Consider the following 57,671-nt stretch of genomic DNA (forward strand, 5'->3'; position numbering starts at 1 on the left):
TATTAATTAATTATTAAGGTTCATGTGAATCAATTGAAAACTCCAAGAGGTTGATAAACAATACGCTACGAGTTTAATGTTAAATTAACGTTATGTAATTGTTGATTTATAGTTAATAAAGTAGTATATTTAGTCATTAATAATTCTAAAAACCCATAATTATGAAGAATCTTGTATTAATTTTCACCTTTTTAATTACTGTGGTCTCTTTTGGACAACAAGAGAGAGAATTAAAGCTTAACGATGACGAGAATGTTATTGACGTTACGTACTATCACGACAATGGAGTTGTAAGCCAAACAGGCTCATACACTTTAGATGGTAAACTTCAAGGGAATTGGTTGAGTTTTAATGCAGCAGGTGAAAAAGTTGTTTCTGCGAATTATGATAATGGGAAGAAAGTCGGCAAATGGTTTTACTGGTCTAATAAAACTTTAAAAGAAGTAGATTATAGTAACAATGCGATTGCGAGTGTTAATGAATGGAATAAGTCCAACATGGTACAACGTGATTAAATGAAGTTATAAAACTAAAAAAAGAGCATCCATACGGATGCTCTTTTTTTTTAGACTAATTTAATTATAATACTTACTCAACAGTCCAGGATGCTCCCCACGTAGCATAATCTGTTCCTGTTCCATTACCTGCGCCAGTAATAAAGTTCGCTTCTGTAAATGTTACACCTGTATCGTTTTTCATTGAAAGCGTTACATCAGTAAATGTTACGTTAGTTACATGTAAATCTCCACTAATAACACCGTTACCTGTAGGGTTGTCTCCGGAATCACCATCTAAATCAAATCCTTCACCATAACCTTGTAAAAGTACATTGTTAAAAACACCTTGAGTACCCGCTCTTAAACGAATAGCTTCGCTATCAGGATCTGCAGATGTTCCTAAACCTACAATTGTTAAATTATTTATAGTTGGTTTTGAGTAGTAACCACCTTCATTACTGAAATCTGTATTATAACCATCAGCTTCAACACCTTTATCGTGTTCAGCTCCATGTTTAACATAAGCATTAGTAATAGTGCCTGTATAACCTTCTGTCCAGTCAATTGAATCATCTTGTGCATTGATTACGGAAACATAACTGACGTTAACTGTTCCTCCAAAAAACTCAACACCATCATCTTTTCCTTCAAAAGCTTGAATGTATTCAACAACAGTTTCGTTACCTACACCGTAGAAAGAAATACCGTTGTTTTCAGCTTGACCGTCGGCAGCACCACCAGAATACTCAACACGAACATAACGTAATGTGCCTGAAGAATCATTAGTTAAATTTCCGCCGTATGGTAAACTAGCTATTTCAGAAGTAGAAGTAGACGTTCCAGTAGCAGAGTTGATAGGTGCTTTTCCTAGAAGAATTAATCCACCCCAGTCACCAGCAGAAGGTGATGCAGCGCTAGATGTAAATACAATTGGGCTGTTAGCTGTTCCATTTGCTAAAATTTTTGCGCCTTGAGATATGGCAATATAAACATCAGCTCCTGTGGCTTCAGCATAAATAGTTACACCTTCGTTAATGATTAAATTTGTACCATCAGTCATAATTACTGGGCCGTTAATAACATAGCACTTGTTAGCTTCTAACTCTAAATCAGATGTATATTCTGCAGCAAGAATTGTTGTGCACGAATCTTCACCGTTATTATTGCCGCCGTTGTTGTTCACTACACTACTGCTGTCATTGATGATGATGTCTGCAGTGTCATCAGATGTACAAGAGAAAAGCATTGATGCAATTGCCATTCCTAAAATTAGATTATTTTTCATTGTGTTCAATTTTTAATTAATTTTTATAGTTTAAGTGATTGTTAAAATGTGTATTTAAGTTGTAAGCTTATATCCATGCCGCGTTTGTAGTCTGATACACCTTTGCCATTTGCTGAATTCACCACAATATCTCCTAAAGTGGTTTCTCTAATATATGTTACGGTTGGATTTAATAAATTCATGACACTTAAGTTGATTTCAAACGTGTTACTAATGGTGTTTTTCCAAATGAAATCTAGAGTTGGAACACCCTTTTCAATAACATTTCCTAATTGCCCAGAACCTAAAGCGTCAATTCTGTCCGAGAAGTATGAGAATACTAAATTGGCAACTGGTTTGTAGTTTTTAAATGTTGGAGAATAACTAATATCTGCATTCAGTAAGAAAGGTGAAGCGCCTTGAAGGTGGTCTTTAGTTCTGTTAAAACTCACATCGTAAAAGTCGCCATCAATACGCTCATACAAATCTTGAGTGGTGTACATGTACGTGGCATTTAAACCAATGGATAAATCGGTGTCATCATTTTCATTGGTTATCAAATTTTTTCTGACTTCCAATTCAATGCCGTAAACATTAGCTTTATCACCAGTTCTAAAATAACGTTGTGTGCCTGTTGCATCGGCACCAACAACTAAATTAATAGGGTCTTTAATAATTTTTGTAAAAGCTCCAAGCGATAAAATTTCACTTTTGCTGAAAAACCATTCGTACTTTAAATCGAAATTATAAATTTTAGAATAGCCTTCTTCTAGTAGGTCTGGATTACCGCCAACTCGCACTGAAATATCTTCGTAAACAAATGGTGCTACTTCTTTAAACTCTGGTAGTGATGCTGTTTGACTGGCAGAAAATCGTAAGTTTTGGTCTTCATTCAGACTATATTTAATATTTAAGCTTGGCAAGAATAAGTTGTTTTTGGAAGTAATTTCATCTGTGCCTCGTAATCCTAAATTTATCACATTAAAAGCAATAGTTTGTTCAATAGATTCTAAACGAACACCAGGTACAAATAACCAGTTATCGCCTGCTTTAATTTCGGCATTTACATAGCCCGCATAAATATCTAAACGGCCTTGGTAGGTGTTTTCTGGCAGTCCAGGTCTATTTGTATTGGTATAACCAGGAATGGGTTTAATAACTTTTATTTCATAAAGTCCACCGGTGTTTTCATTAATTTGAAGATTATCTAATGAAAATATGGTGTTGAAATTATTGACATCCGTAACCGGATAATTACCTTGAACAATATCATAACCATAACGAATGTTATTAAAATTACGCGTTTTGCTTTTACCATTATAACCGATATTTAATTTGAGGTTTTCGGTAGCTTGATAAGCGAAATTTAAGTTTCCATTATATTCATCATCGGTAATACTTTGAAAGTAACGTTGGTTATCATAATCCACATTACTATAAAAAATAGGGTTTGTATTGGAATCGTTATCAAAAGCTAAATGGTAGTTTTCTAAACTGATTCGTTTACGGTCTGGCTGATCTGCATTTACATAATTATAGCCAAATCCCCAATCCACTTCAATTTTTCCAGATTTATGATTACCTAATAATTGATTCACAAACATTTTAGTTTGATCAAACTGCACATTCATTTGGTAGAAACCTTCATCTGTATTTTGTATAGCATCCCTATTTCTTCCATTTCCATTAGTTCCAAAATACCCAACAACGTCTGATGAGTTATTAATAAAAACCGAATTGAATTTAATGGAATTGGCGTCGTCAATTTTGTAGTTTACGTTTGCCATGGCTGTTGTGGTGGTGCCATATTCATACTCTTCAGCACTATCAACAAATGCTTTTTTCTCGGTAAGCGTAAAATCTCTGGTAGTTCCTTGGCGGTATTCAAAATTGTTTTCAAAAGAACCGGTAGCAAAAATGCTTAAGCGCGAACCATTTTTAAAATTAAATGATGTTCCTGTAGATGCGCCATAACTTACATTAATAGGTGTTCCAGCAGAAACAGGATCGATACCATGGGATAATACAACGGCAAACGGGTTGTGATCATAACGACCATAATATCCGGAATAGCCGGTTCCTTCGCTTTTTACAAAATCTTTATTAATGGCGTTGGTATTAAAACCACTTCCCATAAAAACATCTAAAAATCCGTTTCCTTTATAGTCTTTGGAGTTGATATTGACATTTCCCGCAGAAAAATCGCCATAAAAACCAACAGCATATGCTTTACTAATAGAGACGTTTTCAATAATATCAGAAGAAAATAAATCTAAATCTATGTTCTTTTTATTCACATCATTGGATGGAAGCGATAAACCATTCATAGTGGTATTTAAATAGCGATCGCCCAATCCACGAACATACACGTTGCTGGAACCTTCTTGTTTGGAAACCCCTGATATTTTGGCAACAGCTCCAGCCGCATTGCTGACGCCTTTTCGTGATAATTCTTCAGCGCCAATACTTTGTTTGATTTCAACTGCTTTTTTCTGTTCTAATAATAAAGCCACTTCACTTTCGCGTTTGGTTGTGGTTATTATAACAACTTCATCTAATGACGCTGCGCTTGCAGCCATAGGTAAATTTATTTCAGTAACCTTCCCTAAACTTATTTTTGCTTCTACTTCTTGAGTTTCGTAGCCAACAAAACTAAAAACAATGGTGTATGTTCCAGCTTCTAAATTGTCAATTAGATATAAACCATCCATATTGGTTGTGGTACCTTTTGTAGTTCCTTTAATTAAAACATTAGCAAAAGGAAGCGGCTCGTTGTTATATTCTTTATCCGTAATTTTTCCTGCTAATGAACCTGTATTTTGAGAATACGTTATTAGGGTTGTAAATAACAATAGGTTAAGAAGTAAATATTTCATGTGTTTTTTCCAAAATTTCTTACGGCAAAGAAACTGCAGAAATGTAAAGTCACGGTTAACTAGGTATTAAACCTATATCATAAAAACATTACCTGAAAGTTATGAGATTTTCTAAATAATCTGAATTCGAAACAGTTTCTTAACATTGAAAAAATACTATCTTGCAAGTCAATAGATTTGTACAATGAACTGGGAACAATTATTATCATTAAAGCGTTTTGGCGATACGAATAAACGCTTGCGAAAAGAACAAGATGAAACACGTTTAGGTTTTGAAGTCGATTATGATCGCATCATTTTTTCTTCAGAATTTAGAAGTTTACAAGATAAAACCCAGGTTATTCCCTTGTCGCAAACAGATTTTGTACACACACGATTAACACATAGTTTGGAGGTGAGTGTTGTGGGAAGAACACTTGGACGATTAGCAGGTAAGCAGTTAATTGAAAAATATCCACATTTACAAAACATTCATGGTTATCAGCCAAACGATTTTGGCGCTATTGTAGCGGCTGCAGCTTTGGCTCATGATATTGGAAATCCACCTTTTGGACATTCAGGAGAGAAAGCCATTGGTGAATTTTTTAAAACGGGAACAGGTAAAACGTTTCAAACGGAATTATCGGACAAAGAATATCAGGATTTATGTGATTTTGAAGGTAATGCCAATGGGTTTAAAATTCTAACGGAAAGCCGTATTGGTCGTGAAGGTGGTTTGCGTTTAAGCTATTCTACACTTGGCGCTTTTACAAAATACCCTAAAGAATCCTTACCTAAAAAGCCAACTAAACATATTGCCGATAAAAAATATGGCTTTTTTCAAGCTGATAAAACCGCCTTTGAAGATGTGGCAAGTGAGTTGGGTTTAATTTCTAGGGGAACGGATGATAATATAAGTTATGCCAGACATCCATTAACCTTTTTAGTGGAAGCAGCAGATGATATTTGCTACACCATAATCGATTTTGAAGATGGTATTAATTTAGGCCTTATTCAAGAGGAATTTGCTCTGGAATATTTAATAAAATTGGTGCGTGATAGGATTCAAACTAATAAATACCACCAATTATCAACCACGCAAGACCGCATTAGTTATTTACGGGCATTGGCTATAAATACGTTAATAAATGAAGCCGTTTCGGTGTTTATTGAAAATGAAGAAGCTATTTTAAATGATACCTTCCAGACCGCCTTATTGGATAAAAGTAAGTACGAAGCACAGATTACAGATATTATTAACATTAGTATAAAAAACGTCTATCAATCTAAAGAAGTTGTAGAAAAGGAAATTATGGGGTATCGTGTTATAAATACGCTATTGGAAACCTATGTATCTGCGGTTAATAATACTTATAATGGCACAGCTTCAAATTACGATACACTAATTTTAAATACCTTATCAGGAAATGTCAATATCCAAGAAGATTTGATTTATAAACGACTCTTAAATGTCTGTAATTATGTGGCGTCCTTATCTGATAGTCGGGCAATTCTGATTTATAAGAAAATTAAAGGAATGGCTTTTTAGTAAGATAAATCTCTCACAGTCAGCTTTTAATCGAAAATACTTGCTTATTAACGATGTATTTTTTATATTTAGCTTTCAAAATTAATTGAACTTAACTAAAATGAGAAAAAATATACTAGGAGCTATCGTTATATTTTTTGTAACCTTTGCTAGTTTGTTAGCCTTAAGCGAGTTGTCAGATAAGAATGATTCTGACATTGATTCAACCCAATTTTACGCAGAAGATTACTAATCTACATCTCCATAATTTTTAATATAAACGCTCTAATTTTTTTAGGGCTAATGCCTGAAATATCTTCAAGTTCTTCTATAGAACCTTGTTCAATAAACACGTCTGGAATACCCAATATCTTCAGTGTGTTTTTATAATTGAATTGGGATTTAAACTCTGAAATAGCACTTCCAAATCCACCTATAATTGTTCCGTTTTCTATCGTGATAATAGTTTCGTAATTATTAAAAATGGTATGTAATAACTGGACATCAAGTGGTTTAATAAAAGCCATGTCGTAATGGGAAATGGTTAAATCATGAATCGCTTGGTTCACGTTTTTCGCCACACTACCAATACTTAAAATCGCTATTTTTTCACCTAGCTTTAATTGTTCGCCTTTGCTAATTATTACTTCTTCAAAAGGCACTTGCCAATTTAAATTATCGCCTCGTCCTCTTGGATATCTTATAGCTATAGGGCTTTCAAGCTTTCCGAGCTGTGCTGTATAAAGTAAATTTCTTAAGGTAATTTCATTTCTTGGCGCTGCAATAATCATATTCGGAATACAACGTAAATAGGCTATATCAAAAACACCATGATGTGTGGCGCCATCTTCACCAACCAAACCAGCACGATCTAGACAGAAAATAACTGGTAAATTCTGCAAGGCCACATCATGAATTATTTGGTCGTAAGCACGTTGTAAAAAAGTAGAGTAGATGTTGCAAAACGGAATCATACCTTGTGTTGCCATACCAGCGGCAAGTGTTACGGCATGTTGTTCGGCTATACCAACATCAAATGCGCGATCGGGAAAAGCATCCATCATATATTTTAAGGAACTTCCGGTTGGCATAGCAGGTGTTATACCTACAATATTGTTGTTTTTATGGGCTAATTCTACTAAAGTTAAACCAAAAACATCTTGGTATTTTGGAGCTTGTAGGGTATTCGTTTTCGCAGGAATATCACCAGTAATAGCGTCAAATTTTCCAGGTGCATGATAAACCACTTGATTTTCTTCAGCCTGCTTTAAACCTTTACCCTTGGTGGTAATTATATGAAGGAATTTCGGGCCTTCAATCGTTTTTAGACGCTCCAATTCGGTAATCACTTTAAAAACATCATGACCATCAATAGGTCCTGAATAATTAAAATTTAAGGCTTCAAAAATGTTATCTTGTTTTTGAGTGCCTGTTTTTACGTTGGTTAAATATTGTTTCAATGCACCAACACTTGGGTCTATTCCTATAGCATTATCATTTAAAATAACGAGCAAGTTGGCATTTGTTACACCCGCATGATTTAGACCTTCAAAAGCCATTCCGCTGGCAATGGAGGCATCACCAATAATGGCAATATGGTGTTTTTTAAAATCACCTTGAATTTGTGAAGCAATGGCCATGCCTAAAGCAGCCGAAATAGAAGTCGACGAATGTCCTGTGCCAAACGTATCATAGATGCTTTCAGAGCGTTTGGGAAATCCACTAATGCCATATAACTGTCTGTTGGTATCAAAATTGGCTTTTCTATCAGTTAGTATTTTATGAACATAAGCTTGATGTCCAACATCCCAAATTAATAAATCATGTGGCGTATTAAACACATAATGTAGAGCAATAGTTAATTCTACTACACCTAAACTAGCACCTAAATGGCCTTCTTTTGTGGCCACTATATTTATGATGAATTGACGTAATTCTTTTGCTAAACCAGGCAGTTTGTTTTGATTTAGTGTTCGTAAATCTGCAGGTGTATTTATAGTGTCAAGAATGTTTAAATTCATCGCTTTGTATTATGATGTAAAGCTATTAAAATAGCCTATATTTTATGAATTTTTCGAAATAAATCGAATAATTATTCTTAATACCTATACTAACTTACTTATATTTGATGAATTATATTAAAAAACCTCTAATTTTTAATTCTGAAAAATGAAAAATAACTACGCAAAAAAGTTACTCTTCTTGGCCGTTTTGGTATTTGCCAATGTGGTTTATGCGCAAAGTAACTTAATGGAATCGAATTACGCATCTGTAATTCAAAATTATCTCAATCAAAATAAAGAAAAATATGGCTTATCAGTAAGTGATATTTCTGATTTAACCGTTGATAATGAATTCCTTTCAAAAAACAGCAAAATTACGCATGTGTATGTTAATCAAAGATACCAAGGTATTCCGATTTTCAATGCTTTATCAAGTGTTGCTATTAAGGGTAATGCTGTTTTTTATTATGCTAATAGATTTACAGGTAATGTTAATCAAAGGATTAATACAACATCTCCACAATTAACGGCAAAGCAAGCTATTCAGAATGTTGCAACGCAATTAAATTTGGGCTCTGTTCAGAATTTAGATTTAATTGAAAAGAATAACAACACCTATGTTTATTCAAATGGTGCTATTTCTCAAGCAACTATTCCAGTTAAATTAGTGTATTTTCAAAACGAAGCAGGAAACTTAACCCTTTCATGGGATTTAAGTATTCATACTTTGGATGGTGCTAATTGGTATAGTGTTCGTGTTGATGCAGTTTCTGGAGAAATTAATAATCAAAACGATTGGATTTTAACGTGTAATTTCGGCGATTTAGATCACATAAATCATGGTCATGTTGCAAATACTTTAAAACAAGTAGAATCTAATTTCACCTTGTTTAAAGAGGTTTCTTATTTAGCAGATGGTTCTCAATATAATGTTTATGCATTTCCTGTGAGTGCTCCAAATGATGGAGATAGAATGTTAGTAACAGAGCCTGCTGATTTAGTTGCATCGCCTTATGGATGGCATGATATTAATGGCACTGCAGGTGCTGATTTTACAATTGCACGTGGTAACAATGTTTGGGCCATGGAAGATAGAGATGGTAATGACGGATTTGGATATTCTCCAAGTGGATCATCGACATTGAATTTTGACTTCCCGTTAGATTTTAACCAACAGCCTGAAGGTTATCAAGATGCATCTATAACCAACTTGTTCTATGTAAACAATATGATGCACGATATTTGGTATAAATATGGTTTTGATGAAGCAAGTGGTAATTTTCAAGCTAATAATTATGGAAATGGTGGTGTTGCTAACGACTATGTTCGCGCAGATGCCCAAGATGGAAATGGTCTTAATGGTTCTATAAATAATGCCTCTTTTGGAACACCTCCAGACGGTTCAAATCCAAGCATGCGCATGTTTTTATGGTCAGCACCAGGAGGAGGAGTTCAAAATTTAGTGACGGTAAATAATAGTTCAGCAATTGGATCATATGTAGCAGCTAATCCGGCAACAGAAGCACCTAATAATATTTTAGGAATAGGACCAACCCCTGTTACAGCTGATTTGCAATTGGTGACTGATGGAACAGCGGCACCTACATTAGGTTGTAATCCAGTAGCTAGCGTAGCTGGTAAAATAGCCGTAATTAGAAGAGGAACCTGTCCATTTGTTGATAAAATTCAAAATGCGCAAGATGCAGGTGCCGTTGCTGTTATTGTACTTAATCACAATAACCCAGATAATGATCCAGCTTATGTGCCTTACGTAACTATGGCTGGTGAAGCAAATCCGTTATTTACAATACCCTCTGTATTTATGAATTTTGCTGATGGTGAAATTCTACTTGCAGCAATGCAAACAGAAACCGTTAATGTTACATTACAAGGGCCAAGTCCTTTTATGCTAGATGGTAGTTTAGATAATGGTATTGTAGCACATGAATATGGTCATGGTATTTCAAACCGTTTAACAGGTGGCGCTTTTCAAACAACTTGTTTAACAAATGCAACCCAAATGGGTGAAGGTTGGTCAGATTGGTTTGCCATGATGCTTACCATAAAACCTGGAGATGCAGGGGATGATGCAAGAGCTGCGGTTACCTATTCATTGGGTCAGCCAAACGATGGTCCTGGATTGCCAGATAGACCTTACAGGTATTCAACCGACATGAGTGAAAACCCTTTTACTTATGCTATTACAAACAATACGAATCTTTCTGCGCCTCACGGTATAGGTTCTGTATGGGCAACTATGTTATGGGATTTGTCATGGGCATATATAGAAAAGTACAGTTTTGATGCAGATTTGTTTAATGGTGTAGGTGGAAATAATAAAGTGATGCAATTAGTAATTGATGGTCTTAAGTTACAGCCTTGTAGTCCTGATTTTATCGATGGTCGTGATGCTCTTTTAGCTGCCGATATGGCAACTACAGGAGGTGAAGATCAGTGTATGATTTGGGAAGTATTTTCTAATAGAGGTTTAGGTTTAAACGCATCTGGTGGTAGTAAATTTAGTAGAACAGATCAGGTTGAAGATTTCAGTATGCCTTTAGATACAGATCCTTCGTTACAAAACTGTACAAGCTTAAGTGTGGACGAGTTTAAACAAAGTGATTATAAAGTGTATCCAAATCCAACTAATAATAACTTGTTTATTAAAACGAATAAGAGCTATGGTCAAGTAATTATGACGATTACGGATATGAACGGAAGGCAGGTTTATAACAAGGAAGTTGATTTATTTGGAACGGTAGAAATTAATATGAATACATTACAATCTGGTATTTACATATTAAATATGAAGGGTCAGAATATTGATGCTAACCATAAGATTATTAAAAACTAATAATTTTCGAATGATATTTTAAAAAGGCAACTAGTAATTTAGTTGCCTTTTTTATTTTTGTAAAATGGAGATACTTTTTGATGATGCTTATTTTATGAAGAAAGCCTTAATGGAAGCTGAAACAGCTTTTGATAAAGGCGAAATTCCTGTTGGTGCTGTAATTGTAATTGATAATAGAGTTATAGCTCGAGGACATAATCTTACCGAAATGCTAAATGATGTTACAGCTCATGCTGAAATGCAAGCTATTACAGCTGCTGCAAATTTTTTAGGAGGTAAATATTTACACAACTGTACATTATATGTTACGTTAGAGCCATGCCAAATGTGTGCTGGTGCATTGTATTGGAGCCAGATAAGTAACATTGTATATGGTGCTCGCGATGAAGAACGCGGTTGCATAAACTTACAAACCAAACTACATCCTAAAACACTTATAAAAGGAGGCGTCATGGCCGATGAAGCTGCTTTATTATTAAAGCGATTTTTTATTGAAAGAAGAAATTTAAATTAGTGCTTCTTTCGCTTTTGATTTTCCCGCATTTTATCCAGATTTTCTTGCGTTAGCATGTAATCACTCAACTTTTTATCTTTCCATCGATACCAAGAAAAGAGCGGAAAAACAATAAAAAACAAACCTAAAACTCCGCCTCCAACCAGTTTCGGAGCATATTCTGTGTCAAGTGTTAGGCCGGAAACAATAGCAGTCATGGTTATAATGAAAAGCAAGAAAATAATATACTTCATAATTAGTTTGTAATATTTATAAGTTTTCTACGATAGGCTGTTAAAAGCTTCGATTTTGAAATAAAACCAATATACTCGTTCTGTTTTACAACCGGTAAATTCCAAGCATTACTATCTTGAAATTTCTTCATAATAGTGGTCATCTTATCTTTTTCCATATCAATAATTGCCGGTGGATTTTGCATGATTTCTTTGGCTAGAACTTCATCATACAGTGTTTGAATAAACATAATAGGTCTAATATCATCTAGTAAAATAATACCCACGAGCATTTTTGTTTTATCGTCTATAACGGGGAAAATGTTTCGATTAGATTTTACTACCGCATTGTGCACGATGTCTCCCAAAGTCATTTCGGGTGAAATACTTATAAAATTCGTTTCAATAATAGAGTTAATATCCATTAACGTCAGTACAGCATGATCTTTGTCATGGGTAATCAAATCGCCTTTTCGGCCTAATTCCATGGTATAAACAGAGTGCGGATAAAAGCGCTTTGTTAAACTAAATGAAATGGTAGCTGTCAGCATTAGCGGAATAAATAAATCATAACCACCGGTAAGTTCAGCAATCAAGAAAATAGCCGTTAAAGGTGCGTGTAATACGCCAGACAGCAAGCCTGCCATACCTACCAGTGTAAAATTACTTTCGGAAACTGAAAAGCCTAAACCACAATTGTTAATGATTTTAGCAATACAATTCCCCATCATACTCCCCATAAAAAGCGTTGGTGCAAAAATACCTCCCACACCACCGGCTCCAAATGTAATGGCACTCGCTATAATTTTAAAAAACACTAATCCTGCTAATAGCCCAATAACTACCCAAATATTAGCGAGATCTAAATTGAAGAAATTATTTACTAGTGCTTTTTCAGGGTTTCCAGCAATTAAATTATTCATAACATCAAAACCTTCACCATAAAGCGGTGGGATAAAATAAATAAGAATTCCTATGGCAACACCACCGACTAATATGCGATGCCAGGCCGATTTTAATCTATCGAAATATTTTTGAATTCTTTCATAGATTTCAGAAAAATACATAGATATTAAACCAGCGAATACGCCCAGAATAATATAAAAAGGGACATCGGAAATTGAAAATTCTCCCTGAATATCAAAAGGTAATAACACATCACTACCGAAGAAAAAATACGAGGTTAAAATCGCTGATAACGAGGCTAATAATAAGGGTAGCATGGATGCAATCGTTAAGTCCAAGCTAAACACTTCTATGGCGAAAATTATGGCTGCTACTGGAGCTTTAAATATAGATGATAAGGCGCCTGCAGCTGCACAGCCAATTAATAAAGTTTTTGTTTGCTGATTAACATGAAATAGTTTTGAAATATTGGAGCTTATTGCCGCACCTGTAGCTACCGTTGGACCTTCCAAACCTACAGAGCCTCCAAAACCAACAGTTATCGGGGCAGTTAAAAACGACCCAAACATTTGATAACGTTTAATAATGCCTTTTCGCTTAGCTATGGCATAGAGTGTAGACGGAATACCATGACTTACCTTGTTACGAATAATATATTTTATGATGAGATAAACTAAAGCAAATCCAATAATTGGAAAGACAAAATAAAAGGCGTTATGGTAATATTTTACCAAATTTCCCTCTAATAAATGTTGAATATAATGCGTTAAGTTTTTTAGAATAACAGCGCCAACACCAGAAGTAAAACCAACCAGTATACTTAAAAGATAGACGAACTGCTTGTTCGAAATGTGTTTAGCACGCCAAATAAGAAATCGTTTAAAATAGGTTCTGTTAGGCATTTTCGTCGTGTAATTCTAGTTTTAACGTCTGCAAATCTTCTAAATATATTTGCCGTAAGGTTTCCACATACGGTCTATTGTTATAATAGCCTTGTTTGAATTGATCAATAGCGACATTGATTAACGTTTCTGATAAAGCTATATTTCCTTCTTGTTGGGCTAATAAAGCTAAATAATATTTTGCGTCAGCACTGATGTCTCTACCGTGTTCTAGGCGTTTTTCGAAATTATATTGCGCTTTTTCATAATCTCCAGATTCATAATAAGCAATGCCGCGATATAAAAATGCGGTAAGTTCTACCCAGTCTTCACCTGATTCTTCTATTTCTTGATTGATGTATTTATCAAAATATAGGATGGAATTATCATAATCCTTTAAACCTAAATAGGCAATTCCGCGCCAATAATCTACACTATGACCTTGCGGCTGATCCACAAAATTTGGCGTTAAGGTATCAGAGGCGTCAAAATCGGCAATCGCTTTCTTATAATCTCTGTAAAACCATAAATATAAATATCCTCGCCATGGAATTCGCGTCACCGAATCTAATGGAATAGCTTTGTCATATTGTTCCTTCCATTTATGAGGCATACCACGTTTTAAATACGCAACAGAAAGTTCATAAACTGCTTGTTCATACGTGGAATCTATTTCAATAGCACGTGCAATGCCGTTGATACTACCAGCCGAACCTTGTCCAAAATTGGTAACACCAAAACTGTAGGATTCTTCGGCTTTTTCACGTTTAGTTTGACATGAGAAAAGACAAAGAACAACACAGATATTAAGGAATAATTTCAGTAATCTCGCCATGTTCTATTCTATAAGATATATACATATAGGAATCTCGATATTCATCATATAAATAATTTGGATTCCATGTTTTCAGTTCTGTTGTAAGTTGAAATAATTGGTCTACTAACGCTTTATTAAATGTTTTAGGATGCAGGTCTAAATCATTTTCATGAATGACATAACGCCCAGCTTCCCCTTTACAATTAATAACAAATCGGATGTTTAAATATCCTGAATCTGTATAATTCTCATTTTTATAATGTGAAAGAATAAAGGTTCGTAAACCATTTTTACCTTTGCTGTAAGTGGCACGTTCTGGATTATAATATTGTAAAATATAATTTTCATTACAAACTTCAAAACCGTCGCTTAACAAAGCCGTTTCAGGATCTATATATTCAACTGCATGTGTATATTTTTGTTCCGGTATAAACTTGTACTTAAACATATAATAGGCATAACCATATAAAGCAAATAGGGCAATGGTAAGCACTAAAACAACATACATAATAATTTTAAAAACGCGTTTCCACTTCATTAGTTAAAACTACTAAAAAATTTGTCCCGATAAGCTATCGGGACAAATTATAAATTTTTAAGATTTTAAGTTCAGCTTTAAACTCAATTCTTCTAGTTGTTTATTGTCCAGTGGAGCGGGTGCATCAATCATGACGTCGCGTCCTGAATTATTTTTCGGGAATGCAATGAAATCTCGAATGGTTTCTTGACCACCTAAAATGGCAACCAATCTATCCAATCCAAACGCTAATCCACCATGTGGCGGTGCACCATATTGAAAGGCATCCATTAAAAAGCCGAATTGTGCTTTTGCTTCTTCTTTTGTAAAGCCTAAATAATCGAACATTAAAGCCTGTGTTTTTTTATCGTGAATTCGAATAGAACCACCTCCAATTTCGTTTCCATTCAGCACCAAATCATAAGCATTTGCTTTTACATCGCCAGGATTGGTTTCTAATAATTCCAACTGCCCTGGTTTTGGTGAAGTAAATGGATGGTGCATGGCATGGTAGCGTTCGGTATCCTCATCCCATTCCAATAATGGAAAATCCATAACCCAAAGTGGTGCAAATTCGTTTGGTTTACGTAAACCTAAACGCTCTGCTAATTCCATACGCAACGCACTTAATTGTGCGCGAACTTTATTGGTAGGACCCGAAAGTACACAGACTAAATCGCCAGCTTTGGCTCCTGTTTTTTCTGCCCATTTGGTTAAATCGTCTTGGTCATAAAATTTATCTACAGATGATTTATAAGTGCCATCATCATTACAACGACTATATATCATGCCTAAAGCGCCAACTTGCGGCCGTTTTACCCAATCAATTAGTTTGTCAATTTCTTTTCTAGTATAACTATTCCCATTGGGAACGGCAATACCAACGACTAATTCGGCATCATTAAAAACACCAAAGTCTTTATGTTGTGCAACATCATTTAACTCGCCAAATTCCATTCCGAAACGAATATCTGGTTTGTCATTTCCATATAAACGCATAGCATCATCATAAAGCATGCGTGGAAATTCAGCAATTTCAACACCATTCACTTCTTTTAAAAGATGCCTGGTTAAGCCTTCAAAAGCATTTAAAATATCTTCTTGTTCTACGAAAGCCATTTCGCAGTCAATTTGTGTGAATTCGGGTTGTCTGTCTGCTCGTAAATCTTCATCTCGGAAACATTTTACAATCTGAAAGTATTTATCCATACCACCAACCATAAGCAATTGCTTAAAGGTTTGTGGGCTTTGCGGAAGTGCATAAAACTGACCTTCATTCATTCTGGAAGGCACCACAAAATCACGAGCACCTTCTGGAGTCGATTTGATTAAGTAAGGTGTTTCCACTTCTATAAAACCTTCTTTTGATAAGTAGTTCCTAACTTCTTGTGTCACTTTATGACGAAAAATCAAGTTGTTTTTAACAGGATTACGACGAATATCTAAATAGCGATATTTCATGCGAATATCTTCGCCACCATCCGTTTTATCTTCAATTGTAAAAGGTGGCAATAAGGATTCATTCAAGATATCCATTTTGGATACCAATATTTCAATATCACCTGTTGGGATATTGGCATTTTTAGAAGCACGCTCAATAACGGTTCCTGTAACTTGAATAACGAATTCACGACCTAATTTCTGTGCCTTTTCCATCATGGCTTTTGGCGTGCGTTCTTCATCAAAAACGAGTTGGGTAATACCATAGCGGTCGCGTAAATCTACCCAAACAATAAAACCTTTATCGCGTGATTTTTGAACCCAACCAGAAAGGGTTACTTCGGTATTGATATGTGATGCTCGTAATTCACCACAGTTATGACTTCTGTACATAATTTGTTGTTTTTATACCTAATAGGTATATGCGGATGCAAATTTAAGCAAGTTAACCGATTATCAAATAAAAAAAGCCTCAACATTTGTTGAGGCTTCCCGCTATTAGCCAATCTTTTATTTGAGGGTACAAGAATTGGCTTTAAATACTTTCTGTTTCTGTTGTTTTCTTTCGATACCACATTTTTAATTGCATGGATAAAAAGAATAAAATTGGAACAACAATCAAGGTTAAAAATGTTGCTACTAGCAATCCGTAAATTACGGTCCAAGCTAATGGACCCCAAAATACCACATTATCTCCACCCATATAAATGTTTGGATCTAGTTCACTAAATAACGTGAAAAAATTGATATTCAACCCAATGGCTAACGGAATTAATCCTAAAATAGTAGTAATAGCCGTAAGTAAAACTGGACGTAAACGTGCTTTACCAGCTCTTACAATACTTTCGAATAAATCTTCTTTACTTAAATACTCATGGTCCTCTAAATCTAATTCGTGTTTCTTTCTATCGATTAGTAATTGCGCATAATCGAGCAATACCACACCATTGTTTACGACAATTCCAGCTAACGAAATAATACCAACCATGGTCATCATAATAACGAAAGCACTTCCCGTAATTACAATACCGCCAAATACACCAATAAGGCTTAAAAATATGGCTAACATAATAATTGTTGGTTTAGAAATAGAATTGAATTGAAATATTAAAATGAAGAAAATTAATCCTAATCCTGTAAAAAATGCGCCCATTAAAAAAGCCATTTGTTTATTTTGCTCTTCAATTTGACCGGTATAATCTATATGAATGTTTTCAGGAAGATTTTTGTAACCCTTCATTTCATTCTGAATCTGCTTAACAATGGCACCAGCATCTGTAAAGCCTGGTGAAAGTGCAGAATAAACAGTAACCACACGCTTAGTGGCCTTATGTTTAATAGCACTAAAACTAGAGTTGTTTTCATGTTTGGTAACGGCAGATACAGGAATACTTTTTAATTGCCCTGTGTTATCTCTAAACGTGATGTTTTGATTAAATAAAGCACTCGTATTGTATCGGTTTTCTTCATTAAAGCGCACGTAAATGTCAAAATCATCACCATCTTCTTTGTAAATTCCAGCTTTGGTTCCGAAAATAGAATTACGTAATTGCTGACCAACTTGAGGCGCACTAACACCAAGTTCTCCTGCTTTTTCTCTGTCAATAATAACACGCATAGATGGCTTATCTTTATTCACATCAATTTTCAATTCGTCAATACCTGAAATATTTTTAGTATTAATGAATTCGCGCATATTTTCGGCTGTATTAATCAGCTCATCATAATCATCACCTTCAATTTCAATATTAATAGGTGAACCAGCTGGTGGTCCGTTTGCATCTTTTTCAACAGAAATAAGAACACCTGGATAAATACCAACTAATGCCTCTTGAACTTTTTGACGTAGCAACTCACTATCTTCTCCTTGGCGGTATTTATACTCGCGCATGGATGCTGTAATCTTCGCTTTATGAGGCATTTCAGCCGATGAGCCACTATCTGTTTGTGGATTTCCTGCACCTTCACCAACTTGTGAAACCGCACTTTCTACCATATAATTGTAATCGCCATCGCGATACTGTTCGGCATTAACTACCGTGTAAACACGCTTTTCAATTTCTTGCGTTATAGCATTTGTTTTTTCAATAGCTGTTCCTTGCGGATATTCTATATATACTACAATTTGATTCGGCTTATTATCAGGAAAAAATTCCACTTTGGTTCGTTGTGAAGATAACGATATCCCAAAAGCCACAAAAGAAAAAACTAATAGGACAAAAGTTCCGATTGTTAAACCGTATAAACGCCATCCAGATAAAGCCCAGCGTAACTGATTTTCATACCAACGCTCTAAACGTACCAACGTTTTTGTTTGGAAGTTATTTGCCCATTTACGAAGGAATAATCTATAAGCCCACTGCATTATAGCTGTGAAAATCATAAGTGTTCCTAATCCACGATATTCGCCGCCAAAAATAAGTATCAAAATACCGAAACTAGCTATTATAGCAGTGTTGCGGATAATTTTTTTAATTGCCATGTCTTTATCTTCGACACTCATAAACGCCGATACCAAAACCGAGTTGAAGAAAATAGCCACAAATAGTGAGGAACCTAAAACAACGGAAAGTGTTATTGGCAGTATCATCATAAATTGTCCCATAATACCTGGCCATAAACCTAAAGGGATAAATGCGGCAACGGTTGTAGCTGTTGAAATAATAATAGGAAATGCAATTTCGCCAATACCTTTTTTAGCCGCATCAATACGGCTCATGCCTTCTTCGTCCATTAAACGATACACGTTTTCTACTACCACAATCCCATTATCTACCAACATTCCGAGACCCATAATTAATCCGAAAAGAACCATGGTGTTTAAACTTTGTCCTAAAAGGTTTAATATCATAAGGGATATAAACATGGACATAGGTATGGCAAACCCAACAAATATGGCATTCTTGAATCCTAAAAAGAACATCAATACCATAACCACGAGGATAACACCAAAAATAATGTTGTTTACCAAGTCGTCAACTTGACCTATGGTTACAGGCGATTGATCGTTTGCAATGGTGACTTTTAAATCCTGTGGGAATTTATTATCTATAGCATTTTGAACAATAACTTTAATTTGCTCTGCAGCATCAACCATGTTTTTACCAGCTCGCTTTTTAACGTCTAGCATAACAACAGGCTCACCAAACTCACGCGCATATGTTGTTTTGTCTTCTTCATGAAATGTAACTGTTGCTACATCTTTTAAATACGTGGCTTTACCTTTTTCTGCTTTTACTACAAAGTTCTCTAACTCTTTTGGTGTTTCAATTTCACCAAGAATACGAATGGTTCTACGCTGACCACTGGCTATTAAATTTCCGGCAGACATGGTTACATTTCCATTATTAATAGCGCCAATAATGTCGTTAAAAGTCACATCGGCAGCCATCATTTTATAAATATCTACGGCAACTTCAACTTCTTTATCTTGCGCACCACGAATATCAACTTTCTTAATTTCTAATAAATCTTCAATCTCATCTTGAAGTACTTCACCATATTCTTTAAGTTTTTCAATAGGGTAATCGCCAGAAATATTAATGTTCAAAATGGGCATTTCTTCTGAAAGGCTTAATTCAAAAACATCAGGTTTTACTTTGGCACCATTGGACATGGGCCAATCTTCGCCCGCCGTTTTGGTGTCTATTTCATCTTTAACTTTTTGTTTGGCTTGCTCAACGGTAAGGTGTTCATCAAATTCCACAATAATCATGGAAAAATCTTCTTGTGATGTTGAGGTAATTTCCACTACATTACTAACGGTTTTTAGTTCGTCCTCAAGTGGGTCTGTAATAAGTTTTTCAATATCTTCTGCTGTATTTCCAGGGTATATTGAGCTAACATATATTTTTGTTTCGTTTACTTCGGGGAAATTTTCACGAGGCATTTCAAAAAATGCTGCAACACCTAAATAAAACATCACTAGAATTAGGACATACATGGTGGTCTTGTTGTTGATTGCCCATGATGATAAACCAAATTCTTTATCGACTTGTTTTTTCTTTTTAGTCATTAGTTTCTTTTTAGTTGTTAGTGCTTTCAGTTTGCATATCTACAACTTTAACGGTTTGCCCATCTTTAACACTTCTGGCTCCTTCTTGAACAATTTCAGCACCATCTTCTATGCCTTCTAAAACTTCAATAACGTCTCCTTGTGTTTTACCTGTTTTTATAATAACGCGTTTAGCTTCGCCTTCACCATTACTATTTTTATTTGAAAGAATATAAATGTATTGTTCGCCATCCGCATTTTCAGAAATAATACTTTGCGGAATTAGTAAGGCCTTTTCACTTGTATAATCGTTAATTTTAAGACGTGCTGTTAAGTTTGGCTTAATATTATTATCAGTATTAGGCACGCTTACTTCTACTTTAAATGTTCGGTTAGCGGGATTTATATAATCGCCAGCTTGACGAACTTTAGTCTCAATAGTTTCTCCTAAAATTGGAAATTCAACCGTAACAGCCTTGCCTTTTGTTACACTGCCTATGTAGCTTTCAGGAATATCCGTTTCTATGTACATATTATCCAGATTTACAATACGCATTAATTGACTTTGCCCTGCCATAACCACACTTCCTTGTTCGGTAATAATATCGTCAATGGTGCCAGAAAAAGGTGCTGTAACTGTGGTTTTTGAAATTTGTTGTTTTAGTTGATTGACTGCTTCTGCTTGTGATTCTGAAGAAGATTTAGCCTGCAAATATTGAATTTCACTTCCAATATTCTGATCCCATAGACGCTTCTGACGTTCAAATGTAGTTTTGGCCAAATTAGCTTGAATTTCCAATTGTGCTAGTTGCTGGCTTAAACCACCATCATCAATTTTAGCAAGAATTTGTCCTTTTTTTACCTGTTGACCTTCTTTTACATATACTTTGGTTAAAATACCATTGTATTCTGGTGTTACCACTAATAAATCTTTAGTGGTAACATTTCCTTGAATCTCTAATTGGTGCTTAAAAACTTCCTGCTTCGCTTTAAACGTGGTTATTAATGGTACTTTTTTAATAGTATCTAGTTTTGCTATTTTTTCATTAAGCAATACCATCTGATCATTTAGTTCTTGTTGCTTGGTATCAATTTGAGTACGTCTTTCTTTTAATTCAGATAAATTGTTTGATTCTAAAACAGCATCAAGCGATTTTTCTTTTTTATTGCCACAAGACGATATGATAAGGGCAAGAATAATAAGGATTTTTATATTTTTCATGATTTTAATGTGATGGATTGGCTTAATAATTTAGTGTGTTTAGTACGGTTTCTAGTTCAGATTTTTTAGTAATAACATTAAACATGGACTGCAAATATTCCTGTTGTGCAGTATATAGTTGTGTTTGTGCTTGTCTTAAATCGAAACTAGATGCAATACCTTCAAAAAATTTGGTTTGGTTTTTTTGCTCGATTCGTTCCGCTAAATTTAAATTCTGTTGTTTGTTTTGGTATTCTTCAATGGCAAACTGGTAGTCACTTTTTGCTGCTGATATTTGAAATTTTAACTGTTGTTCGGTTTCTGTTAGTTCCTCTTGAGCTATTTCTAAATCTATTTGAGCACGTTGGGTGGCTGCACTTCGCATACCTGAACTAAATATGGGAATAGACATGTTTACGCCAAAAAGGGAAGAACCATAATATTCTTGGTTGTTATTTGCAAAAGTAAACGTTTCACTATAGCCACTATAACCGCCATTTATAAAAGCGCTTAACCTAGGAAGAAAGGTGCTTTTTTCAAGTTTTAAAAGTAATTCTTTAGAGACCTCTTGGTTTTTTGCAATTTGGAAATCAATACTGTTTTCAATATTTTCGTCGGCTTCTAATAATTCTAATGAGATATTTTGAAGCGTCAAAATTTCTAAACTATCTATTAGTGAGATGGGCGCATTTAAATCGATTCCCAAAGTAATATTGAATAATTGATAGGCTATATTTTTAGAGCGCTTCACATTGTTTAAATAGTTTTCTAAACCCGTTAAGGTAATTTGTAGTTGCTCAACGCTTTCTTCTTCCGCTAAACCATTTTCATATATTTTGGTGGTTTCGTAAAGGTTTTTTTGAAGCACCTCAATGTTTTTATTGACAATGTTCAAATTTTCTTCGGCTAAAAGCACGTTTCCATACGCATTGATTACGGCATTTCTTACTTCTAAATCGGTTTTGATTTTAGCATTTTCAGAAATTTCTAAATACACCTTGGCCGACTGAAGGCCTACTATATATGAGCCATCAAACAACAACTGATTTAATGTTGCTGTGGCTGTTAAGCTTTGTTTTGGGCTAAACGTTACGGGTTGAAAGGTGCCAGGAGGTCCGCCTGCTATTTCTGCCGGTAATAATGATACTTGCTGTTTTATCCAATTTTGGTAATCTACAGCGCCATTTATTTGCGGTAAACCTGTAGCTGTGGTTTCCCATTTTTGCTTTTCGGCAGCTTCAATATCTCTGACAGCATTTTTTACTGATCTGTTATGTATTAAAGCATAATCTATAGCTTCTTGCAACGTAAATGTGGTTGGCGTTTCTTGAGCTATTAACCAAGTTGAAAATAATAGGCTGACTATTAATAGTGATTTATGTTTCATTGTTTGTTTTAGTCTATTTTTATTTTTGAGCTGTCACTTAATATGGAGTCTAATTTGTCAATTCCTTTTTTGGTGCTAATCCCACGAATATGATATTCTAAATAATTATCCATCAATTGTTTCATTGGGAAATCATTGGTTGGAAATATGTCAACATCTTTTAAACTCATCATGGTATTAAAGTAGAGTCGGGACACAAACTCTACATCAATGGAATTACGATAAAGCCCTTCTGAAACACCACGAATTAAGTTGTTTTTTACACAATCTTGCATGATGTGAAATTGATCGTTTTTTAGAGATTCGAAAATTTTAGGATAATATTTTTTTAGTTGGTATTGTGGTGATGATTTTTCATCTTTTAAATGTGTCATGGTGAATTTCTTGATTTCAAAAATTTCATCAATAGGATTTTGATTTAAGGCACAAATACAATCAATACCATGCGAAATAAACTCAAACATGTACAAGGTTGTTGCCTGAACTAATTTCGTTTTCGTGGCATAATGCAGGTATATGGTTTTTTTCGACACACCAATTTCATTGGCAATATCGTCCATGGTCACGCTTTTAAACCCGTAGTTTAAAAACAAATCAGCCGAACTTTTAAGAATTTTATCTTTCATAATAAGGTGCAAATGTATTAAAGGTAACTTTAAAAACCAAAAAAGTTTCCAAAGTATTAACCTTTTCTTAATATTGGAGAAAGGTGTTGTAATAATTAAATGAATTGCCTTATTTTTGCTTCATGCAAAACACACCTTTTTATCAGCAAGCCTTTGTAGATTACTTGGACGCTTATATTCAAGAGAAAGAACCAAAATCACTATACGACCCTATTAATTATATTTTACAATTAGGCGGAAAACGCTTGCGTCCAGTTTTAACTTTAATGACTGCAGAGATTTTTGATTGTCATTATACAAAAGCGTTGAATGCGGCTTTAAGTATTGAGGTTTTTCATAATTTTTCATTGGTACATGATGATATTATGGATGATGCACCTTTGCGAAGAGGTCAGGAAACCGTTCATGAGAAATGGGGTTTAAACACGGGGATTTTATCTGGTGATGCCATGCTAATTATGGCTTATCAATTGTTTGAAAACTATGAACCCGAAACGTTTCAAGCACTTGCAAAGTTATTTAGCAAAACAGCTTTACAGGTTTGTGAAGGTCAGCAATATGATGTGGATTTTGAAATGCGTGATGATGTGTCCATTCCCGAATATCTAAAAATGATTGAATATAAAACGGCTGTTTTAGTTGCTGCTGCAATGGAAATGGGAGCAATTGTTGCGCAGGTCTCGGAAGAAGATAAACGCAATATGTACGAGTTTGGTAAAAATTTAGGAATTGCCTTTCAACTTCAAGATGATTATTTAGATGCATTTGGCAATCCAGAAACTTTTGGGAAACAGGTTGGCGGTGATATTATTGAAAATAAAAAAACCTATTTGTATTTAAAAGCGTTGGAGTTTTCTAGTGATGATGATAAGCAGCAGCTTTTACATTTATATAGTTTAAAACCAACCGATCAGACCAATAAAATTGAAACGATTAAAGATATTTTTGACACCTCTGGTTCTAGTTTAGCAACCAAGCAAGTTATTGAAGAATATACCAATAAAGCATTTGATGTTTTAGATAAGCTACAAATTTCTGAAGTCAAAAAAACGTTATTAAAAACGTTTGGCCAGCAGTTAATGAACAGGAATGTATAATGCAATTACCAACTACTTTTACCGATTTAATTGATGAAGCTAATCAGGCAGAACTCTATCAGAAGTTAATTCAGCAGTTGAATAAGGATTTAGCTTTGGCAAATGTGGATTTGGAATTGGATTTGGAAATACTCCCAACTAGTTTAAAATTCATGTTGCATGAAATGGTTTATAAATTGATTCAAGAAAAATTTATGGACTATTTAAACCTGCTCTATATTATTGATGTTTCTGAAACTAAAGTTCGCGAGTTGGACGGTTCAGATACCGTTATTATGGCAGAACAGGTGGCTTTTTTAGTGCTACAACGCGAGTGGCAAAAGGTTTGGTTTAAGAATAGGTATTGATGCTTGACATTTTATATGCGAGTTGAAAACCCAAACTTTTCATAGATAAAAACACTTAATTTTCTAAATATTCAACTAGCGGAACGTCTCTATCAACGTTTAGCTTTTTCTTTAATCTATATCTAGATTTCACAACACTTTCTTTCGATATTCCTAAAATGTCGCCAATCTCTTTTGTTTTTAAATTCAATTTTTCCAAACATATTAAGCGTTCTTCTGAATTTGTAATATCCTGATAATTCTTTCTAATTTGGACTAAAAAGGCGGGATACACTTTATTAAATCTGTTTTTAAATTCTGTCCATTCGTTTTCTGTTAATATCTTACTAGACATTAATGTTTCAATGTTTTTAGACTCATCAATTTTATTAAAATCCTTTTTGTATTTATCTACTTCGCCTTTTAAAATTTTAAGTTCGTTAGCATTAACCAAAAGTCTTTGAGTAAAAGAGACTAACTCTTCTTTATTTAAAGCCAATTGCTTTTTTAAGTTCGAGCTGCGTTTTCTTAAATAATAAATAATGGTTAGTCCAAAAAATAAAATCATTATCAATACCAAAAATAGAATTGTTTTTCTGCGTTTCTCAATAGATTTTTGCTGTTCTAAAATTTTAATATCGGCCTTTTGTAAACTTATTTTTTTGTCTTTGGTTTCAGTTTCAAATAACGTCTGATAGTAAGATAACGCATTTACTTGCTTAACATTCTTTAAAGAATCGTTTAAATTAGAATATAATTTGAAGTACTTGTAGGCGTCTAATTCACCACCTTTATTCTCGTAGATTTTATATAAATTCTCATATATGGTTAGCATTCTGGTTTTTGCCTTATCTGCTTTGGCAAACTCAAGCGCTTCTAAATTAATTTTTATGGCTTCATCATGATTGTTTTGCTTGGAATAGAGATAACTTGTTTGTAACCTAGACTGGTTTATAAACCAAGGAGAAATGTTAGCGTTCTTTTTTATTAGATTTGTGGAGTCTAAGTAAACATTTGCGGTTTTTATATCTTTATCTGCATAAAATTTAGCCAAGACCGCATAGAATACTAATACCATACCATTTCTTTCTGATTCTATTGATTTTGCATATTCAATCCCTTCTAACAGGCTTTTTTCTTGACCTTTTAAATCTCCTAGTTCTTTTTGGGTTATGGCTTTATTAAAAAGCAAAGCAGATAAACTTTCGTTTTTATCATGAACATGTAAAATTTCAATTAATTTATTTTGTTCATCTAATGCTTTGTCGTGTAAGCCCATTTCACCATATAAAATGAAAATACTGTTTTGAGCATTAATAAAATAATCTATATCGTTAAGATTTAGGTAGTAATTAGAAGCTTTTTGTGTGTCCTCTAATCCTTCTAAATAATTGCCTAATTCAAAATTGGTATTGCCTTTCGAGAGATAGGTGTCTGCCACGTAAATAGAATCTTTTTTTCCAAAGGTCTTAATTGCGATTGCGTAATTTTTATTAGCATTTACATATTCCTCTCGGTTTAAATAATATTCTCCTTTCTTAAAATAGATGTTTCCCTTGTGTTGAGAATCTTCAATTTTAGAAATAACATGTTCAAGCGTATCCATTAGTTGAAGCGCTCTTTCTGTCTGATTTAGTCGAATATTGAACGTATAAAATGATTTTATAGCAAGCTCTGCAGCCCGATCATACTGCTCTAAATCCATCATTAAATAAACAGATTCTTCAACAAAATTAGGGTAAACTATAGGGTCTCTATTTAAAAGTGGAATCAAATTATCTAGTACATCAGCTCTACTTTCTTTTGACTGAATGGTGTCTAGAACACTTAAATAATGAGACCTCTGAATGGAGTCTGTAATGCTATCCGCTTCCTGTGCATGAAGGGTTGATGAAATAATTATATAAAAAAAGAACTGTAGGTAATGCTTTAACATAAAAGGATATAACTCTTAGGGAGATTATTTTTTGAGTAAATATATGCGTTACAATTTAATTTATTCAATTTTAGGGGTTTCCATTACCTGTTTTAATGGGATTACTAAATAGCTGTTTTTAACTTTTAAGGTGGTGTCTGGTTGTTTTTACTATTTCCATGAGAAAAATCAATTAAATTTAATTTTCTGAAATACAAGTGGATAAAGTTTAAATTTTTAATTGTCCATGTGTTTGTCCATGTTGAATGTTAGATTTTAAAGGTCTTGTTTGGTAACATTGATATAGCAAACTAGCAATCATAAAATTTTTGAACATGAAACAAAAACAACTTAAGGGTAGATCCATCCTCAAAAACTGTATAAAAATCATTGATACTTCAATGGTAAATAATTTAGTCCAGAAGCAAAGACATCAGTTCAAACTGATTGCTTTACTAATTGCTTTTATTTTTAGTGGCAACATGCATGCACAAACACAGATAGGTTCTGATATTGATGGCGAATCATTTTCCGATCAATTTGGAAGAGTCATAAGTTTAAATGCCGATGGCTCAATAATGGCCGTTGGTGGAGAATATAACGATGGTGCCGCACCAGATTCAGGCCATGTGAGAATCTTTCAAAATATAAATAATAATTGGCTTCAAATTGGTGCTGATATAAATGGCGTATCTGCAAGTGATTTTTTTGGGAGCTCTGTAGCTTTAAGTGCTGATGGTAATCGCGTTGTCATTGGAGCGCTTGGCGTAGATATTGGTACAGAAACTAATTATGGTACAGCTACAGTTTATGATAATATAGGAAATAATTGGGTCCAAGTAGGATCTGTTCTTTTTGGAGAATCACAAAGCAATCAATTTGGAACTTCAGTTAGCATAAGTGATGATGGAAGTATTATCGCTGTTGGAGCTTCATTTGGTGGCGCATCTAATGGAGGTTATATGCGTACCTATACGTTTTCTACAGATTGGGTTCAATTGGGACAAGATATAGATGGTATAGCATCTTCAGACTTTTTTGGTGTAGAGATTAGTTTAAGTGCAGATGGTACTATTGTTGCAGTAAGCGCTTCAGGAGCTAATGCTAACACCATTAATAATTCTGGTCAAGTACAAGTATACCAATATAATAATAGCACAAGTTTATGGGAACAATTAGGACAAAACATGGATGGTGATAGTATCGACGATTTTTTTGGTCAATCACTAAGTTTAAGTTCAGATGGAACTAGACTTATTGCCGGAGCAAGGTCTGATATTGGTGGTTTAGATACAGGACTTGCAAAAATATATGAATATAATAATAGCACTAATTCTTGGGTGCTCATGCAAAACATAAATGGTGAAGCTGTAGGAGATAGGTTTGGAACATCAGCGAGTATTAGTGCTGATGGCAACAGAGCTATTGTAGGGGCGAGATATAATGACGGCGTAAATGGTGTAGATTCTGGTCATGCAAGGGTATTTGAATTTAATAGCGGAACCAATGTCTGGGAACAGTTGGGTTCCGATATAGACGGCGAAGCAACTAATGATGAATCTGGATATGCAGTCAGTATTAATAGTGATGGAACTCTAGTAGCCATTGGAGCCAGATACAATGATGCAGATGATGCATCTTCAAGCGCTAATTTTGGTCATGCAAGAGCGTTTAGCTTTGTTAATCTAGCACCAATAGCAGTTTGTCAAGATATTATAGTACAACTAGATGCTATGGGTAATGCAACTATTTTACCAGAAGAAGTTGATGGAGGTTCTAGTGATCCCGAAGGTTCGGCATTGTCTTTTTCTGTTAGTCAAAACACGTTTGATTGCTCCAATTTAGGAACAAATATAGTAACCCTTACTGTTACAGATGCTGGACTAATTGGAGGAGATGAATTAACAGATACATGTACAGCTACCGTAACTGTTGTAGAAGAAGCGCCTGTTGCAAATTGTACGGATGTTTCAATCTATTTAGATGAAAACGGAATGGCTTCAATAACAACAGAAGATTTTTTTTTAAATAGTACTGGCAAACTCTATGGGTTAATACGTAACTCCAGTGTTAACAATATTGCGCTTTTTAATTACGATGCTAGCGTTCCTTCGGCAATGGTCGATGATAGCTTTGCAGGAAGTTCTAATCTAACAGCGAATGGAAGCCACCTAGCTATAGATATCAACCCTGTTAATGAGGTTGTTTATTTATTAAAACAAGACGATTCTGGACCAACAGATATTAGCAATTTATATTCTATCACACTTCAAAATGGCACTTTAAATCCGGTACTAATTAGTTCTATAGCATCTGTCTCAGGGAGTAATAACGCCCTGGGCATGAGTTTTGGTGCAGATGGCACCTTATATTTTGCTTTCGATACAGGAGAAATAAACGCATACAATATTGCAACATCTACAATGAGTGTATTTGCTTTAGTTAGTTCTAATGGTTTTGTAGGTCGTCTTACTACCGATTTAAAAAACAACAGATTGATTCATTCAACAGTGTCAATTTCATCAAGTTTTAGTATTATATTAACTGAAATAGATTTAAACACAGGTGTTGTAAATTCTTTATTTACGGTAGAAACACCTAACTTTTGTAAAGCTCAAGGCATCGAATATGTTGGTAATGAAACCATTATAGTATCGCCCACAAATGGATGTAATGATCTTATTTCTATAAATCTTCTTACTCAAACCATAACAGGTATAGGGGATGTTGCCGACACAAGTAGTAGTACAATAGACTTACTATATATAGCAGACTCCATTAATAATGCAACTTTATCAATTTCTAATTTTACATGTGCCGATATTGGTGATAACACCGTTACGGTTTCTGTTTCTGGAAGTTGTGGTACAGTTGTTACTTGTGATGCAATAGTTACTATAGTAGACTCACTTCCTGTAATAGAGTGCCCGTCAGATATGACTTTTAATGTAGATCCAGGAATGTGTGATGTTGTCGTTAATTTTAATACTCCTGTCTCTCCAGATAATTGTGCAGGTTCTGTAACAGTCACCCAAACAGAAGGGATGCCAAGTGGATCAAGTTTTTCAGCTGGATTACATATTATAGAGTTTACGGCTACAGATTTAAACGGCATAACAACAATATGCAGCTTTACCATTTTTGTTCAAGATAATATACCCCCATCTATAACTTGCGCAGGAGATGTAGTAGTAGACAACGATTTGGGTTTATGTGGTGCAGCGGTAACTGTAACGACACCCACTCTAGTTGATAATTGTGGCACTGCTATTGCGCCTTCTACAGGATTAGTAAACTTTAATTTTGATGCTAATGGAGAATTAATAGATACCCCAGGAACCTTGCTAAATGCAATTACAGCTTCTTCAGATGTCGTGTTAGGCCTGACCTTTAGAGGTGATCTTAATGGGTCAACAGAATGTTTTGAGCTAAACGATCCTGATGGCAATATATTATTTTCTGAATGTGATATGGAAGGCGCTTGCAGCCTTATTAACAGGCAAGTTACTGTGCCTTTAGTCACATGGAATACTTGGATAACTAATTTTGGATCAAGTTTCATATTTACTTTAATAGCAAATGATAATGTAGATTCCGATCAATGTGAGGAAGGCGAAGAAAACCCAAATACATTTACTATAAATGTTATTTTTCTGGGAACAATTCAATTAACAAATGATTTTAATCAAACAGCTGACGCTTCAGGATTTTATCCTGTTGGAGATACGGTAGTAACTTGGACCGCTACAGATATTGGCGGTAATAATGTGAGTTGTATACAAACCATTACTGTTATTGACGCTGAAAATCCAGTAATAACATGTCCAACAGATATAACCGTGGTTAACGCGGCGAATGAATGTGATGCTGTAGTTACTTATAGCATGCCAACGGCAACAGATAATTGCTCGTCATTTAATACATCTTTAGAGTCTATTTTATCAAATTTTAACGGCAACAGTTCAAGTGTAACCGCTTTAATTCCAAATGCCTTCGATTTTATTCTGGATAATGGCCTAAACAGTGATTATATTGACGATGGCGGAAATGATATGTATGATGATGGTAACTACATTTCTACAGACATTGGAGGTGATATTACCTATTCTGATAATTTGGTGATTTCTGAAACCAATTTTGGAACGAATGGTCAATTTTTTAGTAGAAAAGTAGAGGATATGTGGTTATTGGCAGCAGACTTAGATGGTGTGGATAGCTTTAATATTGCGGGAGAATTAGGTGCAGATGGTGATGGTACTGCTACAGGATATACAGCTACAATTAACGTTGCTGGATTCAATTATAACATATTTGCTAAACGCGTTAATGAGGACGTGGGCCGTGTAGATAGTGATTCTTCTATAAACCATTTAATTATCATCCCAGAGAACGTAAATGCGACTCATAACTTTGTCACAGACACAGATGACGACCAACATCAAGTAACTGATTTAACAGGCACAACGAGGTTATATTATTTATTATTTGCGAGTATAGATAGTGGTGTTGTAGACGACGCGACCATGGAAGCCATTGCAACATCATTTGTGTCTGATATTGTAGAACCAAAAGGACCGGCCATACAAACTGCTGGTTTACCAAGTGGAAGCACCTTTCCGTTAGGAACAACTACAAATACCTTTGAAGTAACAGATGAAGCTGGTAATACTACAACTTGTAGTTTTGATGTCATTGTTTCTGGTACAGAAAGTCCAGTAATTAATTGTCCAGTAGATTTTGAAGTGAATACAGATTCAGATTATACTGTTTTAGATTATGAGTATACCGTTACAGATGATTGTTCTTCAGGAGCAGATCTAACCATAGTACAAGATCCAGTAGCAGGTACCATGGTGCCTACAAATAATTTAATAACAGTATCTATTACAGCTACAGATGCAGCCGGAAACGAAACCGTTTGTAATTTTGATATTACTGTTTCGCCTACATTAGGAAATAGTGAATTTGATCAAAATCTAGTGCAGTTATTCCCGAACCCAGCATCCACAACCGTTACCGTTAAAAACCTTGCGTTTGCAGGTGTGGATACCATTGTAATTTATGATATTGCTGGAAGAGTTGTTCAAAAAGTGAAGGTATTAACGGATAGTAATAATATGACCCTAGATGTTTCTAATTTAAGTAATGCTACTTATTTCGTAGAATTTAAAGGCGAGCAAGTACGTGTTATAAAAAAATTGATTGTGAAGTAATTGAATTAAAACACTATTTAATCAATTTGAATAGGACTTCTTAAATTGTCCATAATAAAGAATCTATATTTTATGTTAGCTAGGGGTCTATATTGTTTAAATATAGACCCTATTGCTTTTATAATTTGAGTAGTTTTAAAATGAATTGAAAACAGTTTTAAGTTTAAATCGTGTTTACCTAGAAAAGGATGCTTCCTCGCTTACATTAAACTAAAAATAAACTCTAAAAAATGGCATCCAAGACATGCCATAAATACTCTTATCTCTATCATACAGCACATCATAGCGAATTCCAATAGCTGTAGATATACGACCGCTACTAATGGTGTAACCAGCACCTAAAAACAACGCAGGATACCAATAGTTCTCGTCAGCAATTAGAAGTCTGTTTTCCCATTTTCTACTCACATTTAATTCTTCAAATTCAGCTGAAAGTTGTAATTGTGGGATGGGGTTAAAAAGTCCAAGAACACTTCCGCCTAAAATAGTAGATTTATAATAATCCTTTCTAGAAGAATAGGTTCCGTTTAATGAAACACCCATGGCAAATTGCGGGTTGAAACGATATATAGCACTTGGTGCCAACGTACCGCTGAAATAATCACCAGAAAAACTTAATCCAACAGCACCACCAAAACGCACATGACTCCAAAAATCATTTGAATTATTTTGTGCGGTAACACTTATAGTAAATAGGAGGAAAAAACCAATGAAGATATTATTTAATTTACGAAATAAAGAATCCAGTTTCATTTTCAAAATTTTAGTTAATTACATGTTATAAATGTAAGAAAACCATATCTAATTTTAGTAAAAGTTGTACTTTTGTATAAATTTAGTCTGAACGATTCAGTTTTAATTCATTTATGGATAAATATTCTTTTTTAAACGCAGCACATTCAGCATACTTTGCTGATTTATACGACCAATATTTACAAAACCCAGATTCTGTCGAGCCAAGTTGGAGAGCCTTTTTTCAAGGTTACGATTTTGGTAGTGAAAGCTACAGCATAACAGATAAGGTGGAAACAGAACAAGTGAAGGGAACAGATGTTTCCTGCGAACATGTTTCTATTAGTGTCACTAAAGAATTTCAGGTATTACAATTAATTGATGGGTATCGTAATCGTGGACATTTGTTTACAAAAACAAACCCAGTTCGTGATAGACGTACGTATGCGCCTACTTTGGCTATTGAAAACTTCGGATTATCAGAATCCGACTTGGACACCACCTTTAATGCTGGAGATACAATAGGTTCTGGAGTAAAAACATTACGAGACATTATTAAGCATTTAGATAATATATATTGTCACTCAATAGGTGTAGAATATATGTATATCAGAAAACCTGAAGAAATTAAATGGTTTCAGGAAAAATTGAGTATCAATGACAATCTGCCGAATTTTAATGCAGATCAGAAAAAACATATTCTTAAAAAGTTAAATGAAGCGGTTTCCTTTGAAACCTTTTTACACACCAAATATGTTGGACAAAAACGATTCTCTTTAGAAGGAGGTGAGTCTTTAATTCCTGCGTTAGATGCCTTAATTGAAAGTGCTTCGGATTATGATGTGAAGGAATTTGTAATGGGAATGGCACATCGTGGCCGTTTAAGTACATTGACAAATATTTTCGGAAAATCGGCTAAAGATATCTTTAGTGAATTTGACGGTAAGGATTATGAACAAGAGGTTTTTGATGGTGATGTTAAGTATCATTTAGGTTGGACTAGTGATAGGGAAACCAACAATGGCAATAAAATTAATTTAAATATTGCGCCAAACCCTTCGCATTTAGAAACGGTTGGAGCTGTAGTTGAAGGTATTGTTAGAGCTAAACAAGATGATAAATATTCGGATAACCCATCACAAGTATTACCAATAGTTGTTCATGGTGACGCTGCTATTGCAGGTCAAGGTTTGGTATACGAAATTGTTCAAATGGCACAATTAGATGGCTATAAAACAAGTGGAACCATTCATATAGTTGTTAATAACCAAATAGGCTTTACTACCAATTATTTAGACGCGCGATCTAGTACCTATTGTACAGATATTGCAAAAGTAACACTATCTCCTGTATTACATGTTAATGCAGACGATGTGGAAGCTGTAGTTCACGCCATGTTATTTGCATTACATTTCAGAATGAAATTTAAGCGCGATGTATTTATCGATTTATTAGGCTATAGAAAATATGGTCATAATGAAGGTGATGAGCCACGTTTTACACAACCAAAATTGTATAAAGCTATTGCAAAACATCATAACCCAAGAGATATTTATGCTGAAAAGTTGATCTCAGAAGGAATTATTGATCAAGATTATGTTCGAAAACTTGAAGAAGATTATAAAAATAAACTTGAAGAAAATTTAGAAAATTCGAGAAAAGAAGATAAAACAGAAATCACACCATTCATGCAAAACGAATGGGGAAATTATATCACTGCGGACGAAAATAAGATGATGGAACCGGTTGATACAACTTGTAGCAAAGCCGATCTAGAAAAAGTAACGAAAGTTATTTCAAACCTTCCAAAGGATAAAAAATTCATTCGTAAAATTGAACGTTTAATACAGTCTAGACAAACCATGTTTGATGAAAACAAACTGGATTGGTCTATGGCAGAACATTTAGCTTACGGAACCTTATTATTAGATGGTAACGATATTAGAATTTCTGGTCAAGATGTGGAGCGTGGAACGTTTTCACACAGACATGCCGTTGTAAAAGTGGAAGATAGTGAGGAAGAAATTATCCTTCACAACCAATTGAGTGATGATCAAGGGAAATTCTATATTTATAACTCGTTGCTATCAGAATATGGTGTTGTAGGTTTTGACTATGGTTATGCCATGGCAAGCCCAAGAACTTTAACTATTTGGGAAGCACAGTTTGGTGATTTTAGTAATGGTGCACAAATTATGTTGGATCAATACATCTCGGCAGCTGAAGATAAATGGAAACTACAAAACGGATTAGTTATGCTTTTACCGCATGGTTATGAAGGTCAAGGAGCTGAGCACTCATCAGGACGTATGGAGCGTTATTTACAACTGTGTGCCAAGGATAATATGTTTGTGGCCGACTGTACAACGCCAGCCAATATGTTTCATATATTACGCAGACAAGTAAAAGCTGAATACCGTAAACCATTAATCATATTTACACCAAAAAGTTTGTTGCGTAACCCAAAAGTGGTTTCAACCGTTGACGAATTTGCAAATGGAAGTTTCCAAGAAGTAATAGACGATCAGGGAATTAAAACTGCTGATGTAAAATCATTAGTATTTGTTACCGGTAAGTTCTATTATGATTTACTGGAAGAACGCGAAAATTTAGATCGTAAAGATGTAGCTTTAGTAAGAATAGAACAATTATTCCCATTGCCAACCGAAGCTATTAGAGCGGTAATTAAGAAATATAAAAATGCCGAAGAAATTGTTTGGGCTCAAGAAGAACCAAGAAACATGGGAGCATATAGCCACTTGTTGATGCTTTTAGATGAAGCCAAAACATTTAGAGCGGTATCGCGTAGACCTTATGGAGCACCAGCAGCTGGTAGCTCTGTACGTTCTAAAAAACGTCATAAAGAAGTTATAGACTTTGTATTTGACAAAACGAAAAACAACCAACATTAAAATATTAAGAACTAAAACAGTATCACGATGATTTTAGAAATGAAAGTTCCTTCGCCAGGAGAATCTATTACAGAAGTAGAAATTGCAACATGGTTAGTTGCTGATGGTGATTACGTAGAAAAAGACCAAGCCATTGCAGAAGTAGATAGTGACAAAGCAACTTTAGAATTACCTGCCGAAGCTAGTGGAATTATAACACTTAAAGCTGAAGAAGGTGACGCTGTAGAAGTTGGAGCTGTTGTGTGTTTAATTGATACATCAGCTGAAAAACCAGCAGGAGGTTCAGAAAGTTCTGAAAAGAAAGAAGAACCTAAAAAAGAAGCACCAGCTGAAGCGAAAAAGGAAACGCCTAAAGCTGAAGTTAAAGCAGAAACTAAAACGTATGCAACAGGAACAGCAAGTCCTGCGGCTAAAAAGATTCTAGCTGAAAAAGATATGGATGCCTCTAAGGTTTCAGGAACTGGAAAAGACGGTCGCGTTACTAAAGATGATGCTGTAAAAGCAGTACCTTCTATGGGAACACCAACAGGTGGAAATCGTTCAAGTACTAGGAGTAGAATGTCTATGTTAAGACGTAAGGTGGCAGAACGTTTAGTGGAAGCTAAGAATACAACTGCTATGCTTACTACGTTTAACGAAGTAGATATGTCGCCAATTTTTGCATTGCGAAATGAATACAAAGAAACCTTTAAAAACAAGCATGGTGTAGGATTAGGCTTTATGTCCTTCTTTACCTTAGCTGTTGTTAGAGCTTTGAAAATGTATCCAGATGTGAACTCCATGATAGATGGAAACGAAATGATTACTTATGATTTTGTTGATATTTCTATAGCAGTTTCAGGACCAAAAGGATTAATGGTTCCGGTAATTAGAAATACCGAAAACTTAACTTTTAGAGGTGTTGAAAATGAAGTAAAACGTTTGGCTATTCGAGCACGTGATGGAAAAATTACGGTGGATGAAATGACAGGTGGTACGTTTACTATATCTAATGGAGGTGTTTTTGGAAGCATGCTTTCAACACCAATTATCAACCCGCCTCAAAGTGGAATATTAGGTATGCACAACATTGTTGAAAGACCTGTTGCTATTGATGGTAAAGTTGAAATACGTCCAATAATGTTTGTAGCTTTATCTTACGACCATAGAATTATTGATGGTAAGGAATCTGTAGGTTTCTTGGTAGCAGTGAAGGAAGCATTAGAAAATCCAACAGAGTTATTAATGGATAATAATATTATGAAGGCTTTAGAGCTGTAATCAAATACAAATATATTAAAAGCAAAAGCGCTACTTCTAAAAGAGGTAGCGCTTTTTTTTCTTGAATACATAATAACTAACTTACTAAAAAAAGCAAACAAGAATATTTAGAGATATAACAATAACGACTAATACGATAATCCCGAAAACGAAAAATTTATTCATGTTTGAATTCTGCATAATTTCAAGGTTGTTTGGTAGATTGGAATGTTCCATTTTATTTGTTTTAAAGCAGGAATGTTCAAAATAGACAACTCCACATCTGTAATTAATAGCATGATAAAGGTAAAGCTAAAGACTTACATATGAAATACGTAGAACTACGTATTTTTTGGTTTTCAAATCAAGGTTAAAAAAAAGGGCTTTCAATCTGATGATTAAAAGCCCTCTAATAAATCCCCTCAAATAACTAACTAATAGCATGGTAAAGGTATGTTACATAAACCATATAAAAAATACGTAGTTCTACGTATTTTTGCCTTTCTCATTTATAGTGCAAAAAAAAAGACCTTAAAAGTAAAACTTTTAAAGCCTTTTGATTTTCAACCTGTTAAAACTAGGTTTCCGATTAATAGCACTGTAAATATACGCTATCCTCCTGTGTTGTGAAATACGTAGTTCTACGTATTTTTACTAGGATTCTAAAAACTGTTCGTTTTCTTTAGCAAATAAAGAAAGACTGTTGTGTTTGGATTCCAAGTTTAATTTTTTAATAATATTACTTTTATGTTTTTCTATAGTTCTACCAGAAACAGATAAGGCATTTCCAATTTCTTTAGCCGTCTTATTTTGGGCTATTAATGATAACACTTTAATCTCTGTTTTGGTTAATTCGTTTAAGGAATGCGGTCTTTGTGTGTTGGTTTGCGAATTTAAATATTGAGCAATTTCTGCACTAAAGTATGGTTTGTTATTTGTTACGCTTTCAATGCAATGCTCAATTTCTTCAATGGCAAACTCTTTTAAAATATATCCAAAAATGTTTAGCTCTTGAGCCTTATCATATAACTCCTCACCTTTATCAAAGGTTATTAAAATAATTTTGGTCTTAATACCATTCTTTAAGCACTCTTCAGCTACTTCAAGCCCAGTTAAAAAAGGCATCCTGATATCTAAAATAGCAATGTTTGGTTTGTGTTTAATAATTAAATTATAAGCTTCTTGGCCATCTTTTCCACTGCCTAAAATGTTATAACCCTTGGACTTTAAAAAGTCGTGGAGTCCACGTAGCATGAGAGGGTGATCGTCCGCTATAATGATTGAAGATTGCATGTGAGGTTAGTTAGTTGGTCTTGAGTATAAAGATAAGTTATTTTAATAGAGTGAAGTTTTATCTTACAGTTTTAAATATAAATATTTCTTCTCATAATCAATTACGCCTTTCCCTTTTTTTAAAATATCGGCACCTATAATACCATCAACTGGTTGTGCATTATGATTGATTAATGCCGTGTTTACATGTGTTAAGTTAAATAAAATAAGAGGTACCTTATCTTGTTTCCATTTTCCAATTTTAATATGATTTTTTTTAGAAATCTGCGTCAACATATCAATTGCGCCAGCTCCTGCTGCCTTTACTTCAGAATCAATAACCTTTAGCTTAAAGGTTTCAATAGCTTCAAAACCCACACAAGAACTAGAAGCACCAGTATCTAAAATAAAATTACCTTTTATGCCATTGATAGTCGATTTTATTTCAAAGTGATTTGTCTTGGTTAACTTGAGTTTAATTTTTGTGTAGCCTTTTTCTAAAAGAAAGTCTTTAAGACTAGTTGCTGATTTTTCGCTCATTCGTTTTCCTTTTTCTGATTACCAAAAATACAATAATAAAAAATGCTAAAATGCCAATGATATAATAAACTATTTGGTCCTTTTCTGATGGTGGAACTAGATTGCCATAATACACAAAAGCACTCCAATAATAAGGCGATTTTTTAATGTTACTAATTGTATCATCGTTTAAATAATTTAATTTGGACTGCCTATTAGCGGTAAAGACAGAATTTGTTTCTTGAAGTGACTTGTAAAAAAACGACATCAATGTAGCTGTGGAAGCATCGTTAATTTGCCATAAAGAATACAGCACATTTTTAGCACCTGCATATTGAAAACCTCTGGCAATACTCATAGCACCTTCGCCTTTTTCAAGCTTGCCAATTCCAGTTTCACAGGCGCTTAAAACCACTAAATCTGGATGTATATTTAAGCTATACAATTCATTTAGCAGCATAGGTTCATCTGAAAATGCTAAACGTGCTGGATTGATGAAATCGCCACCAGAAGCATGTGTTGACAAGTGTAAAATACTATATTTTGATGCGTCATCAATAAACCGCTGTTTGGTAGCTTGCTGATGCATATAAAGTGAAGCATTGGTTTCTTTTTTTATGGCTTCGGCTTCTTGGATGGAATAGGTGAGTGGTTGATTCGTGTTTTCAAAAACAGGAAAAATGCCCAATAAATTTCTATTTTTAGAAGGTTTTTTTGGTTGTAAATAAAATGCCAAACTGGAATTATAAACAACAGCTTGTCGAGATACAATAAATGGCATGTCCTTAAAACTATTCGTTTCAGTTTGTTCAGTCAGTAAAGCTTCAAAAGGAATGAAATTGAGGATACCATCGGGAATAATGATGAGGTTTTTGGTTGGTGATACTTCACTTAAATTAAGCTGTTTATATAAGCCATGTGCTTGGTTAGTAAATGCTTCCATGTTATTATTAATAACAGAAGGATCATCAAACAAGTGAATAAATTCAGTTATGTCATTCGTATAAGTATTCGTTATTGGTGTTTTAATAAAAGCAGTATTTTCTTCGGAAAAGATAAAGTGATAAACAGCGCGCTGACCATAAAAATAAAGGATAAGGTTGGCTTTATCACGTTCTAAATGTTTGTGAATCTCCGAACTGTAAACCCGATTTTCAATTTGTGGATACCGATCTGAAATTGTTTTTTGAAGTTTTTTTAGTTGGACACTAATATCTAAAAGTTGGGTGTTTAGGCTGTCATTTTTAATAGTTTGGTAACCCAATTGTTTTTTAATCATTACAGCAGTTAGTTGCTCTTGTTCCTGCAAAAGTTCTTGCTCTTTAAGTAGTAAGGAATCGGTTGGATGTTCTTCTAAAAGTGTTTTCTTCTGAAACATATCTTTTAAAACCGAAGCTTTTTGCATTTCCGAATACTGCAAGGCACGTTCAAAAACTGCTAGATCAGATGATTTTTGATAAATTTTATAAAGTAACTCCATGCAATTCTCACTGCGTTTTCGGTTGGCAGATTGATTCGCGATTTTAGATTCTTGAGATGTTACATTTGTGGTGAGTAAACGCGAAACGTAAAAACTTAAATCATAATACTGAAGCGCTTTTTCTGGATCAGATTGTAGTCTGGCTAACAAATCGAAAATATCTATAAATGTGTTTTCGGCATATAAAGTGGCGTTAATAGGAATAGCCTTGCGTTCCAAATTTGGAAGTAATGTATGTAAAGCTACTTGTAATTGTTGATTTGCTTTGTCAAAATCGTTTAATAAATAGTGTAATTGCCCTTTTTCTAAACGGTTTTTTGCGAGCTCTCTGAAAGTCAGTGGATCTTTCTGTCTGTAAACTGTGGAAAGATTTAAATGTTTTAAAGCCACCTTATAATCACCTTTTTTTAAAGCTAATTCATAGGCCAAACGATTGGTGTTGTACTGCCCATCTTGATTTGAAAATATAACATCAATATCTAAATTGTAATTAGAAGAATTATTTATAGCTATAGAACTCGAAGCTTTTAAGGTGTTCAGTTTATTTTTCTGCGTTTGAGATATGTTAGGAATACCAGCAGTTTTCTTAATCAAATTTAAAACCGATTGATGCATGCCTCGCGTTTGATATAAAACCGAAAGATTAATAATACCCGAAATGTAATGTGTGCTATTTTTGCTTTTTCCCGCTAAAGCAACATATTGTTTAATGGTGTTTTCCGCATTGGTGTAATTGTTTGTTTTCGTATATAAATTACCCAATGGCTTTAAGCAATATTCCGTAATGTCGTAATCAGAAATAGTGTAAAGCTGATTTTTATTATAGCGTGTTCTTGCTGCTTCGTAATTTGAAATAGCATCTTGTAGTTGGTTGTTTTCGTTTAAATAATAGGCCTTATTACAAAGTAGAAATACATAGGCTAATCCCTCGTCTTTCGTAGAAATCTGATTTTTGAAAGTGGTTTCTTCCGTATTTAAAACTTGAAAGGATTGTTGGTTTTTATTAGCAATAAATGTTTCGGTTGCCGAATAAATGGCATCTTCTAAACTTTGAGCATGCACATGAATTTGAAACATTAAAAACATAGCAAAAACCCAAAATTTTGGAAGTGGTAACTGCTGCTTGTTCTTAAAATTTTGCAAATGTTGAAACATTAATTCCTATAAATTCTTGAATAATTCTAAAACTTCCAAATGGCGTATAATTGTAAATAGTTAAAATCGTCTTTGAAATTAATAATATATCGTGCGCCAATACTAGGGCCAATGCGGGCAAATCCTGCTGTAACATCTAACAACAAGCCTGCTTTAAAATTGGTAAAGGAATTGGATGCCTCGTTGGAAGTTGAGAAACTATTAATAACAAAATCATCGGTTCTACCTTCAAATTGTTCTACTAAAATAGCTTCAGTTTCTTTCTCGCTGATGGATATCATACCCTGTAAACCAGCACCAATTCCAATGTAATTATTAATATTATAGCGCATAAGTATAGGAATCTCCCAATCTACGTTTTGATAATTTGCGTTGGTAGTTGTGCGTTCTAAGTATTGGAAACCTTGAGGGCCGTCTACTATAGTTTCCGAAATTTGTGTGTCTGCCTCATAGTTATGAAAACTATTCAATAACTCCACTTGCCAATACCATCGATACGATTTGTAAGGCGAAATGGTAGCGCCCACAAAATAACTTTTAGAGTTTTTTAAACCGGAAAACGAATTATATCCTGCTTTGGCACCAATTGAAAGGCCAGGAACAAATCTGGTGGTGGAATAATTAGTTATAATGGGATCGTTTTTATCAAAAATAATGGCTGTTTTACTCTTGGTTTTTTGTTTGTGAAAATCTTTAGCAAACTTGATATTGTATTTTACGAAGCCTTTGGTAGAATCATATTCCTTTACGTTTTTTTGTTCGCTACCTGGTAAATATATATTCTTAAAAGTGAAAATGGCTTGCGTATCTGTAAACGTTGTATCCAAACAACTGTAGCGAACCTCTATATCTTTTGGGCAAATTTTACATTTAGGATACATATCTGTAACTTCAATGGTCGATTTGTCTAACATATCTGGAATATCCGTTTCCAGGCGAATGGTTCTAGCTGGACCTTCACCATTATTTTGAAATTTAATTTTATACTTTAACGTTTTAAATCGTACTAAACGGTAATTCATAAAGGTGCCATTGCTCGCCATTTTGTTGGGATCATGAGATGTTACAATCTCCATTTCCATATCCTTCACCTTATGATTATCATAATTAGAATCGGGAATATACACACCACGAATGGATATTATGGCGCTGGTATCTTTCAACATTTCTGGAGGTGTACTTAACGTAATAAAAACATTGCGTTCCTCATTAGGTTCCATATTATTAAACGCCAATTGTTGGGAGTTTCTATAATAGGATTTACTTTCTTCTAACGTGCGTGGTAAATTGGTTTTAATGGTGGAATCTTGTGGTTTGGCTTTTAGGTGATACAAACCATTTTCTGCTGAAGCCATTAAGGTTTCATCAGCATCATCAATTGTATTTGTAGAAGCAAAATCAGGAGAAACGAGTTGCTTTTCATTATGATAGGTTCTGGTTTCTAATAATTCAAAATTATCTGTTTTGTATGCTTTTTCATTATAGAACAAATACAGTTTCCCGCTAGCTTTATAATTCAGGTAGTTTTTATATCGCATAATTACCACCATATTTTCGTCTGGCATAGGTTCTCTGTTGCGTTCCAAAAGTAAATCCTCACTCATGGAGGCTTCATCTTGAAAATCGTTGCTAGTTTGAGAGACTGTTATTTTTTTAGGTCGTGTACTTGGTGGTTTTCCGGTATCATAATGATTGGTTGCCCAAAGTTTCACCTCATAATCACCAGGTTTTTTAAAGCTATGTTTTGGATTTTCTTCTTTGCTGTAAGTGCCATCATCAAACTCCCAATAATAAGAATAGAACGCTTTTGGCGCTCCTGCAATTTGTTCTAAAATAGGTGTTTCTGGTGTGAATTGTACAGCATTATCTTCCACACGATGCTTAATAGTTGCTAAACGCGGAATACTATCTGGAGTTTGGGTCTCTTGTGCAGAAAGCCAATGAAAACAACAGCTAAAAACGAAAAGTGTTAAACAGGTTCTCATAGTAAAATGGGTTAGGTACTTGCTAAAATACAAAAAGCGATGGTCATTATAACCATCGCTTTTCTCTAGGTTAAATTAAGGCAAATCATTAATCATAGATATCAAATCAGCTTCACTAGCTATGGCCGTTTCCATCATAGAAAACGTAATAACCTGATTGGCTGCAATAGTATATGGTTTTATGGCATATCTCCAAACACCTTCAACTTCTGTAACAAATATAACGTGACATTCTAATCCAATTGGAATTTCACCATAATGCTCACTAAATAATCCATTTGCGTACGTATCTAAAGCTGCTAGTCCAGATTCTTCACCATCATAAGATAAATAAATGGCACTATTTGTAAAGTTATAACCTATTGGTGCTTGGGCATAAATAGTCGTTTTTGGTCTAGGATCATTATAAAAACGATCAATATTTGTCCAACCAAAACTGTTTAAAAAAGCATAGTATAGACCACCTTCTGCAAAAACACCTTCTTGAGCGTCCACTTCTTCCTCTTCCCAGGTAAGATTGCCGTTTTCATCAATAACACCAGTCCATAAAATCATATCTGGGTCGTCAGATCCTGTTAAACTAGTTGGAACTTGTAATTGCATAGCACAAGATGTTTCTAAAGCCACGCCATTCTGAGTTGCTTCAAAGTAAAATTCGCCACCAGTAATTAACAAGGCTTTATTGCCATTATTCCGTAATCCCATGGTTGGTTTGTTAGTGGTTAACATGTTGCCTTTTTCAAATATTTCAACATATTCTAAATCTACTATTCCGGTAACAGGATTTCCATTTTTGGTTAAACATCCAGCATTAATAGAAATTGAAACACCATGTTCTGATGTTATTGAAATCATGCCATCGTCTGCATTGAATTGGAAGTTTTGAGTCATGTTACTCAAAGCTTCACTTCTAACATTCGCAAAATCTTGTCCAGATGGAATATCTAAAATAGAACTAGGAATTAATTCGTTATCGTCATTGGAAGTACAGCTTGATAACGTTAATAATGCAATGGCTGCTATACCAAAAAATGTTTTTACTTGTTTGCTCACGCTATTTAAAGTGTATAAATATTCGTGAATTTGATTTGTTGTTTTCATAATACATTGGGTTTTAAAATTGTTATTCATACTTATATAAACAGGACCTGTTTTTTGTTACCCTATTTTTTAAATTATTTTTGAAAGCTTATGTTTTACAGAGGTTTTCAGTTGAAATTTTAATTATAAAACTTTTTTTTAATGCCATGGATTAACGCCTATAAACAGATATCGTAATTATTTTTAAAGAAAATTTCTATCAATTAAAAGAGCCCTTCAAATGAATGAAAGGCTCTTTTTTTAGCTGAGTTGAAGTTCTCAGCTCCCTCAATTAATAGCATCTTTATATGTTTATGGTTTTATTCTATAACACCACTTATAATAACTGTTGAAGTAATAATGTCACCCGAAGCTACAAGCTTCATCATGTTGTGTGCATCTACTTCTGTAGATGAAAAACCCCTAGCGTATCCTTTAGTACTGGTAACTTCCCAGAAATAAAGTCGGTTATTGTTGTTGTTAGCTTGGTTTTGAAACATGTAATAGCTTTCTATTTTTTTATTTAAAACAACTTCTCCAGAACTTACTAAACCAATCATTTTGTTGGCATGTTCTAAATTTGGCGATGTTCCCGAATAGCTATTTTTAGTAGTTGTAACATTCCAATCGTAAACTTGAACTATTTTTTTTGCTGTAGCCGTTTCAATGGTAGTTTCTAAATTTAATACGATTTTGTTGTCAGTAGCATTCACTTGTAATATGGAAAAAGCTACCAGTGCGATAATTAAAATTGAATTTTTCATGACCTATAGTTTTAATGGATTAATATTTTATCAAGTTCTACTTGCAAGCTTTTTGTGCTTACAACCTTATATCAAAATCATTTTCAATTTGTTACCCTTACATTTGAAAGTTTTTTTACTTTAGTAGAAAATACAAGGGTTTATGAGCCAAAAAATAATTCATGAAGATCAAAAGTATATTGAAGGCTTGGTCCAAAACAATCCATTCATTATTCAATCTATATATGATACGTTTGCACCTAAAATCATTAATTATATTAAACTGAATAACGGTAATGAAGCCAATGCAAAAGATGTCATTCAAGAAACTATTATCACCATTTATAATCAAGCTATTGAAAAAGATTTAAAATTAACCTGTCCATTTGATGCCTATTTTTTCCTGCTTTGCAAACGCAAATGGCTCAATCAATTAAAAAAAACTGGTCATAAAGAGGTAACAATTAATGAAGAGGTGTTATCTAAAGATGATGATGCGCAAGAACTGACTTTTGAAACGACATTATTTGAACAGCAACATGAATTGTTTACCGTTATGTTTCAGAAATTGGGAAAAGGCTGTAAAGATTTATTAAAAGCTACTTTTAAAATTAAATCCATGGAGGAAGTAGCGGAAAGTTTGGGTGTAACCTATGCTTATGCTAGAAAAAAGAAATCTTTATGTATTGGTAAGCTTACCAAAATGGTTCAAGAATCGCCTCGTTTTAACAACTTAAAATCGTAACCATGAAAGACCAAGATTATATTTTATTTGAAGACTATCTCTCTGGAAACCTAGATGAAGAAAGTAAGCAGGCTTTTGAACAGCAACTAAAAACAGACCATATATATAATGAAGCATTTGAAACCTATAAAAATACATCCAAATTTGTAGAGAATCATTATAAAAATGGCGAACAAACGGATGCGTTTAAGAAGACATTAGAAACCGTTTCAAATAATTATTTTAAAGATACGGCAAGTTCAAAGTCCAAATTTAGACGCATAAACCCATGGTTTTACTCGGTAGCTGCCGCAGCTATTTTAATTATCGGGTTTTTTATTGGTCAGCAATTTTCGAGTCCTATTTATGATGATTATGCCAACTATGGCACTATTAGTCTAACGGTTAGAGGTGACCAAAATGAAACGCTTACGAAGGCAGAAACCGCTTTCAATAATCTTAATTATAAAGATGCTGAAACCTATTTTTCGGAGCTATTACAATCAGATCCTGATAATATAGAATTCCAACTGTATCAAGCCGTTTCATTGGTAGAATTGAATCACTACGAACAAGCAGATGCGCTTTTCAACGGAATTATGAAAACACCTTCCGTTTATAAACAAAAAGCGACATGGTATTTGGCCTTAAGTAAGCTGAAACAAAAAGATACAGAATCATGTATTCGGATATTAAAATCAATTCCTGAAGATGCTGAAGATTATGAACAAGCGCAAAAGCTATTAAACAAATTAGATTAGTAGAAAATGCAATCAGACACTTTTCCGAAGAAATAAAAATTATGAAGTAGAAAGTAATCACATTGGTGGTTACTTTTTTACTTTTGCAACATGATAGTTACCGATACACATACCCATTTATATAGTGATGCTTTTGATGACGATAGAAGCCAGATGATACAACGTGCTTTAGATTCAGGCGTTTCACGTTTTTTTATTCCAGCAATAGATTCATCTTACACCCAAGCCATGTTGCAATTGGAAACGGATTATCCAGATCACGTGTATTTAATGACAGGTTTGCATCCAACATCTGTTAAGGAAAACTATCCAGACGAATTAGCTCATGTTGAAGATTTACTGTCCAAGCGGTCCTTTTTCGCAATTGGTGAAATTGGCATTGATTTGTATTGGGATACGTCAACTTTGGATATTCAGAAGAAAGCGTTTAAACATCAAATTCAATTAGCCAAAAAACACAAATTACCAATTGTTATTCATTGTCGTGATGCGTTTGATGAAATTTTTGAAGTTCTTGAAACCGAAAAATCAGATGATTTATTTGGAATTTTTCATTGTTTCACAGGAACCTTAGAGCAAGCCCAACAAGCCATTTCTTATAATATGAAATTGGGAATAGGTGGTGTGGTAACATTCAAAAATGGAAAAATAGATCAATTTCTGAATCAAATCCCATTAAAACACATTGTTTTGGAAACCGATTCGCCTTACCTTGCTCCAAAACCTTTCCGTGGCAAACGCAATGAAAGTGGATACATTATAAAGGTGTTAGAAAAACTTTCGGAATTGTATGATGTGCCAAAGGCGGAAATTGCTGAAATAACAACCCAAAATTCAAAAGCCATTTTTAAGATATAAATATGGAAAACACGAGTCCAAAAATCCTTTTAATATATACAGGTGGTACCATTGGGATGATAAAAAACCCCAATACGGGCGCTTTAAAAACTTTCGACTTTAATAATCTGCTTAAACGGATTCCCGAATTAAAGCTGCTAACCTGCCATATTGAAACCATATCCTTTGATGATCCTATAGATTCATCTAATATGAGTCCAGAATACTGGGTGCAAATGGCAGAAATTATTGAAACTAATTACGATGCTTTTGATGGATTTGTATTGCTTCATGGGAGTGATACTATGAGTTATACAGCTTCAGCTTTGAGTTTCATGTTGGAAAATTTAGCAAAACCGGTAATTTTAACTGGATCGCAATTGCCTATAGGAGATTTACGGACAGATGCTAAAGAGAATTTAATTACATCCATACAGATGGCGTCCTTACAAGTGGGTAACAGATCTGTAATTAGAGAAGTCGGTTTGTATTTTGAATACAAATTATATAGAGGAAATAGAACAACGAAAATTAATGCCGAACATTTTGAAGCGTTTGAAAGTTTAAACTATCCGCATTTAGCAGAATCGGGTGTACATATTACTATTAATCACGATGCGCTTTTTGTTCCGAATGCTAGAAAAAAACTTCTGGTACATAAAAATTTTAATACCAATATTGCACTTATTAAACTGTTTCCAGGTATTTCTAAAGCCATTTTAGAAGGTGTTTTGAACAATCCTCATATTAAAGGTGTTGTTTTAGAAACCTATGGTGCAGGAAATGCATCAACTGAAGATTGGTTTGTACAATTAATAAAGGATACCATTAAAAAAGGCATTCAAGTTATTAATGTTACGCAGTGTTCCGGTGGAAGTGTTAATATGGGACAATATGAAACCAGTTCGCAGTTAAAAACAATTGGTGTTATTTCCGGAAAAGATATTACTACCGAAGCGGCAATTACCAAGTTGATGTACCTTTTAGGAGAGAAAATATCCAATAAAACCTTCAAAACGGTTTTCGAAACGGCTTTAAGAGGAGAAATGGCATAAAATTAACTTTCAAAATTTTTGCCTTTTAAAGATTTTTCGTTATTTGGCTGCCTGTAAAAGAAAACTTAAAACAGAGAGGTGGCCGAGCGGTCGAAGGCGCACGCCTGGAAAGCGTGTATACCTCAAAAGGGTATCGAGGGTTCGAATCCCTTCCTCTCTGCAAAAGTATTTTTGGTAACGATTTGAAATCCATATAATTATTGATAAACTAGAAGCAATAATGTTGTGAATTGTCAGGTAAAAATCATGATTTCTTTTGTTATTGTAGTGTTTTTAATGAGCAAGAACAAAACGGCTCTAATAACTCTGCAGTAATTTTAATTTTTTAATTACAATTTTTTTATATCTTTAACACTTTAACTAATAAAATTAAGAACAAGAACAAATGAAAAGACTATTTTCTATCCTCGCCATCATGTGTTTTGTGGCATTCGGAACAGCTAACGCAACTACAAGTGCAATTTCAAGTGCTAACACAGTTGTTACTTCAATTCAAGACGATGCCGCAGAAGATGATGCAGCAGAAGAGTCATTAGGATTTCACCAGGAATTAAAAAAACGTTTCATAGAAGGTGGTCCAGGGTTTATGGGAATCGTATTATTATGTTTAATTCTAGGTTTAGCAATCGCTATTGAAAGAATTATCTTTTTAAACCTTTCTTCAACAAACACTAAAAAATTAACTCAAGACGTAGAAGATGCATTACAATCAGGTGGTGTTGAAGCTGCAAAAGAGGTTTGTAGAAATACAAAAGGACCTGTTGCTTCCATTTTCTATCAAGGTTTAGATAGAACAGATGAAGGTTTAGAAGCTGCCGAAAAAGCTGTTATTGCTTATGGTGGTGTTCAAATGGGACAATTAGAGAAAAATGTTTCTTGGATTTCATTATTTATCGCATTGGCTCCTATGTTAGGATTCATGGGTACGGTAATTGGTATGATTTCTGCTTTTGATAAGATTGAAGCTGCAGGTGATATGAACCCTTCATTAGTAGCAGGTGGTATTAAGGTAGCACTTTTAACAACCGTATTCGGTTTAATTGTTGCTATTATTCTTCAAGTTTTTTACAATTACATCATCGCTAAAATTGACAGTATTGTTAATGATATGGAAGATGCGTCCATTACACTAATGGATTTATTGATTAGACACAAGAAGTAATAATTAACAGCAATAATTTTTTAAATTATGAATTTACACAAAATTTTAAAAATCTTGGCAGGAATCCTAGGGCTTCTAGGTATCATATTCCTGGTAAGAATAATATCTGAAGGTGATGAAGCGGTGAAAGCTGGAGCATTAAGTGGTGATACCACCATTGTAGATCCTTTAGCATATGTAGCTTATGCTATTATGTTTATTACGGTTCTATTTGTCGTGTTTTTTGTTTTAAAGAACCTATTCACCAATACAGCAACCCTTAAAAACACTTTAATAAGTGTTGGAATATTTGCAGCCATTTTAGTTGTTGCTTATGTAGTTTCTGGTGGTGATTCAACACCTTATTTTTATAATGGTGCAGAAGCAACATCTGGCGAATCGCAATTGGTTGGCGCTGGTTTAATAGCGTTTTATATACTAATAGCTTCAGCTGCGATAATTATGTTATTATCGGGCGTTAAAAAACTAACGAATAAATAATTATGGCAAAAAGAGCAGCACCAGAAGTTAATGCAGGCTCCATGGCCGACATTGCTTTCTTATTATTAATTTTCTTCTTGGTAACGACAACTATTGAGGTAGACTCTGGTCTAAACCGAAAGTTGCCTCCAATTGAAGAAACGGATCCACCTATTATTAAGGAAAGAAATATTTTTCAACTGACTGTAAACGCGAATAATGATTTATTATTAAAAGCTGCAGGAAGTGATGGAGATATATTAAAGCTTAAAGATTTACGTAAAACTGCTGTAGCTTTTTTGGATAATGGTGGTGGAACAGGTGAAGATGCCTGTAAATCCTGTAAAGGGAAACGTAATCCAGAATCTTCTGACAATTACCAGAAAGCCATTATTTCTTTGCAAAATAATAGAGGAACAAGTTATGAAACCTATATAGCCGTTCAAAATGAAATTATTGCAGCCTATAATGTGCTGCGTAATCGCGAATTTGAATTGAAATACCCTAATTTGGGTATTAACTTTGTAGAAGCAGATAAGGAGTATAGCGATGCCAGAACATCGCCTTCTAGAAAAGCACAGTTAAAAGATAAAATCGAAGATATCAAAAGTTTAATACCGCAGTTGTTTTCGGAAGCAGAACCAAAAAAGTCTAATTAGATAAACCATACTATTTATGTCTAAATTTAAAAAGAAAAAAGGAGGCGAAATGCCAGCAGTTAATACAGCGTCATTACCTGATATTGTATTTATGTTGTTATTCTTCTTTATGGTTGCTACGGTTATGCGTCAGAATACGTTAAAAATTCAAAACACATTACCACAGGCTGATCAAGTTGAAAAATTAGCTAAACGTAACCTGTTAATGTATATTTATGCTGGTAAACCAAGTAGTGCCTACAACTCTCAGTTTGGATCTGAAGCACGTATTCAGTTAAATGATAAATTTGCTGACGTTTCAGACATTCCTGCTTTTATAGCTGCCGAACGCGATAGTAAGCGTGAAGAGGAAATACCTTATCTAACTACTGTTTTAAGTGTAGATAGAGATACCAATATGGGTATTGTATCTGATGTTAAACAGAAACTACGTGAGGTAAACGCGCTTAAAATAAACTATAAGACGCGTAAAGGAAATCTCCTTACTACACCAAGATAATATTTACTTTTATTTATTATAATAAAAGGCGTTTTGAGAAATCTAAACGCCTTTTTTTGTAATTTAATGCCATCGTAGGTTTTAGTTGCACATGAAAAAAATTCTATTCTTTTCTGTTTTTATGGCTGTATTTCAAACGGTTTCTGCACAAGTTGAAGTACCTTATGATTCAATAACAAATGAGGTAGACAATAAATATCGTGAAGATCAATTTTATGCGGCTGTAACCTATAATTTATTGGGAAACAAACCTGATGGTGTTTCTCAAAGTGGTTTTTCCAGTGGCTTTCATTTTGGGTTTATTCGTGATTTTCCAGTTAATAAACGTCGTAATGTGGCCTTCGGAGTCGGCTTGGGCTTGTCTGCCAATTCCTTCAATCATAATTTTTTAATCACCAAAGATGCTACTGGTAATTTGGATTATTTTGTGTTAGATAAGAGTGATATTAATTACAGTAAAAATAAGTTTACCACCTATATGGTTGAGATGCCATTGCAATTGCGTTGGCGAACGTCTACGGCCGAAGAATATAAATTCTGGCGTATTTATACAGGTGTTAATGTAGGTTATGTATTATACAACTCCTCCAAGTTTCGAGGCGATTTAGGCACGATTAAAAACAGCCGTATTGATTCGTTTAACAATCTACAATACGGACTTACTATGAGTGCTGGTTATAATACCTGGAATATTTATGTGTATTACGGTTTGAACCCTATTTTCAATAATGCACGTGTTAATAATGAGTCGGTAGATATGAATGCCATTAAAGTGGGACTCATATTCTATATTTTATAACCAATAATTCACCAAAATTATCTGCGGAATAAGGCCAATAAATATGCCTGTAATTAATTCGGGATAGGTATGCGCCTTTAAATGTAGTCTAGATGTCGCTATGGCGCCCATTAATATGGCCATTAATGCCAATGTTCCATTAATATTTATACTGAAATGAATACTCAGGGCCAAGTAAAACATAAACACACCAGAGACAGCCATCATGTGAATACTAGCCTTAAACTTCAGGACAGCTAAAATTAAACAGCTTAAAGTGGATAGTAAAATCCCAACAAAAAAGTAGTACAATTCTATTATTTCATGACTGGGTAATACGCGGATAACAATTAGGAGGGTTATGATTGCATTTAAAACAAGTGGAAAAATACGTTCTTTTGTAGATTGTAAATAAATAGAATCCGTTTTGCCTAAAGACTTCAGTAAGAAATACAGTAAAATGGGTAATAAGATGGTGAGTATAAATAGGGAAACCACTTTGGCTTGAATGATTTCCATTGGTAAATATCTTGGTGATTTTGAAAAATAGAAAATCACGCCAAGCAATGGCATCACTATAGGATGGAAAATAAACGAAATACTTCTTAGTATAAAATTCATCAGATTTTCTTTCGTAATCTAGCCACAGGAATGTCTAATTGTTCACGGTATTTGGCAACGGTTCGCCTAGCAATTGGATAGCCTTTTTCTTTGAGTATTTTTGCTAAAGCGTCATCCGTCATAGGTTTTCGCTTGTTTTCTTCTTCGATAACCGTTTCTAATATTTTTTTTATTTCTCGAGTTGATACTTCTTCACCTTGATCGTTGGTCATAGATTCCGAAAAGAATTCCTTAATCAATTTTGTTCCATAAGGTGTATCCACATATTTACTGTTTGCTACACGAGAAACCGTAGAGACGTCCATTTCAATCTCATCAGCGATATCTTTCAATATCATAGGGCGTAATTTGCGCTCATCACCTGTTAAGAAGTACTCTTTTTGGTAATGCATAATAGAACTCATGGTAACAAATAACGTTTGCTGACGTTGTCTAATAGCTTCAATAAACCATTTGGCGGCATCTAGTTTTTGCTTGATAAACTGAACGGCATCTTTTTGAGATTTCGATTTCTCTTTACTTTCTTTATAACCTTGCATCATGTTGCTGTATTCTCGCGACACGTGTAATTCAGGTGCATTTCGGCCATTTAGTGTTAACTCTAGTTCGCCGTCCACAATACGAATGGCAAAATCGGGTACCACATGTTCCACTATGCGGTTATTTCCTGCGTAAGAACCTCCTGGTTTCGGATTCAAATGTTCAATCACGTGAATAGCGTCTTTTAGCTGCATTTCCGTAATATCAAATTTCTGAATCAGTTTTTTGTAGTGTTTTTTGGTGAATTGTTCAAAAGCATTGTCAATAATATCAATGGCCAATTCAACATCCGGATTTTTCTGTTTTCTATGCAATTGAATGCTTAAGCATTCTTGCAGATTGCGCGCACCAACACCTGCAGGATCTAATTGGTGTACAACTTTTAATACCGCTTCAATTTTATCTTCTGAGGTGTACACATTTTGTGTGAAGGCTAAATCGTCTGTAATATCTATTAATTCCCGTCGGATATAACCACTTTCATCAACACTTCCTACCAGAAATTCCGCTATTTCACGTTCTTCGTCATTTAAGCGAAAGGTGTTTAGCTGGTTCTTTAAATGTTGCGTAAAGGATGTTCCTGCGGCATACGGCATGGTCTTTTCCTCATCATCAGCACTATAATTATTAGCTTGTGTACGATAATCTGGAACTTCATCATCACTTAAATATTCATCAATATTAATATCCTCAGATTCTATTTTTTCGTTATCGTCATATTCATCTTGACTGTTATCAAAATCATCATCGTACTCATCTTCCAAAGACTCTTTCCCACTTTCAAGCGCTGGATTTTCTTCCAATTCTTGTTTTAGCCGTTGCTCAAAAGCTTGCGTCGGTAGCTGAATCAATTTCATTAATTGAATCTGCTGTGGCGAAAGCTTCTGTGATAATTTAAATTGTAAAAATTGCTTGAGCATGCGTGTGTTTTGGGTTTCTATAAAAATAAAAAAAACAATCTACATTATTGATTAACGCAGATTGTTTTATAAAATTATTTTTTTTCGTTTAATTGAAAGGTCTTAATTAAAACTCCGCATTTTGAGGTGTTCTTGGAAATGGAATCACGTCGCGAATGTTGCCCATTCCTGTTGCAAACATCACCAAACGCTCAAAACCTAAACCAAAACCGGAGTGTACAGCAGTTCCGTATTTTCGTAAATCTAAATACCACCATAATTCCTCTTCGTCAATATCTAACGCTTTCATTTTTTCTTTTAATACGTCCAAGCGTTCCTCACGTTGTGAACCACCAACCATTTCGCCAATTCCAGGAAATAAAATATCCATAGCGCGAACCGTTTTCCCATCTTCATTTAAACGCATATAGAATGCTTTAATGTTTGCAGGATAATCAAATAAAATAACAGGACACTTGAAGTGTTTTTCTACTAGGAATCGTTCGTGTTCACTTTGTAAATCAGCTCCCCATTCTTCAATGATATAGTTGAATTTCTTTTTCTTGTTAGGCTTACTATTTCTTAAAATATCAATAGCTTCGGTATAACTTACACGTTTGAAATTATTATCAACCACAAATTTAATTTTCTCAATAAGCGACATTTCCGAGCGCTCTGCTTGTGGTTTTGTTTTTTCTTCGTCTAAAAGACGTTGGTCTAAAAATTCTAAATCTTCTTTATTGTGTTCTAAAATATAGCTTAAAACAGATTTCATAAAATCTTCAGCTAAATCCATATTACCAGCCAAGTCCATAAAAGCGACTTCTGGTTCAATCATCCAGAATTCGGCTAAATGGCGAGACGTATTGGAGTTTTCAGCTCTAAAAGTTGGCCCAAATGTATACACTTTACCTAAAGACATGGCATAGGTTTCAGCTTCTAACTGACCAGAAACCGTTAAATTGGTTTCTTTACCAAAGAAATCTTTTGAGTAATCTACTTTTCCATTTTCCGTTAATGGTGGATTTTTAGGATCTAATCCAGTTACACGAAACATTTCGCCAGCACCTTCGGCATCACTACCTGTGATAATTGGTGTGTGCATATAGTAAAAGCCATTTTCATTGAAATACTTATGAATGGCAAATGATAAAGATGAACGCAATCGCATAACGGCACTAAACGTATTTGTTCTGGTGCGTAAATGCGCGTTTTCTCTTAAAAATTCGAAAGAGTGTTTTTTAGGTTGAATTGGGTAGCTTTCCGGATCCGAATCGCCTAAAATTTCAATTTTTTTCACTTGAATTTCTAAACTCTGACCTTGTCCTTGACTTTCCGTTAATTCTCCCGTAATGGAAACAGCAGCGCCTGTTGTAATGCGCTTTAATGTCGTTTCATCAGTTTCTTCAAAATTAACAACACATTGGATATTATTTAATGTTGAGCCATCATTTAAGGCTATAAATCGTTTGGATCGGAAACTTCTTACCCATCCTTTAATAGTAACTTCTTGAAGGGTATTTCCTTTTTTTAATAATTCAGCAACGGTTTGCATTTTCATTTTTATAAAAAATTAGAGGGTACAAAGATACTAGTTTCACAAGTCAAAAATCAAATGCAATTTTTGAAATTGTTTCGCTATTTATTTTAAGTCAGAAGATTTTTTTTCGATGGCATCTTCTTCATCATCATAATCATCATCTGGAATAATATTGATACTTGGTTCTTTTAAATCTTCTTTATTGGCAATACTTCGTTCTAGGGATAATAATAGGGACGGTAATAATAACAAGTTGGATAGCATGGCAAATAATAAAGTTGCAGATACTAGTGCGCCTAATGCAACAGTTCCACCAAAACTAGAAACGGTAAATACGGAGAACCCGAAAAATAATACAATGGAGGTGTAAAACATACTCACACCGGCTTCGCGTAAAGCGGCATAAACGGATTTCTTAATTTTCCAGTTATTAGCTTGAAGTTCTTGTCTGTATTTTGCCAAAAAGTGAATGGTATCATCCACCGAAATACCAAAAGCAATACTAAAAACTAAAATGGTAGATGGTTTTATTGGAACACCTAAATAACCCATTAATCCAGCAGTAATCACTAAAGGCAGGAGGTTTGGGATTAATGATACGATAATCATTTTAAAGGATCGGAACATATATGCCATTAAAAGCGAAATCAATAAAATGGCTAATGACAGTGAAATAGCTAAATTTTTAACCAAAAACTTGGTTCCTTTCAAGAAAACAAGTGCTTTCCCGGTTATGGTAACTTCATATTTTTCTTTCGGGAATGTTTTGTTTATTTCCGTTTGAAGATTTTCCTCAATACGCTCCATTTTATCCGTGCCAATGTCCTTCATAAAGGTTGTGATACGTGCGTATTGACCTGTACTATCTACAAAACTTTTTAATAAATTAACATTGGATGACGAATTCTTTATATAGGATGAAATAAATAAATTTTCCTGACTAGTTGGTAATTGATAATATTTAGGGTTTCCATTTGTATAGGCTTGTTTAGCATATTTTGCAAGCCCTACAATTGAAATTGGTTTTGATAATTCAGGTGTTTCCAGGATGAGCTGTTCTAATTCATCCATACGTTTTAGCGTGGCCAATTTAGTAGCGCCTTTTTTACGTTTGGTATCCACTAAAATTTCTAAAGGCATAATGCCACTAAATTCTTCTTCAAAAAAGCGAATATCTTCGAAGAATTCGGCTTCCTTGGACATGTCTTCAATCAGACTACCAGAAATTTTTATCTGATAAATTCCAATCATACTTACAACGAGTAATACAATGGCTGTAATGTAAATGGTAATGCGACGTTCTCTTACCATGCGCTCCATCCAATTTACAAAACCACCAATCCAACGTTTGTTTAAATGTTCTAAATGTCTATCTTTTGGATAAGGTAGAAAGGTGTAAATGATAGGAATTATAAGAAGGCATAAAATAAATATGGCCAAAATACTTAAGGACGCCACGATACCAAATTCTTTTAATAAGGTGCTTTCTGTTAAGATAAATGTGGCAAATCCAGATGCCGTTGTTAAGTTAGTTAATAACGTAGCATTTCCAACTTTAGTAATTACACGTTGAAGCGACCGGACTTTATTTCCATGCAGTTTAACTTCAAGTTGATATTTGTTAATTAAGAAAATACAGTTCGGAATCCCGATAACGATAATTAAAGGCGGAATTAAAGCTGTTAAAACCGTAATCTCATAATTCAGGAGTCCAATGATACCAAAGGTCCACATGACACCTAAACAAACCACGAGCATGGATATAAGCGTAGCTCTAAAGGATCTGAAAAACAAAAAGAAGATAAACGACGTCACCAAAAGCGCACCAGCAATAAAAATACCGATTTCGTCTACAATGTTTTGGGCATTTAAGGTACGTACATATGGCATACCAGAAACCCGAACGTCCATATTGGTTTTTTCCTCAAACTCTTTAATTATGGGAATTAACTCATCAAAAACAAAATCCTTAC

42 protein-coding genes and 1 tRNA gene (1 of these 43 cut by a window edge) are annotated in these 57,671 nt (G+C 34.3%); 19 read left to right on the plus strand and 24 right to left on the minus strand.

Going from position 1 to position 57,671, the window contains the following annotated elements:
• The first annotated feature begins 161 nt into the window (after positions 1-161).
• The gene (locus ES675_RS04615) at positions 162-515 is read left to right on the plus strand and encodes a toxin-antitoxin system YwqK family antitoxin (RefSeq protein ID WP_066248801.1); all 354 of its coding nucleotides are present in this window, start codon (positions 162-164) and stop codon (positions 513-515) included.
• Between the two features lie 73 nt (positions 516-588).
• Here ES675_RS04615 and ES675_RS04620 read toward each other — a convergent pair whose 3' ends face one another.
• Together ES675_RS04620 and ES675_RS04625 are read right to left on the minus strand one after the other, a co-directional pair.
• Positions 589-1,782 carry a multidrug transporter gene (locus ES675_RS04620; RefSeq protein ID WP_066248804.1) on the minus strand — a complete coding sequence of 398 codons (1,194 nt, stop codon included), beginning with the start codon at positions 1,780-1,782 and terminating at the stop codon, positions 589-591.
• Positions 1,783-1,823: 41 nt separating this feature from the next.
• The gene (locus ES675_RS04625; RefSeq protein WP_066248805.1) at positions 1,824-4,637 is read right to left on the minus strand and encodes a TonB-dependent receptor; all 2,814 of its coding nucleotides are present in this window, start codon (positions 4,635-4,637) and stop codon (positions 1,824-1,826) included.
• 184 nt (positions 4,638-4,821) lie between these two features.
• Between ES675_RS04625 and ES675_RS04630 the strand changes: the two genes are divergently transcribed.
• Positions 4,822-6,165, plus strand: coding sequence for a deoxyguanosinetriphosphate triphosphohydrolase (locus ES675_RS04630; protein WP_066248807.1), 1,344 nt, complete (start codon positions 4,822-4,824; stop codon positions 6,163-6,165).
• A gap of 233 nt (positions 6,166-6,398) precedes the next feature.
• On the opposite strand, the gene ES675_RS04635 is transcribed toward ES675_RS04630, so the two are convergent.
• A complete protein-coding gene (locus ES675_RS04635; RefSeq protein ID WP_066248810.1) occupies positions 6,399-8,165 on the minus strand; it encodes a 1-deoxy-D-xylulose-5-phosphate synthase in 1,767 nt (588 codons plus the stop codon).
• Between the two features lie 148 nt (positions 8,166-8,313).
• Here ES675_RS04635 and ES675_RS04640 point away from each other — a divergent pair, with 148 nt between their 5' ends.
• On the plus strand, positions 8,314-11,001 hold the full coding sequence (locus ES675_RS04640; RefSeq protein ID WP_066248814.1) for a T9SS-dependent M36 family metallopeptidase: 2,688 nt from the start codon (positions 8,314-8,316) through the stop codon (positions 10,999-11,001).
• A 64-nt stretch (positions 11,002-11,065) separates the two neighbouring features.
• Positions 11,066-11,515 carry a nucleoside deaminase gene (locus ES675_RS04645; RefSeq protein ID WP_066248818.1) on the plus strand — a complete coding sequence of 150 codons (450 nt, stop codon included), beginning with the start codon at positions 11,066-11,068 and terminating at the stop codon, positions 11,513-11,515.
• On the opposite strand, the gene ES675_RS04650 is transcribed toward ES675_RS04645, so the two are convergent.
• The 9 genes from ES675_RS04650 to ES675_RS04690 form a co-directional block, all read right to left on the minus strand.
• On the minus strand, positions 11,512-11,748 hold the full coding sequence (locus ES675_RS04650; protein WP_066248820.1) for a hypothetical protein: 237 nt from the start codon (positions 11,746-11,748) through the stop codon (positions 11,512-11,514). The two genes, ES675_RS04645 and ES675_RS04650, sit on opposite strands and share 4 nt — an antisense overlap.
• A gap of 2 nt (positions 11,749-11,750) precedes the next feature.
• Positions 11,751-13,535 (minus strand): chloride channel protein, encoded by a 1,785-nt coding sequence (locus tag ES675_RS04655; protein WP_066248822.1) that lies wholly within the window; start codon positions 13,533-13,535, stop codon positions 11,751-11,753.
• The gene (locus tag ES675_RS04660; RefSeq protein WP_066248825.1) at positions 13,528-14,349 is read right to left on the minus strand and encodes a tetratricopeptide repeat protein; all 822 of its coding nucleotides are present in this window, start codon (positions 14,347-14,349) and stop codon (positions 13,528-13,530) included. The genes ES675_RS04655 and ES675_RS04660 overlap by 8 nt, the downstream gene beginning before the upstream one ends.
• Positions 14,321-14,869 (minus strand): hypothetical protein, encoded by a 549-nt coding sequence (locus ES675_RS04665; RefSeq protein WP_066248828.1) that lies wholly within the window; start codon positions 14,867-14,869, stop codon positions 14,321-14,323. The genes ES675_RS04660 and ES675_RS04665 overlap by 29 nt, the downstream gene beginning before the upstream one ends.
• A gap of 57 nt (positions 14,870-14,926) precedes the next feature.
• Positions 14,927-16,681: an aspartate--tRNA ligase gene (gene aspS / locus ES675_RS04670; RefSeq protein ID WP_066248831.1), complete on the minus strand. Its 1,755-nt coding sequence runs from the start codon at positions 16,679-16,681 to the stop codon at positions 14,927-14,929.
• 142 nt (positions 16,682-16,823) lie between these two features.
• A complete protein-coding gene (locus ES675_RS04675; protein ID WP_148367277.1) occupies positions 16,824-20,303 on the minus strand; it encodes an efflux RND transporter permease subunit in 3,480 nt (1,159 codons plus the stop codon).
• 10 nt (positions 20,304-20,313) lie between these two features.
• Positions 20,314-21,504, minus strand: a complete 1,191-nt coding sequence (locus ES675_RS04680) for an efflux RND transporter periplasmic adaptor subunit (protein WP_066248837.1) — start codon at positions 21,502-21,504, stop codon at positions 20,314-20,316.
• Between the two features lie 22 nt (positions 21,505-21,526).
• Positions 21,527-22,870 carry a TolC family protein gene (locus ES675_RS04685; protein WP_066248839.1) on the minus strand — a complete coding sequence of 448 codons (1,344 nt, stop codon included), beginning with the start codon at positions 22,868-22,870 and terminating at the stop codon, positions 21,527-21,529.
• A gap of 8 nt (positions 22,871-22,878) precedes the next feature.
• Positions 22,879-23,496: a TetR/AcrR family transcriptional regulator gene (locus ES675_RS04690; RefSeq protein ID WP_066248843.1), complete on the minus strand. Its 618-nt coding sequence runs from the start codon at positions 23,494-23,496 to the stop codon at positions 22,879-22,881.
• A gap of 122 nt (positions 23,497-23,618) precedes the next feature.
• Between ES675_RS04690 and ES675_RS04695 the strand changes: the two genes are divergently transcribed.
• Complete coding sequence (locus ES675_RS04695; protein ID WP_066248845.1) at positions 23,619-24,593, plus strand: polyprenyl synthetase family protein; 975 nt, start codon at positions 23,619-23,621, stop codon at positions 24,591-24,593.
• The gene (locus ES675_RS04700; RefSeq protein ID WP_066248851.1) at positions 24,593-24,940 is read left to right on the plus strand and encodes a hypothetical protein; all 348 of its coding nucleotides are present in this window, start codon (positions 24,593-24,595) and stop codon (positions 24,938-24,940) included. The genes ES675_RS04695 and ES675_RS04700 overlap by 1 nt, the downstream gene beginning before the upstream one ends.
• 55 nt (positions 24,941-24,995) lie before the next feature.
• Here the strand turns inward: ES675_RS04700 and ES675_RS04705 are convergent, their stop codons facing one another.
• Positions 24,996-26,855, minus strand: a complete 1,860-nt coding sequence (locus tag ES675_RS04705; RefSeq protein WP_148367279.1) for a tetratricopeptide repeat protein — start codon at positions 26,853-26,855, stop codon at positions 24,996-24,998.
• Positions 26,856-27,169: 314 nt separating this feature from the next.
• Here ES675_RS04705 and ES675_RS04710 point away from each other — a divergent pair, with 314 nt between their 5' ends.
• Positions 27,170-32,047 carry an HYR domain-containing protein gene (locus tag ES675_RS04710; protein WP_066248865.1) on the plus strand — a complete coding sequence of 1,626 codons (4,878 nt, stop codon included), beginning with the start codon at positions 27,170-27,172 and terminating at the stop codon, positions 32,045-32,047.
• Between the two features lie 210 nt (positions 32,048-32,257).
• Here the strand turns inward: ES675_RS04710 and ES675_RS04715 are convergent, their stop codons facing one another.
• Entirely contained in the window at positions 32,258-32,800 is a 543-nt protein-coding gene (locus ES675_RS04715) for an alpha-ketoglutarate decarboxylase (protein WP_066248870.1), read from the minus strand.
• A gap of 113 nt (positions 32,801-32,913) precedes the next feature.
• Here ES675_RS04715 and ES675_RS04720 point away from each other — a divergent pair, with 113 nt between their 5' ends.
• Together ES675_RS04720 and odhB are read left to right on the plus strand one after the other, a co-directional pair.
• The gene (locus tag ES675_RS04720) at positions 32,914-35,691 is read left to right on the plus strand and encodes a 2-oxoglutarate dehydrogenase E1 component (protein ID WP_066248874.1); all 2,778 of its coding nucleotides are present in this window, start codon (positions 32,914-32,916) and stop codon (positions 35,689-35,691) included.
• 27 nt (positions 35,692-35,718) lie between these two features.
• Positions 35,719-36,951 (plus strand): 2-oxoglutarate dehydrogenase complex dihydrolipoyllysine-residue succinyltransferase, encoded by a 1,233-nt coding sequence (gene odhB / locus ES675_RS04725; RefSeq protein WP_066248878.1) that lies wholly within the window; start codon positions 35,719-35,721, stop codon positions 36,949-36,951.
• A gap of 633 nt (positions 36,952-37,584) precedes the next feature.
• Here the strand turns inward: odhB and ES675_RS04730 are convergent.
• From ES675_RS04730 to ES675_RS04755, 6 genes are all read right to left on the minus strand, one after another.
• Positions 37,585-38,223, minus strand: coding sequence for a response regulator transcription factor (locus tag ES675_RS04730; RefSeq protein WP_066248884.1), 639 nt, complete (start codon positions 38,221-38,223; stop codon positions 37,585-37,587).
• A gap of 63 nt (positions 38,224-38,286) precedes the next feature.
• On the minus strand, positions 38,287-38,742 hold the full coding sequence (locus tag ES675_RS04735; protein WP_066248888.1) for a retropepsin-like aspartic protease: 456 nt from the start codon (positions 38,740-38,742) through the stop codon (positions 38,287-38,289).
• Complete coding sequence (locus tag ES675_RS04740; protein WP_082985863.1) at positions 38,720-41,356, minus strand: CHAT domain-containing protein; 2,637 nt, start codon at positions 41,354-41,356, stop codon at positions 38,720-38,722. The genes ES675_RS04735 and ES675_RS04740 overlap by 23 nt, the downstream gene beginning before the upstream one ends.
• A gap of 26 nt (positions 41,357-41,382) precedes the next feature.
• On the minus strand, positions 41,383-43,341 hold the full coding sequence (locus ES675_RS04745) for a DUF7849 domain-containing protein (protein WP_066248891.1): 1,959 nt from the start codon (positions 43,339-43,341) through the stop codon (positions 41,383-41,385).
• A gap of 75 nt (positions 43,342-43,416) precedes the next feature.
• A complete protein-coding gene (locus ES675_RS04750; protein WP_066249081.1) occupies positions 43,417-44,442 on the minus strand; it encodes a hypothetical protein in 1,026 nt (341 codons plus the stop codon).
• Between the two features lie 299 nt (positions 44,443-44,741).
• Complete coding sequence (locus tag ES675_RS04755) at positions 44,742-45,185, minus strand: hypothetical protein (protein WP_066248894.1); 444 nt, start codon at positions 45,183-45,185, stop codon at positions 44,742-44,744.
• Between the two features lie 142 nt (positions 45,186-45,327).
• On the opposite strand from ES675_RS04755, the gene ES675_RS04760 reads away from it, so the two are divergent.
• The 10 genes from ES675_RS04760 to ES675_RS04805 all read left to right on the plus strand — a co-directional run bounded on the left by ES675_RS04760 (position 45,328) and on the right by ES675_RS04805 (position 52,119).
• Positions 45,328-45,909, plus strand: a complete 582-nt coding sequence (locus ES675_RS04760) for an RNA polymerase sigma factor (RefSeq protein ID WP_066248897.1) — start codon at positions 45,328-45,330, stop codon at positions 45,907-45,909.
• A 2-nt stretch (positions 45,910-45,911) separates the two neighbouring features.
• Complete coding sequence (locus ES675_RS04765) at positions 45,912-46,649, plus strand: tetratricopeptide repeat protein (RefSeq protein ID WP_066248903.1); 738 nt, start codon at positions 45,912-45,914, stop codon at positions 46,647-46,649.
• A gap of 90 nt (positions 46,650-46,739) precedes the next feature.
• Entirely contained in the window at positions 46,740-47,507 is a 768-nt protein-coding gene (locus tag ES675_RS04770) for a TatD family hydrolase (RefSeq protein ID WP_066248906.1), read from the plus strand.
• A gap of 2 nt (positions 47,508-47,509) precedes the next feature.
• Positions 47,510-48,541: an asparaginase gene (locus ES675_RS04775; RefSeq protein ID WP_066248907.1), complete on the plus strand. Its 1,032-nt coding sequence runs from the start codon at positions 47,510-47,512 to the stop codon at positions 48,539-48,541.
• Positions 48,542-48,613: 72 nt separating this feature from the next.
• Positions 48,614-48,701: transfer RNA gene (locus ES675_RS04780), tRNA-Ser, on the plus strand.
• A gap of 225 nt (positions 48,702-48,926) precedes the next feature.
• Positions 48,927-49,703, plus strand: a complete 777-nt coding sequence (locus ES675_RS04785; protein WP_066248908.1) for a MotA/TolQ/ExbB proton channel family protein — start codon at positions 48,927-48,929, stop codon at positions 49,701-49,703.
• 27 nt (positions 49,704-49,730) lie between these two features.
• Entirely contained in the window at positions 49,731-50,183 is a 453-nt protein-coding gene (locus tag ES675_RS04790) for a hypothetical protein (protein WP_066248915.1), read from the plus strand.
• Between the two features lie 2 nt (positions 50,184-50,185).
• A complete protein-coding gene (locus ES675_RS04795; protein ID WP_066248918.1) occupies positions 50,186-50,821 on the plus strand; it encodes an ExbD/TolR family protein in 636 nt (211 codons plus the stop codon).
• Positions 50,822-50,837: 16 nt separating this feature from the next.
• Positions 50,838-51,320: an ExbD/TolR family protein gene (locus tag ES675_RS04800; protein WP_066248921.1), complete on the plus strand. Its 483-nt coding sequence runs from the start codon at positions 50,838-50,840 to the stop codon at positions 51,318-51,320.
• A gap of 91 nt (positions 51,321-51,411) precedes the next feature.
• Entirely contained in the window at positions 51,412-52,119 is a 708-nt protein-coding gene (locus ES675_RS04805) for a porin family protein (RefSeq protein WP_066248926.1), read from the plus strand.
• Here ES675_RS04805 and ES675_RS04810 read toward each other — a convergent pair.
• The 4 genes from ES675_RS04810 to ES675_RS04825 all read right to left on the minus strand — a co-directional run.
• Positions 52,114-52,719, minus strand: a complete 606-nt coding sequence (locus ES675_RS04810; protein WP_066248929.1) for a hypothetical protein — start codon at positions 52,717-52,719, stop codon at positions 52,114-52,116. The two genes, ES675_RS04805 and ES675_RS04810, sit on opposite strands and share 6 nt — an antisense overlap.
• Positions 52,719-54,179 carry an RNA polymerase factor sigma-54 gene (rpoN, locus tag ES675_RS04815; RefSeq protein ID WP_066248933.1) on the minus strand — a complete coding sequence of 487 codons (1,461 nt, stop codon included), beginning with the start codon at positions 54,177-54,179 and terminating at the stop codon, positions 52,719-52,721. Before rpoN ends, ES675_RS04810 begins: the two co-directional genes overlap by 1 nt.
• 106 nt (positions 54,180-54,285) lie before the next feature.
• Positions 54,286-55,719, minus strand: coding sequence for an asparagine--tRNA ligase (gene asnS / locus ES675_RS04820; RefSeq protein WP_066248937.1), 1,434 nt, complete (start codon positions 55,717-55,719; stop codon positions 54,286-54,288).
• Positions 55,720-55,800: 81 nt separating this feature from the next.
• Positions 55,801-57,671, minus strand: the 3' portion of a protein-coding gene (locus ES675_RS04825; RefSeq protein ID WP_066248943.1) for an efflux RND transporter permease subunit. The gene runs 556 nt beyond the window's last position; the window shows 1,871 of its 2,427 coding nt (coding positions 557-2,427); its start codon lies off the right edge, out of view — the gene reads right to left on this strand; the stop codon is at positions 55,801-55,803.

The sequence above is a fragment of the Algorimicrobium algoritergicola genome, assembly GCF_008086165.1.
GTDB classification, from domain to species: Bacteria; Bacteroidota; Bacteroidia; order Flavobacteriales; family Flavobacteriaceae; genus Algorimicrobium; species Algorimicrobium algoritergicola.

What these genes read in the sequence shown, in the direction of transcription:
- ES675_RS04615 (WP_066248801.1), top strand. Translation starts at nt 162, where the DNA reads ATGAAGAATCTTGTATTAATTTTCACCTTTTTAATTACTGTGGTCTCT.
- ES675_RS04620 (WP_066248804.1), bottom strand. Translation starts at nt 1,782, where the DNA reads ATGAAAAATAATCTAATTTTAGGAATGGCAATTGCATCAATGCTTTTC.
- ES675_RS04625 (WP_066248805.1), bottom strand. Translation starts at nt 4,637, where the DNA reads ATGAAATATTTACTTCTTAACCTATTGTTATTTACAACCCTAATAACG.
- ES675_RS04630 (WP_066248807.1), top strand. Translation starts at nt 4,822, where the DNA reads ATGAACTGGGAACAATTATTATCATTAAAGCGTTTTGGCGATACGAAT.
- ES675_RS04635 (WP_066248810.1), bottom strand. Translation starts at nt 8,165, where the DNA reads ATGAATTTAAACATTCTTGACACTATAAATACACCTGCAGATTTACGA.
- ES675_RS04640 (WP_066248814.1), top strand. Translation starts at nt 8,314, where the DNA reads ATGAAAAATAACTACGCAAAAAAGTTACTCTTCTTGGCCGTTTTGGTA.
- ES675_RS04645 (WP_066248818.1), top strand. Translation starts at nt 11,066, where the DNA reads ATGGAGATACTTTTTGATGATGCTTATTTTATGAAGAAAGCCTTAATG.
- ES675_RS04650 (WP_066248820.1), bottom strand. Translation starts at nt 11,748, where the DNA reads ATGAAGTATATTATTTTCTTGCTTTTCATTATAACCATGACTGCTATT.
- ES675_RS04655 (WP_066248822.1), bottom strand. Translation starts at nt 13,535, where the DNA reads ATGCCTAACAGAACCTATTTTAAACGATTTCTTATTTGGCGTGCTAAA.
- ES675_RS04660 (WP_066248825.1), bottom strand. Translation starts at nt 14,349, where the DNA reads ATGGCGAGATTACTGAAATTATTCCTTAATATCTGTGTTGTTCTTTGT.
- ES675_RS04665 (WP_066248828.1), bottom strand. Translation starts at nt 14,869, where the DNA reads ATGAAGTGGAAACGCGTTTTTAAAATTATTATGTATGTTGTTTTAGTG.
- aspS (WP_066248831.1), bottom strand. Translation starts at nt 16,681, where the DNA reads ATGTACAGAAGTCATAACTGTGGTGAATTACGAGCATCACATATCAAT.
- ES675_RS04675 (WP_148367277.1), bottom strand. Translation starts at nt 20,303, where the DNA reads ATGACTAAAAAGAAAAAACAAGTCGATAAAGAATTTGGTTTATCATCA.
- ES675_RS04680 (WP_066248837.1), bottom strand. Translation starts at nt 21,504, where the DNA reads ATGAAAAATATAAAAATCCTTATTATTCTTGCCCTTATCATATCGTCT.
- ES675_RS04685 (WP_066248839.1), bottom strand. Translation starts at nt 22,870, where the DNA reads ATGAAACATAAATCACTATTAATAGTCAGCCTATTATTTTCAACTTGG.
- ES675_RS04690 (WP_066248843.1), bottom strand. Translation starts at nt 23,496, where the DNA reads ATGAAAGATAAAATTCTTAAAAGTTCGGCTGATTTGTTTTTAAACTAC.
- ES675_RS04695 (WP_066248845.1), top strand. Translation starts at nt 23,619, where the DNA reads ATGCAAAACACACCTTTTTATCAGCAAGCCTTTGTAGATTACTTGGAC.
- ES675_RS04700 (WP_066248851.1), top strand. Translation starts at nt 24,593, where the DNA reads ATGCAATTACCAACTACTTTTACCGATTTAATTGATGAAGCTAATCAG.
- ES675_RS04705 (WP_148367279.1), bottom strand. Translation starts at nt 26,855, where the DNA reads ATGTTAAAGCATTACCTACAGTTCTTTTTTTATATAATTATTTCATCA.
- ES675_RS04710 (WP_066248865.1), top strand. Translation starts at nt 27,170, where the DNA reads ATGAAACAAAAACAACTTAAGGGTAGATCCATCCTCAAAAACTGTATA.
- ES675_RS04715 (WP_066248870.1), bottom strand. Translation starts at nt 32,800, where the DNA reads ATGAAACTGGATTCTTTATTTCGTAAATTAAATAATATCTTCATTGGT.
- ES675_RS04720 (WP_066248874.1), top strand. Translation starts at nt 32,914, where the DNA reads ATGGATAAATATTCTTTTTTAAACGCAGCACATTCAGCATACTTTGCT.
- odhB (WP_066248878.1), top strand. Translation starts at nt 35,719, where the DNA reads ATGATTTTAGAAATGAAAGTTCCTTCGCCAGGAGAATCTATTACAGAA.
- ES675_RS04730 (WP_066248884.1), bottom strand. Translation starts at nt 38,223, where the DNA reads ATGCAATCTTCAATCATTATAGCGGACGATCACCCTCTCATGCTACGT.
- ES675_RS04735 (WP_066248888.1), bottom strand. Translation starts at nt 38,742, where the DNA reads ATGAGCGAAAAATCAGCAACTAGTCTTAAAGACTTTCTTTTAGAAAAA.
- ES675_RS04740 (WP_082985863.1), bottom strand. Translation starts at nt 41,356, where the DNA reads ATGTTTCAACATTTGCAAAATTTTAAGAACAAGCAGCAGTTACCACTT.
- ES675_RS04745 (WP_066248891.1), bottom strand. Translation starts at nt 43,341, where the DNA reads ATGAGAACCTGTTTAACACTTTTCGTTTTTAGCTGTTGTTTTCATTGG.
- ES675_RS04750 (WP_066249081.1), bottom strand. Translation starts at nt 44,442, where the DNA reads ATGAAAACAACAAATCAAATTCACGAATATTTATACACTTTAAATAGC.
- ES675_RS04755 (WP_066248894.1), bottom strand. Translation starts at nt 45,185, where the DNA reads ATGAAAAATTCAATTTTAATTATCGCACTGGTAGCTTTTTCCATATTA.
- ES675_RS04760 (WP_066248897.1), top strand. Translation starts at nt 45,328, where the DNA reads ATGAGCCAAAAAATAATTCATGAAGATCAAAAGTATATTGAAGGCTTG.
- ES675_RS04765 (WP_066248903.1), top strand. Translation starts at nt 45,912, where the DNA reads ATGAAAGACCAAGATTATATTTTATTTGAAGACTATCTCTCTGGAAAC.
- ES675_RS04770 (WP_066248906.1), top strand. Translation starts at nt 46,740, where the DNA reads ATGATAGTTACCGATACACATACCCATTTATATAGTGATGCTTTTGAT.
- ES675_RS04775 (WP_066248907.1), top strand. Translation starts at nt 47,510, where the DNA reads ATGGAAAACACGAGTCCAAAAATCCTTTTAATATATACAGGTGGTACC.
- ES675_RS04785 (WP_066248908.1), top strand. Translation starts at nt 48,927, where the DNA reads ATGAAAAGACTATTTTCTATCCTCGCCATCATGTGTTTTGTGGCATTC.
- ES675_RS04790 (WP_066248915.1), top strand. Translation starts at nt 49,731, where the DNA reads ATGAATTTACACAAAATTTTAAAAATCTTGGCAGGAATCCTAGGGCTT.
- ES675_RS04795 (WP_066248918.1), top strand. Translation starts at nt 50,186, where the DNA reads ATGGCAAAAAGAGCAGCACCAGAAGTTAATGCAGGCTCCATGGCCGAC.
- ES675_RS04800 (WP_066248921.1), top strand. Translation starts at nt 50,838, where the DNA reads ATGTCTAAATTTAAAAAGAAAAAAGGAGGCGAAATGCCAGCAGTTAAT.
- ES675_RS04805 (WP_066248926.1), top strand. Translation starts at nt 51,412, where the DNA reads ATGAAAAAAATTCTATTCTTTTCTGTTTTTATGGCTGTATTTCAAACG.
- ES675_RS04810 (WP_066248929.1), bottom strand. Translation starts at nt 52,719, where the DNA reads ATGAATTTTATACTAAGAAGTATTTCGTTTATTTTCCATCCTATAGTG.
- rpoN (WP_066248933.1), bottom strand. Translation starts at nt 54,179, where the DNA reads ATGCTCAAGCAATTTTTACAATTTAAATTATCACAGAAGCTTTCGCCA.
- asnS (WP_066248937.1), bottom strand. Translation starts at nt 55,719, where the DNA reads ATGAAAATGCAAACCGTTGCTGAATTATTAAAAAAAGGAAATACCCTT.